General features: G+C 65.3%; 55 protein-coding genes and 1 riboswitch (2 of these 56 only partly in view). Of the genes, 32 read left to right on the top strand and 23 right to left on the bottom strand.

Annotated features, from left to right (window positions below; genetic code table 11):
* Together ACOQOU_RS09330 and ACOQOU_RS09325 are read left to right on the top strand one after the other, a co-directional pair.
* Positions 1-1,225 carry the 3' portion of an aldehyde dehydrogenase family protein gene (locus ACOQOU_RS09330; protein WP_306026073.1) on the top strand. Its footprint begins 152 nt before the window's first position, so only the last 1,225 of its 1,377 coding nucleotides appear in the window; the start codon falls outside the window, past its left edge; the stop codon is at positions 1,223-1,225.
* A gap of 4 nt (positions 1,226-1,229) precedes the next feature.
* Positions 1,230-2,381: an iron-containing alcohol dehydrogenase gene (locus ACOQOU_RS09325; protein ID WP_306026074.1), complete on the top strand. Its 1,152-nt coding sequence runs from the start codon at positions 1,230-1,232 to the stop codon at positions 2,379-2,381.
* Positions 2,382-2,494: 113 nt separating this feature from the next.
* On the opposite strand, the gene ACOQOU_RS09320 is transcribed toward ACOQOU_RS09325, so the two are convergent.
* A complete protein-coding gene (locus ACOQOU_RS09320) occupies positions 2,495-3,451 on the bottom strand; it encodes a tripartite tricarboxylate transporter substrate binding protein (RefSeq protein ID WP_109768879.1) in 957 nt (318 codons plus the stop codon).
* 58 nt (positions 3,452-3,509) lie between these two features.
* Positions 3,510-4,871, bottom strand: a complete 1,362-nt coding sequence (locus ACOQOU_RS09315; protein WP_306026075.1) for an FAD-dependent oxidoreductase — start codon at positions 4,869-4,871, stop codon at positions 3,510-3,512.
* 353 nt (positions 4,872-5,224) lie between these two features.
* On the opposite strand from ACOQOU_RS09315, the gene ACOQOU_RS09310 reads away from it, so the two are divergent.
* From ACOQOU_RS09310 to ACOQOU_RS09300, 3 genes are read left to right on the top strand one after another with little or no spacing between them, the layout of a single operon-like run.
* Entirely contained in the window at positions 5,225-5,986 is a 762-nt protein-coding gene (locus tag ACOQOU_RS09310; RefSeq protein WP_420578710.1) for an SDR family NAD(P)-dependent oxidoreductase, read from the top strand.
* Positions 5,973-6,413, top strand: a complete 441-nt coding sequence (locus ACOQOU_RS09305) for a tripartite tricarboxylate transporter TctB family protein (RefSeq protein WP_158585182.1) — start codon at positions 5,973-5,975, stop codon at positions 6,411-6,413. Before ACOQOU_RS09310 ends, ACOQOU_RS09305 begins: the two co-directional genes overlap by 14 nt.
* A 4-nt stretch (positions 6,414-6,417) precedes the next feature.
* The gene (locus ACOQOU_RS09300; RefSeq protein WP_306026545.1) at positions 6,418-7,941 is read left to right on the top strand and encodes a tripartite tricarboxylate transporter permease; all 1,524 of its coding nucleotides are present in this window, start codon (positions 6,418-6,420) and stop codon (positions 7,939-7,941) included.
* A 21-nt stretch (positions 7,942-7,962) separates the two neighbouring features.
* Here ACOQOU_RS09300 and ACOQOU_RS09295 read toward each other — a convergent pair whose 3' ends face one another.
* Positions 7,963-8,901 carry an isocitrate lyase/PEP mutase family protein gene (locus tag ACOQOU_RS09295; RefSeq protein WP_306026546.1) on the bottom strand — a complete coding sequence of 313 codons (939 nt, stop codon included), beginning with the start codon at positions 8,899-8,901 and terminating at the stop codon, positions 7,963-7,965.
* A 4-nt stretch (positions 8,902-8,905) separates the two neighbouring features.
* A complete protein-coding gene (locus ACOQOU_RS09290; RefSeq protein WP_109768873.1) occupies positions 8,906-9,559 on the bottom strand; it encodes a GntR family transcriptional regulator in 654 nt (217 codons plus the stop codon).
* 153 nt (positions 9,560-9,712) lie between these two features.
* Here ACOQOU_RS09290 and acnA (ACOQOU_RS09285) point away from each other — a divergent pair, with 153 nt between their 5' ends.
* The 5 genes from acnA (ACOQOU_RS09285) to ACOQOU_RS09265 all read left to right on the top strand — a co-directional run bounded on the left by acnA (ACOQOU_RS09285) (position 9,713) and on the right by ACOQOU_RS09265 (position 16,173).
* The gene (gene acnA / locus ACOQOU_RS09285; RefSeq protein WP_306026547.1) at positions 9,713-12,415 is read left to right on the top strand and encodes an aconitate hydratase AcnA; all 2,703 of its coding nucleotides are present in this window, start codon (positions 9,713-9,715) and stop codon (positions 12,413-12,415) included.
* Positions 12,405-12,815, top strand: coding sequence for a nuclear transport factor 2 family protein (locus ACOQOU_RS09280; RefSeq protein ID WP_109768871.1), 411 nt, complete (start codon positions 12,405-12,407; stop codon positions 12,813-12,815). Before acnA (ACOQOU_RS09285) ends, ACOQOU_RS09280 begins: the two co-directional genes overlap by 11 nt.
* Positions 12,812-14,170 (top strand): dihydroorotase, encoded by a 1,359-nt coding sequence (locus ACOQOU_RS09275; RefSeq protein WP_306026548.1) that lies wholly within the window; start codon positions 12,812-12,814, stop codon positions 14,168-14,170. Before ACOQOU_RS09280 ends, ACOQOU_RS09275 begins: the two co-directional genes overlap by 4 nt.
* Positions 14,171-14,184: 14 nt before the next feature.
* Complete coding sequence (locus ACOQOU_RS09270) at positions 14,185-14,898, top strand: isochorismatase family protein (RefSeq protein ID WP_306026549.1); 714 nt, start codon at positions 14,185-14,187, stop codon at positions 14,896-14,898.
* A gap of 84 nt (positions 14,899-14,982) precedes the next feature.
* A complete protein-coding gene (locus tag ACOQOU_RS09265; RefSeq protein ID WP_306026550.1) occupies positions 14,983-16,173 on the top strand; it encodes a sensor domain-containing diguanylate cyclase in 1,191 nt (396 codons plus the stop codon).
* A gap of 13 nt (positions 16,174-16,186) precedes the next feature.
* Here ACOQOU_RS09265 and ACOQOU_RS09260 read toward each other — a convergent pair whose 3' ends face one another.
* From ACOQOU_RS09260 to ACOQOU_RS09250, 3 genes are all read right to left on the bottom strand, one after another.
* A complete protein-coding gene (locus tag ACOQOU_RS09260) occupies positions 16,187-17,134 on the bottom strand; it encodes an AEC family transporter (RefSeq protein WP_306026552.1) in 948 nt (315 codons plus the stop codon).
* An 80-nt stretch (positions 17,135-17,214) separates the two neighbouring features.
* Positions 17,215-17,652, bottom strand: coding sequence for a YkvA family protein (locus ACOQOU_RS09255; protein ID WP_306026553.1), 438 nt, complete (start codon positions 17,650-17,652; stop codon positions 17,215-17,217).
* 58 nt (positions 17,653-17,710) lie between these two features.
* Positions 17,711-18,004, bottom strand: a complete 294-nt coding sequence (locus ACOQOU_RS09250) for a 4a-hydroxytetrahydrobiopterin dehydratase (RefSeq protein ID WP_109768865.1) — start codon at positions 18,002-18,004, stop codon at positions 17,711-17,713.
* A 65-nt stretch (positions 18,005-18,069) separates the two neighbouring features.
* Between ACOQOU_RS09250 and ACOQOU_RS09245 the strand changes: the two genes are divergently transcribed.
* Complete coding sequence (locus ACOQOU_RS09245) at positions 18,070-18,549, top strand: low molecular weight protein-tyrosine-phosphatase (protein WP_306026554.1); 480 nt, start codon at positions 18,070-18,072, stop codon at positions 18,547-18,549.
* On the opposite strand, the gene thpR is transcribed toward ACOQOU_RS09245, so the two are convergent.
* Both thpR and ACOQOU_RS09235 read right to left on the bottom strand, forming a co-directional pair.
* The gene (thpR, locus tag ACOQOU_RS09240) at positions 18,474-19,067 is read right to left on the bottom strand and encodes an RNA 2',3'-cyclic phosphodiesterase (RefSeq protein WP_306026555.1); all 594 of its coding nucleotides are present in this window, start codon (positions 19,065-19,067) and stop codon (positions 18,474-18,476) included. The genes ACOQOU_RS09245 and thpR overlap by 76 nt on opposite strands.
* 136 nt (positions 19,068-19,203) lie before the next feature.
* Positions 19,204-19,842: an arylesterase gene (locus ACOQOU_RS09235; protein WP_109768903.1), complete on the bottom strand. Its 639-nt coding sequence runs from the start codon at positions 19,840-19,842 to the stop codon at positions 19,204-19,206.
* A gap of 61 nt (positions 19,843-19,903) precedes the next feature.
* Between ACOQOU_RS09235 and ACOQOU_RS09230 the strand changes: the two genes are divergently transcribed.
* From ACOQOU_RS09230 to ACOQOU_RS09215, 4 genes are all read left to right on the top strand, one after another.
* Positions 19,904-20,605 carry an ABC transporter ATP-binding protein gene (locus tag ACOQOU_RS09230; RefSeq protein ID WP_306026556.1) on the top strand — a complete coding sequence of 234 codons (702 nt, stop codon included), beginning with the start codon at positions 19,904-19,906 and terminating at the stop codon, positions 20,603-20,605.
* Positions 20,605-23,160: an ABC transporter permease gene (locus tag ACOQOU_RS09225; RefSeq protein WP_109768862.1), complete on the top strand. Its 2,556-nt coding sequence runs from the start codon at positions 20,605-20,607 to the stop codon at positions 23,158-23,160. The genes ACOQOU_RS09230 and ACOQOU_RS09225 overlap by 1 nt, the downstream gene beginning before the upstream one ends.
* Before the next feature lie 214 nt (positions 23,161-23,374).
* On the top strand, positions 23,375-24,154 hold the full coding sequence (locus ACOQOU_RS09220; RefSeq protein WP_109768860.1) for a Bax inhibitor-1/YccA family protein: 780 nt from the start codon (positions 23,375-23,377) through the stop codon (positions 24,152-24,154).
* 102 nt (positions 24,155-24,256) lie between these two features.
* Positions 24,257-24,826: a GNAT family N-acetyltransferase gene (locus tag ACOQOU_RS09215; protein ID WP_109768902.1), complete on the top strand. Its 570-nt coding sequence runs from the start codon at positions 24,257-24,259 to the stop codon at positions 24,824-24,826.
* An 8-nt stretch (positions 24,827-24,834) separates the two neighbouring features.
* Here ACOQOU_RS09215 and ACOQOU_RS09210 read toward each other — a convergent pair whose 3' ends face one another.
* The 3 genes from ACOQOU_RS09210 to ACOQOU_RS09200 form a co-directional block, all read right to left on the bottom strand.
* Positions 24,835-25,167: a DUF2794 domain-containing protein gene (locus ACOQOU_RS09210; protein WP_245412826.1), complete on the bottom strand. Its 333-nt coding sequence runs from the start codon at positions 25,165-25,167 to the stop codon at positions 24,835-24,837.
* Between the two features lie 443 nt (positions 25,168-25,610).
* On the bottom strand, positions 25,611-26,393 hold the full coding sequence (locus ACOQOU_RS09205) for a DUF1223 domain-containing protein (protein ID WP_306026557.1): 783 nt from the start codon (positions 26,391-26,393) through the stop codon (positions 25,611-25,613).
* 71 nt (positions 26,394-26,464) lie between these two features.
* On the bottom strand, positions 26,465-27,724 hold the full coding sequence (locus tag ACOQOU_RS09200; RefSeq protein WP_306026558.1) for a D-amino acid dehydrogenase: 1,260 nt from the start codon (positions 27,722-27,724) through the stop codon (positions 26,465-26,467).
* A gap of 175 nt (positions 27,725-27,899) precedes the next feature.
* A riboswitch (glycine riboswitch) is annotated at positions 27,900-27,999 on the bottom strand.
* 159 nt (positions 28,000-28,158) lie between these two features.
* Here ACOQOU_RS09200 and ACOQOU_RS09195 point away from each other — a divergent pair.
* The 5 genes from ACOQOU_RS09195 to ACOQOU_RS09175 all read left to right on the top strand — a co-directional run bounded on the left by ACOQOU_RS09195 (position 28,159) and on the right by ACOQOU_RS09175 (position 33,464).
* Positions 28,159-29,379: an NAD-dependent epimerase/dehydratase family protein gene (locus ACOQOU_RS09195; RefSeq protein ID WP_306026559.1), complete on the top strand. Its 1,221-nt coding sequence runs from the start codon at positions 28,159-28,161 to the stop codon at positions 29,377-29,379.
* A gap of 11 nt (positions 29,380-29,390) precedes the next feature.
* Positions 29,391-30,242 (top strand): glycosyltransferase, encoded by an 852-nt coding sequence (locus tag ACOQOU_RS09190; protein ID WP_306026560.1) that lies wholly within the window; start codon positions 29,391-29,393, stop codon positions 30,240-30,242.
* Positions 30,239-31,126 carry an NAD-dependent epimerase/dehydratase family protein gene (locus tag ACOQOU_RS09185; RefSeq protein ID WP_306026561.1) on the top strand — a complete coding sequence of 296 codons (888 nt, stop codon included), beginning with the start codon at positions 30,239-30,241 and terminating at the stop codon, positions 31,124-31,126. Before ACOQOU_RS09190 ends, ACOQOU_RS09185 begins: the two co-directional genes overlap by 4 nt.
* Positions 31,127-32,139: 1,013 nt before the next feature.
* Positions 32,140-33,114 (top strand): NADPH:quinone reductase, encoded by a 975-nt coding sequence (locus ACOQOU_RS09180; RefSeq protein ID WP_306025378.1) that lies wholly within the window; start codon positions 32,140-32,142, stop codon positions 33,112-33,114.
* A gap of 14 nt (positions 33,115-33,128) precedes the next feature.
* Complete coding sequence (locus ACOQOU_RS09175) at positions 33,129-33,464, top strand: cupin domain-containing protein (RefSeq protein WP_109769461.1); 336 nt, start codon at positions 33,129-33,131, stop codon at positions 33,462-33,464.
* A gap of 94 nt (positions 33,465-33,558) precedes the next feature.
* Here the strand turns inward: ACOQOU_RS09175 and acnA (ACOQOU_RS09170) are convergent, their stop codons facing one another.
* Positions 33,559-36,249 (bottom strand): aconitate hydratase AcnA, encoded by a 2,691-nt coding sequence (gene acnA, locus ACOQOU_RS09170; RefSeq protein WP_420578709.1) that lies wholly within the window; start codon positions 36,247-36,249, stop codon positions 33,559-33,561.
* Positions 36,250-36,487: 238 nt separating this feature from the next.
* Between acnA (ACOQOU_RS09170) and ccmA the strand changes: the two genes are divergently transcribed.
* Entirely contained in the window at positions 36,488-37,102 is a 615-nt protein-coding gene (ccmA, locus tag ACOQOU_RS09165; protein WP_306025379.1) for a heme ABC exporter ATP-binding protein CcmA, read from the top strand.
* The gene (gene ccmB / locus ACOQOU_RS09160; RefSeq protein ID WP_109769459.1) at positions 37,099-37,764 is read left to right on the top strand and encodes a heme exporter protein CcmB; all 666 of its coding nucleotides are present in this window, start codon (positions 37,099-37,101) and stop codon (positions 37,762-37,764) included. The genes ccmA and ccmB overlap by 4 nt, the downstream gene beginning before the upstream one ends.
* Before the next feature lie 9 nt (positions 37,765-37,773).
* Here ccmB and ACOQOU_RS09155 read toward each other — a convergent pair whose 3' ends face one another.
* Together ACOQOU_RS09155 and ACOQOU_RS09150 are read right to left on the bottom strand one after the other, a co-directional pair.
* Positions 37,774-38,061, bottom strand: coding sequence for a helix-turn-helix domain-containing protein (locus tag ACOQOU_RS09155; protein ID WP_306025380.1), 288 nt, complete (start codon positions 38,059-38,061; stop codon positions 37,774-37,776).
* Entirely contained in the window at positions 38,058-38,345 is a 288-nt protein-coding gene (locus ACOQOU_RS09150) for a hypothetical protein (protein ID WP_420578708.1), read from the bottom strand. Before ACOQOU_RS09150 ends, ACOQOU_RS09155 begins: the two co-directional genes overlap by 4 nt.
* Positions 38,346-38,609: 264 nt before the next feature.
* Here ACOQOU_RS09150 and ACOQOU_RS09145 point away from each other — a divergent pair, with 264 nt between their 5' ends.
* The 5 genes from ACOQOU_RS09145 to ACOQOU_RS09125 all read left to right on the top strand — a co-directional run bounded on the left by ACOQOU_RS09145 (position 38,610) and on the right by ACOQOU_RS09125 (position 42,793).
* Complete coding sequence (locus ACOQOU_RS09145) at positions 38,610-39,395, top strand: heme ABC transporter permease (RefSeq protein WP_306025381.1); 786 nt, start codon at positions 38,610-38,612, stop codon at positions 39,393-39,395.
* Between the two features lie 4 nt (positions 39,396-39,399).
* Entirely contained in the window at positions 39,400-39,573 is a 174-nt protein-coding gene (gene ccmD, locus ACOQOU_RS09140; RefSeq protein WP_109769454.1) for a heme exporter protein CcmD, read from the top strand.
* Complete coding sequence (locus ACOQOU_RS09135; RefSeq protein ID WP_306025382.1) at positions 39,570-40,166, top strand: DsbE family thiol:disulfide interchange protein; 597 nt, start codon at positions 39,570-39,572, stop codon at positions 40,164-40,166. The genes ccmD and ACOQOU_RS09135 overlap by 4 nt, the downstream gene beginning before the upstream one ends.
* 196 nt (positions 40,167-40,362) lie before the next feature.
* Positions 40,363-42,183 (top strand): translational GTPase TypA, encoded by a 1,821-nt coding sequence (gene typA / locus ACOQOU_RS09130; RefSeq protein ID WP_306025383.1) that lies wholly within the window; start codon positions 40,363-40,365, stop codon positions 42,181-42,183.
* A 103-nt stretch (positions 42,184-42,286) separates the two neighbouring features.
* Positions 42,287-42,793, top strand: a complete 507-nt coding sequence (locus tag ACOQOU_RS09125; RefSeq protein ID WP_109769451.1) for a GNAT family N-acetyltransferase — start codon at positions 42,287-42,289, stop codon at positions 42,791-42,793.
* A gap of 19 nt (positions 42,794-42,812) precedes the next feature.
* Here ACOQOU_RS09125 and ACOQOU_RS09120 read toward each other — a convergent pair whose 3' ends face one another.
* Positions 42,813-43,046: a hypothetical protein gene (locus ACOQOU_RS09120; RefSeq protein ID WP_306025384.1), complete on the bottom strand. Its 234-nt coding sequence runs from the start codon at positions 43,044-43,046 to the stop codon at positions 42,813-42,815.
* Positions 43,047-43,333: 287 nt separating this feature from the next.
* On the opposite strand from ACOQOU_RS09120, the gene ACOQOU_RS09115 reads away from it, so the two are divergent.
* Together ACOQOU_RS09115 and ACOQOU_RS09110 are read left to right on the top strand one after the other, a co-directional pair.
* Positions 43,334-43,927, top strand: a complete 594-nt coding sequence (locus ACOQOU_RS09115) for a CIA30 family protein (RefSeq protein WP_306025385.1) — start codon at positions 43,334-43,336, stop codon at positions 43,925-43,927.
* Positions 43,928-44,093: 166 nt separating this feature from the next.
* Entirely contained in the window at positions 44,094-45,275 is a 1,182-nt protein-coding gene (locus ACOQOU_RS09110) for a sensor histidine kinase (protein WP_306025521.1), read from the top strand.
* A gap of 114 nt (positions 45,276-45,389) precedes the next feature.
* Here ACOQOU_RS09110 and bcmE read toward each other — a convergent pair whose 3' ends face one another.
* Positions 45,390-46,892 (bottom strand): thiamine pyridinylase, encoded by a 1,503-nt coding sequence (gene bcmE, locus ACOQOU_RS09105; RefSeq protein WP_306025386.1) that lies wholly within the window; start codon positions 46,890-46,892, stop codon positions 45,390-45,392.
* Positions 46,893-47,258: 366 nt separating this feature from the next.
* On the opposite strand from bcmE, the gene ppa reads away from it, so the two are divergent.
* Positions 47,259-47,786: an inorganic diphosphatase gene (gene ppa / locus ACOQOU_RS09100; protein WP_306025387.1), complete on the top strand. Its 528-nt coding sequence runs from the start codon at positions 47,259-47,261 to the stop codon at positions 47,784-47,786.
* Positions 47,787-47,811: 25 nt separating this feature from the next.
* On the opposite strand, the gene ACOQOU_RS09095 is transcribed toward ppa, so the two are convergent.
* Both ACOQOU_RS09095 and ACOQOU_RS09090 read right to left on the bottom strand, forming a co-directional pair.
* Entirely contained in the window at positions 47,812-48,834 is a 1,023-nt protein-coding gene (locus ACOQOU_RS09095) for an aldo/keto reductase (protein ID WP_306025522.1), read from the bottom strand.
* A gap of 167 nt (positions 48,835-49,001) precedes the next feature.
* Positions 49,002-49,517 carry a flavodoxin domain-containing protein gene (locus ACOQOU_RS09090; RefSeq protein ID WP_306025388.1) on the bottom strand — a complete coding sequence of 172 codons (516 nt, stop codon included), beginning with the start codon at positions 49,515-49,517 and terminating at the stop codon, positions 49,002-49,004.
* A gap of 190 nt (positions 49,518-49,707) precedes the next feature.
* Between ACOQOU_RS09090 and ACOQOU_RS09085 the strand changes: the two genes are divergently transcribed.
* Positions 49,708-50,826 (top strand): DUF418 domain-containing protein, encoded by a 1,119-nt coding sequence (locus ACOQOU_RS09085; RefSeq protein WP_109765746.1) that lies wholly within the window; start codon positions 49,708-49,710, stop codon positions 50,824-50,826.
* A 4-nt stretch (positions 50,827-50,830) separates the two neighbouring features.
* On the opposite strand, the gene ACOQOU_RS09080 is transcribed toward ACOQOU_RS09085, so the two are convergent.
* Complete coding sequence (locus ACOQOU_RS09080; RefSeq protein WP_109765745.1) at positions 50,831-51,124, bottom strand: YggT family protein; 294 nt, start codon at positions 51,122-51,124, stop codon at positions 50,831-50,833.
* A 131-nt stretch (positions 51,125-51,255) separates the two neighbouring features.
* On the opposite strand from ACOQOU_RS09080, the gene ACOQOU_RS09075 reads away from it, so the two are divergent.
* Positions 51,256-52,503 carry an MFS transporter gene (locus ACOQOU_RS09075; RefSeq protein ID WP_306025389.1) on the top strand — a complete coding sequence of 416 codons (1,248 nt, stop codon included), beginning with the start codon at positions 51,256-51,258 and terminating at the stop codon, positions 52,501-52,503.
* 1 nt (position 52,504) lies between these two features.
* Here the strand turns inward: ACOQOU_RS09075 and ACOQOU_RS09070 are convergent, their stop codons facing one another.
* The 3 genes from ACOQOU_RS09070 to ACOQOU_RS09060 all read right to left on the bottom strand — a co-directional run.
* Entirely contained in the window at positions 52,505-53,266 is a 762-nt protein-coding gene (locus ACOQOU_RS09070) for a glutamine amidotransferase (RefSeq protein WP_306025390.1), read from the bottom strand.
* The gene (locus ACOQOU_RS09065) at positions 53,256-53,735 is read right to left on the bottom strand and encodes a TerB family tellurite resistance protein (RefSeq protein WP_109765743.1); all 480 of its coding nucleotides are present in this window, start codon (positions 53,733-53,735) and stop codon (positions 53,256-53,258) included. The genes ACOQOU_RS09070 and ACOQOU_RS09065 overlap by 11 nt, the downstream gene beginning before the upstream one ends.
* Before the next feature lie 91 nt (positions 53,736-53,826).
* Positions 53,827-55,442, bottom strand: partial view of a heme biosynthesis protein HemY gene (locus ACOQOU_RS09060; RefSeq protein WP_306025391.1) — the 3' portion only. It continues 286 nt past the right edge of the window; the window shows 1,616 of its 1,902 coding nt (coding positions 287-1,902); the start codon falls outside the window, past its right edge — the gene reads right to left on this strand; the stop codon is at positions 53,827-53,829.

Below are 55,442 nucleotides of genomic sequence, written 5' to 3'. Positions count from 1 at the left end.
ATTGGTGCGCAAGGCCGTGGCGCTCATCGGCGAGCAGACCGACCGCATGACCGCCGAACTGGCGCACCAGATGGGCCGCCCCGTCCGCTATGGCGGCGAGTATGGCGGCTTTTCCGAGCGCGCCCGTTACATGGCCGACATAGCGGCCGAAGCACTGGCGCCGCTGGTCGTCGAGGACAGCGCCGCGTTCGTCCGCACCATCAAGCGCGAGCCTGTCGGGGTCGTGCTGGTCGTTGCGCCATGGAACTATCCCTACATGACGGCGATCAACACGATCGCGCCGGCGCTGATCGCCGGCAACACGGTTGTGCTCAAACATGCCACCCAGACGCTTCTGGTCGGCGAGCATCTGGCCGAGGCTTTCCATGCGGCCGGCGTTCCCGAAGACGTGTTCCAGAACGTCTTTCTCGACCATGAAACGACATCGGCATTGATCGCCGATCGCGCCTTCGATCTGGTCAACTTCACCGGTTCGGTCGGCGGCGGCAGGGCCATGGAGCGCGCCGCGGCGGGCACGTTCACCGCCGTCAACACGGAGTTGGGCGGCAAGGATCCCGGCTATGTGCGAGCCGACGCCGACATCGATGCGGCGGTCGCAGGCCTGATCGACGGGGCCATGTTCAACTCGGGCCAGTGCTGCTGCGGCATCGAACGCATCTATGTGCACGAAAGCATCTACGACGCCTTCGTCGAAAAGGCGGTCGAGCTTGTCCGGGGCTACAGGCTGGGCAACCCGCTGGACCCCGAAACGACGATCGGGCCGATGGCGCACATTCGCTTCGCCGACGCGGTGCGTACGCAGATTGACGCGGCGATCAAGGCCGGCGCGACCGCCCATATCGAGACGGCGTCCGAAGATGATGGCGGCGCCTATCTGACGCCGCAGGTGCTGACCGGCGTGAACCATCAGATGGCGGTGATGCGCGAGGAGAGCTTCGGGCCTGTCGTCGGCATCATGCCGGTCCGCGACGATGAGGAAGCGATCGCGCTGATGAATGACAGCCATTACGGCCTGACCGCCTCGCTGTGGACGGCCGACGCCGATGCTGCCGAGGCGATCGGCGCACGCATCCATACGGGCACGGTGTTCATGAACCGCTGCGACTATCTCGATCCGGCGCTGTGCTGGACCGGATGCAAGGATACCGGCCGCGGCGCCGGCCTTTCCGCGCTCGGCTATCACGCGGTCACACGGCCCAAGTCCTACCATCTGAAGAAGGCGTGAAGCGATGACGCAGACACCCGTCGCCAACTGGTCCTATCCGACCGCGATCCGGTTCGGAGCCGGGCGCATTGCCGAGATCGGTGAGGCCTGCGCCCAGGCGGGCATCGCAAAGCCGCTTTTGGTCACCGATCGTGGGCTCGCCGCCCTGCCGGTCACGGCGAACACGCTTGATATGATGGAATCGGCCGGCCTGGGCCGGGCGGTCTTCGCCGAAGTCGATCCCAATCCGACCGAGATCAACATGGATGCCGGCATCGCGGCCTACAAGGCGGGCGGCCATGACGGCGTGATCGCTTTCGGCGGCGGTTCCGGGCTCGATCTGGGCAAGATGATCGCCTTCATGGCCGGTCAGAGCCGGCCCGTCTGGGACTTCGAGGACATCGGCGATTGGTGGACACGGGCCGACGCCGACGCCATCGCGCCCATCGTCGCGGTGCCGACCACGGCCGGCACCGGCTCGGAGGTCGGCCGGGCCAGCGTCATCACCAACTCGCAGACCCATGTCAAAAAGATCATCTTCCATCCCAAGGTGCTGCCGTCGGTGGTGATCTGCGATCCCGAACTGACCGTCGGCATGCCGCCGGCGATCACGGCGGGCACGGGCATGGATGCTTTCATCCATTGTCTGGAAGCCTATTGCTCGCCGCATTATCACCCGATGAGCCAGGGCATTGCGCTGGAAGGCATGCGGCTTGCGAACGACTACCTACCGCGCGCCTATGCCGACGGCGGCGATCTCGAAGCGCGGGCACACATGATGAGCGCGGCCGCGATGGGCGCGGTGGCCTTTCAGAAGGGGCTCGGCGCCATGCACGCGCTCAGCCATCCGGTCGGCGCGATCTACAACACCCATCACGGCACAACCAACGCCGTCGTCATGCCCGCCGTTCTCAGGCTCAACCGTCCGGCGATCGAAGGGCGGATCGCCCGTGCGGCCGCCTATCTGGGCATCGATGGCGGCTTTGACGGTTTCTTTGATCATGTCATGGCGATGCGCGAGAGCCTGGGCGTGCCCGACAGGCTGGGCGTGATGGGTGTCGGGACCGACCGGATCGACGAACTGGTGGCGATGGCGCTCGAGGACCCCAGCGCCGGGGGAAACCCTGTCCCAATGACGGCGGACAACACGCACGCGCTCTATCGCGCGACGATCTGACCGGGCCCCGATCTCGTGCGAATTCTGCCCGACGCGCCACCCGGTCTTGCCATGGCAAAAGGGCGGCCCCTCGCAGGGCCGCCCTTTCATGGCGTTCGGTTTGTGCCGGCGGCCTATTCGGAGAAGTCGATCGTCGGCAGCAGCGCAGCAAAGAACGCGTCTTCGGCTTCCAGCACGCCCAGGAATTCCTCGGGACCCGCGAAATCGACCTCGACCAGCGCATTGGCCGCAAACTCCGTGAAGGTGCTTCCGGTCGCCGATGCCTCAATGGCCGATGCCAGTGTGGCGAGCACGTCATCGGGCGTTCCAGCCGGCGCCCAGAGGCCGATGTTCGGCGGCAGGGCGAGATCGATCCCGGCATCGCGCAGCGTCGGCAGGTCGGGCGCAAGGCTGGTGCGTTCTTCGGAGAGCTGGGCCAGGGGAACGAGCTGTCCCGCCTCTCCGCGCGGAATGATCGCCGATGCAAATCCGAGCACCACGTCGACCTCGCCCGCGACGGTGGCGGTGATGGCCGGGGTCACGCCGCCGAACGGGATATGAAACATCTCGATGCCGGCGGCCTTGGCGATGGCCTCGGCGGCGATGTGCGTGGCGCCGCCGGTTCCGGCGCTGCCATAGCTGACCTCGCCGGGGTTTTCCCTGGCATAGGCCAGCATCTCCTCGATCGTGGAAAACGGTGCACCGTTCCGTGCGGCGATCACATTCGGACCGACGGCCACGCGCGCGATCGGGGTGAGGTCAGCAAAACCGTAGTTCAACTCGCGCTGGTGCGGGGCGACCGTCTGCACGGAGCTGACGGCCATCAGGATCGTGTAACCGTCGGCGTCGGCGTTGACGACCTCGGTCGCACCAACCGTGCCGCCGGCGCCCGGCTTGGTCTCGACGACCACAGGCTGGCCGAGAGCCTCGGACATGTCCTCGGCAAGGGTGCGCGCCATCGTGTCGGTCGAGCCGGGCGAATAGGGCACTATGATCGTCACGGTGCGTTCGGGAAAGCCTTCGGCGCTTGCCAGCGTGGCGCTGAGGCCCAGCGCCAGACCGGCCAGAAGTGAGGGAATGCGAAATCTCATGGTTTCCTCCGTTTTGGATTGCGTGGTTCGTCTTGAGCGCTGTTCGGTCCGAACGGCCTCAATGGTATCGCTCCCGGGCGGCGACACGGCCGGCGATCAAGCCCAGACCCAGCGCCGACAGAAGCCCGTTGCCCGACATGTAGCCGCTGCCGCCGGAGCGGCCGCTGATGCCCATCGCAGCGCCGCCGCCGGCGTAAAGTCCCGGAATTGGGCGGTCGTCCGTGTCGAGGACGCGGGCGCTCGTGTCGATCTTCAAGCCGCCCTGGGTGTGAAACAGCGCCGGTTCGATCTGCGTCGCGCAAAGCGGGTCCCCAAGCGGGCCATGCCCCCAGTCCGTACGCCCGAACCGGTCGCATCGATTGCCTCGCGCCGCCTGTCTGGCTTCGTCGACTGTCCCTGACAACGCATCTTCCGGCAGGTCGAGCCGGGCGGCCAATCGACGGATGTCGGATGCCGTTTCGGCGGCGCCAAATGCACAGGCCTCGGCAAATTGCGGCTGGCCCGCCGCGACATCGCCGCGGATCGATGCGTCGTAGATGATGTGAAAGGGCCCAGCGGCAGCAAGCTCGAGGTCCGCAAAGCCGGAATAGCCGAGCGTCTCGTCGCCGAACCGCCGCCCGTGGCGGTCGACGACAAAACCGCCGCGTTCGATCAGCGTCCACGTCATCAGCGCGCCGGTCTTCACGCTCAGCGCGGCATGACTCTGGTATGCGGCCATGTTTCCTGTCGCGGCGCCGATGTCGCGGCCCCAGGCGATGGCGTCTCCCGTGCTGTCGGGCGATCCGGCATAAGTCGCTTCGGCGACGGAAGGGCAGTAATCGGTCAGAAGCCCGGAGGCAGCGCCGAAGCCGTTGCACGCCAGGATCACCGCACCGGCTTCGATCCGGTCGTCACCCGCCAGAGCACCGGCGATCCGGCCCTGGACCTCGATCAATCCGGTCGCGGGGTGACCGAGCGCCAGCGGGATGTCGCGTTCGCGGACCGCGGCGGCGAGGTCATCCAGCAGGTCGACGCCTTTTCGCGATGGCGGGGCGTGAAGGCGGCAGGTTGTGTGTCCGACGTGCTTGTAGGTTGTGATCAGGTCGAGCGTGACGCCGCAATCGACGAGAAAATCGATCAGCGCGCCGGAGGTCTCGGCAAGGATGTCGACCAGTGGGTCCGCGTCATGCGATCCGGCAGCCGCGCGCAGATCGCCGGCGAACAGGGCGACACTGTCCTCGACACCGGCACACGCCTGAAACCGCGTCGGCGCCGCCGGGATGGAGCCGCTCGACAGTGCGGTGTTGCCGCCCAACGAACCGGCTTTTTCGAGGATCGCGACATCGACACCGGCTTTATGGGCGGCCAGCGCTGCGGTCAGGCCGCAGCCGCCCGCGCCGATCACCAGCACATCGACCGAAGCGGAGTGTCCATCAGACATGTTCGAAAACACCCACGATCACCAGCACCTGCCTGTCAGTGTTGCCGGATCCCGCCTGGACTGGACGGACGGCGATCCGCGAAGTGTTGACACTATAGGTCCCTTCGAGGGCGCTCTGTCAACAGTTATTGCGGATTTCTCGAAACGAGCCCCCATCGCCTGGCCGTGATCGAAAAACCGTCGCGCAAACATCGATCCTCGTATATCTATGTTTTAAATGAATAAATCGATTTTCCAACACGGAACTCGTTCCGAATCGGAGCTTGTCAGCACTTCAAAAGTGTTGACAGTTTGGAAAATGATGCGAAACAAATGCGGGATTGGTCGACAACCCGGCGCGCGATTGGACACTCATGCAGCTCCCTTCTGCCACCACTTTGCCGCGAAAGGTCGTGGTCACGGGCTCCGCGTCGGGGATCGGACTGGCGGTGACGGCATCGCTCCTTGAGGCGGAAGCCGGGGTCGTCGGCATCGACATTGCCGGTTCACCCGACCTGACCGGCGGCTACGAGCACATTCGCGGCGATCTTTCGACCTTTGGCGGCATCGCCGCCGTCATGGCGGAACTTCGCGGCAGGCGTTGCGATGCCCTTGTCCATTGCGCCGGCATCATGAGGACCGATGCCAATGCCGACATTGCGCAATCGATGGGCGAAGCATTGTGGGCGCTCCACGTTGTTGCGCCGCAACGGCTTTGCGAACTGCTCTTGCCAACCATGCCCGACCGGGTCGGGCGCGTTGTCGTTCTGTCGAGCCGCGCGTCCGCCGGGCGGGCCGGGCGGGCTCTTTACGCAGCATCGAAGGGCGGCAGCGAGGCGCTCGTCCGCTCGATGGCGCTGACGGTGATGGCGCGTGGGATCACGGTGAACGCGATCGCTCCCGGTCCGGTCAGAACGGCGCAGACGACCGATCCCAACCGCGCCGACGCGGCGGTTGCATTGCCGCCGATGGGCCGCTTGATTGTGCCCCAGGAAATCGCTGCGACGGTTCTGTTTCTGCTGTCGGATGCGGCGGGCGCCATCACCGGGCAGACATTGGTGCAGTGCGGCGGCCTGTCATTGGCGCCGCCATCGACGGCGACGCCACAAAGGGGGGCGGATCATGAAACGCTTTGATCGCAACGAAGTGATCGCCGCGCTGTCGATGATGGCGTTCGGCATCCTCTGGCTGGTCATCGGCCAAGGCTATGCGATGGGCAACAGTGTGCGGATTGGCGCCGGCGTCTTCCCGGTCGCGTTGAGCGTCATCCTGATCGCGCTGTGCGGCGTCCTTGTCCTGCAGGCCCGCGGCGCGGAGCATCGTCCGTTCGGGCTTCATGTCCGGCCGATGGCGTTTGTCCTGGGCGGCATCCTGTTTTGGGCATTGACGGTCGATGTCATCGGCTTTCTGCCGGCGACGATCGTCCTCGTTGCGTGCTGTGCCCTGGCCGAACGCGCCAGCACATGGCGGTCGACGCTCGCTTTGACGGTTGGCCTTTGCGCCTTCGGCTATGTGGTCTTCATCGAGGGCCTCAACATTCCGCTTTCGGTCATCGGGGAGTGATGCCATGGACCTGATCGCCGGCCTTTCGCTCGGTTTCGAGACGGCGCTGTCGCCCGCCGCGCTGATGTTCTGCTTTTTCGGCGTCAGTATCGGCATGTTCATCGGTGTTCTGCCGGGCATCGGCCCGCTGGCGGCCGTCGCCATGATCCTGCCGGTCACCTACCATCTGGAGGCTTCGAGCGCGCTGATCATGCTGGCGGGCATCTTCTATGGCGCCCAGTATGGCGGCTCCACGGCGTCCATTCTGCTCAACCTGCCGGGAACGTCGACGACGGCCGTCACGGCGATCGACGGTTATCCGATGGCCCAGCAGGGCCGGGCCGGCGTCGCGCTGTTCATCACGACCATCACCTCCTTTTTTGGCGGCTGCCTTGCGATCATTCTTTTGATGAGTTTCGCGCCGGCGCTGGGCGCCATGGCACTGAAATTCTCATCGGCGGAGTATTTCTCGATCATGCTTCTGGGCCTGATCGCGGCGGCAACCATGTCGCTCGGCAGTCCCATCAAGGGTGTTGTTTCGGTCGTTGCCGGCCTCATGCTCGCCATGGTGGGGATGGATACGACATCGGGCCAGTTGCGCTATACGTTCGGCATTCTCGAACTGCAGGACGGGCTCAATCTGGTCGCCATGGCCATGGGTCTGTTCGGCGTTGCCGAGATCCTGCGCAATGCGGGCACGCCCGAGCGGGACACGTCCAAGCTCCAGAAGGTCCGGTTCAGGGACCTGATGCCGACCCGTGCCGACCTGCGCCAATGCTGGAAACCGTCTTTGCGCGGCGCCGGGATCGGCTCTTTCATCGGCGTCCTGCCCGGTGCCGGGCCGACGCTGGCGGCGTTCCTGGCCTATGCCGCCGAAAAGCGCGTCGCCAAGGACCCCAGCCGGTTCGGCCGTGGTGCGATCGAAGGCATCTCGGCGCCCGAGGCGGCCAACAATGCCTCGACGCAGGCCGCCTTTATTCCCACCTTGGCGCTCGGCATCCCCGGCGATGCGGCGATGGCGGTCCTGCTCGGCGCCATGATGATCCACGGCATCCAGCCGCGCCCGGAATTCTTCACCATGCATGCCGACCTGTTCTGGGGTCTGGTTGTCAGCTTCTGGATCGGCAATCTGATGCTGCTGGTGCTCAACATCCCGCTGATCGGCATCTGGGTCCGGATTCTCACCGTGCCCAAACGGCTCCTGTTTCCCGCCGTCATCTTCTTCATCTGCGTCGGTGTCTACAGCGTCAACAACAACCCGTTCGACGTGCTGATGGTGATCGTGTTCGGTCTGGTGGGTTACGTCATGAACGCGTTCCAGTATCCGACCGCACCGCTGCTGATGGGGTTCATCCTCGGGCCGCTCATCGAGCAGCATTTCCGGCGTGCCTTGCTGTTCTCGCGGGGCGACATGACGACCTTCATCGACAGGCCGATCAGCGCCGCATTTCTGGCGGCGAGCGTGCTGCTGCTTATGACGATGGCATTGCCGGTGATCAAGAAGCTGGTGACGCGGGCAGCCGAACGCCGAGGCGCCGGGGCCGACTGAGTCGGCGGGTTTGCCGCGGGATCAGGACGCGGCGCGATCCTCGGGCAGGGCAATGGCGTCAAGATCGGCATAGCGCTGTTCCATTGCCTTGATCTCGGGCTGCCCCATCAGTGCCCAGATGTCGTCGATCCCGTAAAGCAGGTCCGGATGATCGGCGACCTCACCGCTCTCCATGGCGCCTTTCAGGATGGTCAGGGCGTTCTCCATGGCCATCAATGCCGCCGCCGGCAGCATGCGCGGCAGGGTCACGCGCTTGACGCCCAGCGCCTCGAGCCGTTTCACCGGGATCAGCGGCGTCGTCGGGCGGTTACGGATGCCGAACCCCATATTGACCGAGACCGGAATCGGGGACGCATCCACGAGCCGCTTGATCTGTTCCTCGCCGCCGATCGCGTCGGCGAAGATCAGGTCGGCGCCTGCGGCCGCATAGAGCCGGGCGCGGCGAATGGCGCCTTCGATCCCCTCGACCGCAATCGCATCGGTTCGTGCCAGGACGATGAAGTCGTCATCCTTGCGCGCGTCGCAGGCCGCTTCGATCTTGCGCGCCATCTCGCGCATGTCGATGACATCCTTGCCTGTCATGTGACCGCAGCGCTTCGGGCTGACCTGGTCCTCGATGTTGACGCCTGCCAGGCCCGCTTCCTCGAACCGCTCGATGGTATGATAGACGGCAATGGCGTTGCCGTAGCCCGTATCGGCATCGGCCATCACGGGGATGGAAACGCTGCGCGCCATCATGCGGCAGGCTTCGAGATTGTCGGTCAGCCCCATGATGCCGACATCCGGCACGCCCATGCGGGAATTGGCAAGCCCGGCCCCGGTCGTGCAGGCGGTCCTGAAGCCCATCTTCTCGACCATCCGGACGCTGTAGCCGTCATAGACGCCGGGCGAAACAACAATGCCGTCCTCAGCCAGAAGTTCGCGCATGCGGCGGGCCGGTTTCGTTGCCGGTTCGGTCATGATGTCATCCTTGGTCGGTGGTCGCGGCCTGTTGGGCCAAAAGGGTTTCAAGTGATCGGGTCGCGCGCCCGATATGCGCGCGCATAAGCGACTCGGCGAGTTCGCCATCGCGGGCCCGCATGGCGCGCAAAATCTGCCAGTGCTCGGTGAACGCGTCCTCGCGCCGCCCGGGCCGATCGGCCGAACGGGCGCGGTAGAGCCGCAGAAGATAGTAGAGTTCGTCGCACAAAAGCGCCCGGATCCGGTCGTTGCCGCAACCCTCGGCGATGCGGACATGAAGGTCGAGATCGACGGCCCTGCCGGCTTCGCGCGCCGCCGAAAACGCATCGAGCATTTCGTCCAGCTCGCTGTCGGACATCGCCCGCGTCGCCAGCCGCACCGACATGCCCTCGACCGCCTCGCGAAGCTGGAAGATCTCGATCATGTCCGGCAGGGACAGCGACACGACGCGCGCCTTCAGATAAGGCTCCTTGATGACGAGCCCGCGCCCCTGCAGCTGCTTTATTGCCTCGCGGATCGGTCCGCGCGATACTTTGAAGCGCGCGGCCAATGCCGCCTCGTTCAACTGGCCGCCAAGCGGGATTTCGCTCGACAGGAGAAGCGCAAAGACCTCGCGCACCACGCGATCGACCAATGTGCGTTCTTCGCCGTCCAGCACCCCGCCCTCCTGTCAACACTTTGTGCGTTTTGTGCAATTGATGACCAAGGAATAGCGGTATACTCGCGAGGCTTCAAGTCAATTTCGAAAAAGTGTTGACACTTTGACGGCATCTTTCTAACCCTGCCGAACGAGGAGGTGGCAGGACAGCGCATGACGGTGAACGTCGACATCCCATTGGTCACAGTTCGGGCACAGGGCACTGACGCATCCGTCGGTGTGGACCTGCGCGCGCTGACCGCCAGCCGGCATCGGCCACTGCCCCATTGCCTTCGCATCATTCTGGAGAATCTTGCCCGCCGGGCCCTTGCTGGCGACGCGTCCGAAGCCGATGTGGCCAAGATTGCCGGCTGGACGCCGCGCACGAGCGGCCTTTCCGTGCCGCTCACCGTCTCCCGGGTCATTCTTCCCGACAGTTCGGGCCTGCCGGTGCTGATGGATCTGGCCGCCGCGCGCGACGTGGTCGCCACGCAGGGCGGCGACGCCGGAACGGTCGAGCCCAAGGTTCCCGTCACGCTTGTCGTCGATCATTCCCTGATCGTCGATGTTGCCGGCCGTTCCGACGCGCAGGCGCAGAACATCGCGCACGAGTACCGCCGCAATGCCGAGCGCTACAGCTTCTTCAAATGGGCCGAACAGGCATTCGACGTGCTCCGCGTCGTCCCGCCGGGGGCTGGCATCATTCATCAGGTGCATCTGGAGCGGCTGGCGCAGGTTATCGAGACGATCGACTTGCCGGGCATTGGAAGGCTCAGCGGGCCCGAGTTCGTTCTCGGCTGCGACAGCCACACGCCCATGGTCAATGGTCTTGGCGTCCTTGGCTGGGGCGTCGGCGGCATTGACGGCGAGGCCGCCGCGCTCGGTCTGCCCTATGTCGCGCGCGTGCCGCGGGTGGTCGGGCTGCGGCTGACGGGGCGTCTGCCGGCCGGCGCAACGACGACGGACCTCGTTCTGCGCGTCACCGAGCGGTTGCGCGAAGTGGGCGTTGTCGGCGACTTCATCGAGGCGTTCGGCCCCAGCCTGCCGGAACTGACCGTTCCGGACCGCGCGACCATCGCCAACATGGCACCCGAATATGGTGCGACCGCCTGCCTGTTTCCGATCGATGACCAGACGCTGGCCTATCTGCGGCAGTCGGGGCGGGACGAGGCACATGTCGCGCGCATCGAGGCCTATGCGAAAGCCGTCGGGCTGTTCGCCGAGGCCGGCGATCCCGAGCCGGAATTCTCCGACGTGGTGGAAATCGACCTGTCGACGGTTGCGCCCAGCGTTGCCGGGCCGAAACGCCCGCAGGACCGGGTGCCCTTGACCGAATTGAAAGACGCTTTCACCGCCGCTCTCACGGCGCCGGTTTCCGCGGGCGGGTTCGGGCTGACACCGGATCAGTTGGACATGCGCGTGCCGGTGGCTGGTCTTGACCGGCCCGTCCGGCACGGCACGATCGCCATCGCGGCGATCACCTCGTGCACCAACACGTCGAACCCGTCGGTCATGATCGGCGCCGGTCTTCTGGCGCGCAACGCGGTTGCAAGGGGACTGGCCGTACCGGGCTGGGTGAAGACGTCGCTCGCTCCGGGGTCGCGACTGGTCACCGATTATCTGGACGAAGCCGGGCTTCTTGCTTCGCTTGAGGCACTCGGATTTCACGTCGTCGGCTATGGCTGCACGACATGCTCGGGAAAGTCCGGCCCGATCGACGCCGATCTGGCGCAGGCGATCGCAGACAACGATTTGGTTGCCGCCGCGGTCCTGTCGGGCAACCGGAACTTCGAAGGCCGCATCCACAAGTCGGTGCGTGCGGCCTATCTTGCCTCGCCGCCTCTGGTGGTTGCGTTCGCGCTCGCCGGCCGTGTCGACATCGATTTCGAGACAGAGCCGCTGGGCACGGACGCGAGAGGGCAGCCTGTCTTTTTGCGCGACATATGGCCGGACGCGGCGGACGTGCAGCGGCTCGTCGAGGCGAGCCAACGGCCGGATCGGTTCCAAAAAAGCTACGCCACGCTTTTCGACGGGGCCGAGCTTTGGCAGCGCCTGGACGCGCCCGGCGGCACCCGCTTCGCCTGGGACGAGGCCTCGACCTATATCCGCCGTCCGCCCTTCTTCGAACTGGCCACCGATCCCCTTCCCGATGCCATCGAAGGCCTGCGCGTTCTGATCCATGCCGGTGACAGCCTGACGACGGATCATGTGACGCCGAGCGGTGAAATCCTGCCCGACAGCCAGGCCGGACAATATCTCATCGGCCAGGGTGTCGAGCCGCAAGCCTTCAACGCCGTGACCCAAAGGCGCGGCAACCATGAATTCATGGCGCGCGTGACCTTCGCCAACCAGCGGATGAAGAACCGTCTGGTCCCCGAACGCGAGGGCGGCTGGTCCCGTCGTGAGCCCGAAGGGACGATCGAGACCGTGTTCACGGCAGCCGAGGCTTATCGTGACGAAGGGGTTCCCGTCATGGTGCTGGCCGGCCGCGACTACGGCATGGGGTCCAGCCGCGACTGGGCCGCCAAAGGTCCCAAGCTGCTCGGAGTGCGCCTGGTGCTGGCCGAGAATTTCGAGCGCATCCATCGCGCCAACCTGATCGGTATGGGCATCGTTCCGATAACCTTCTTGTCCGGCGAGGATGCGGACGGTCTTGGCCTGACCGGGTTCGAGCGCTTCGACGTTTCCGGCCTGCATGCGGCGCTCGATACCGGGTCACCGGTGTCGATCACCGCCCATGGCCCACAAGGCGCACGCACATTCAAGGGCCGGCTCGATCTGGCCAGCGCGCATGAAGCAGCCCTGCTGCGGAGCGGCGGGCTGTTCGCAACGCTGCTCGATGGCTTGAAGAGCGAGGAGCGCCGCCATGCCGGATGAGTTGAACGAGGCTGTCGAAACCGTCGAGACTTACCTGGCCGCCATGGAAGCCCGTGACCTTGACGGTGCGCGAGCCTGCGTGTCCGAAGGCGATCTCGATCTGACATTTCCGGGCGGCCGGCATTTCACGCGGATTGACGAGATCGTCGCCAATTCGAGCGGGCGCTATGCGGCTATCGGAAAGACGATCGAGCGGCGGTCGGCCTGGTCCGAGAACGCAGGAACCCATGTTCTGTTCGCAGGAACGCTTTTCGGGCGATGGCCGGATGGAACGCCGTTCGACGGCATCCGGTTCATCGACCTGTTCGAACTGAAAGACGGTCTGATCGTCAGGCAGGAGGTCTGGAACGATGCCGGCGAACGTTTGCTGGCCGGGCAAAAACAGGAGACGCCGCGATGAGCCATGATCTGGTTCTTGAAAACGGAGAGATCGTCTTTCCCGGCCAGACCATCCGCCGTGGCAGCGTCGCCGTCAAAGGCGGCAAGATCGCCGCGATTCTGGATCGGGGCGAAGTTTGTAACGCGGCACGCGTGATCGATTGCACCGACCGCTGGATCCTGCCGGGCGTCATCGACCCGCACACCCATATCGGCTTCGGCGACAAGGAAAACGATTGGGCGACCGAGACGGCGACCGCGGCACTGGGTGGCGTGACCGGTCTGATGAGTTTCTGGCGCCACGATGATCTCGGCGCATCGACCGGGCCTTGGATTGCAGCCGGTGAAGCGCGGGCGGAGACCGATTTCGGTCTGCATTTCGGCGTTACCTCGCGCCGCCACGTGGCCGAACTTGGCGAACTGTCCAAACGGTTCGGGGTAACCTCGATCAAGGTCTATCTGATGTACAAGGGCGCGACCGGCGCCGCCAAGGGCTTCACGGAAGTCGACGATGCGCTCTTGTTTTCGGCGCTTCAGGCCGGTGCGAAGGTCAAGGGCGGCGTGGTTGGCGTGCATTGCGAGAACACCGAGGTGATCCCGGTCTTCCGCGATCCGCTGAAGGCGGCCGGCCGCGACGATCTCGCCGCATGGGACGAGCAGTCGCCGGGCTTTCTGGAAACCGAGAACGTGTTCCGGGTTGCCTTCTTCGGCGAAAAGGCCGGATGCGACGTCAACATCGTGCACATGTCGGCGGTCGAAAGTCTCGATCTGGTGCGCCGCCTGCGCCACAAGGACCGGCCCAGGATCAACGTCGAAACCTGTATCCACTATCTGTCGCTGACGAGGGACTGTCCGCTCGGCCCGATCGGCAAGGTCAATCCGCCGCTAAGGCCGCAATCCGACATCGACGGCCTTTGGGAAGGGGTTCGTGCCGGCGATATCCAGACCATCGGATCGGACCATGTGCCGCGCAAGGTGTCGACGAAGGGACCCGACATCTGGTCCGCGACCGCAGGCTTCCCCGGCATCGCGCAGGTGCTGCCGGTCCTGATCGAGGAGGGATACCACAAGCGCCAGATTCCCATCGAGCGGCTTGCGGCGACCATCTCGTGCAATGTGGCGGACCTTTATTCGCTCCCCGGCAAGGGACGCATCGCGCCCGGCTACGACGCCGATTTCGCCATTGTCGATCCTGCCGGCCAGACAAGTGTGGCGGCCGACGCGTACCCCTCCTTTTCCGACTATTCGCCCTATGCCGGCAGGACCTATCGCGGCGCGATCACGCACACGATCCTGCGCGGCACGGTGGTGGTCGACGATGGCTGGCTGTCCCCGGAACCTGCAGCGCCGGGCCGCTACATGCACCGCGCTCCCTGACAAGAGGAACAATCATGACCGAGCGAATCTGGGACCGGTTCCTGACCGATCACGACAAGCAAATCTTCCAGCTCGCCGGCTATGGCAAGCGCGGCGGCTTTGGCAAGCGGCCGGCGCTGTTCATCATCGATGTGCAGTACAATTTCTGCGGCGATGCACCCGGCGAAAGCCATGAGGAGGGCGTTGGCAAATACCGCACCCATTGCGGGCCGGCCGGCTGGAACGCGGTGCCGCATATCGAACGGTTGATGCATCTGGCGCGGGAGATCGACATTCCGATCTTCTACACCCAGAGCGAGCGCCGTCCCGACATGATCGACAGCGGCGTTCAGGTGTCAAAGAGCCATCGCGGGCATGAAAAGACCTCGCAGGAGGGCACGCACGCCACGCAGACCGTGGCGCCATTGGCGCCGCGCCCCCAGGATATCCTGATCGGCAAACGCAAACCCTCGGCCTTCTTCGGCACACTGTTCATGAGCCACCTGAACTATCTGGACGTCGACACGCTGATCATGACCGGCTGCACTTCGTCAGGCTGCCTGCGGGCGACCACGGTCGATGCCTATTCGTTCAACTTCAAGGTGGTGATCCCCGAAGAGACGGCGTTCGACCGGTTCGAGGCCAGCCATGCGATTTCGCTTTTCGACCTCAACTGCAAATATGCCGACGTGATTCCAACCGACGAGGTCGCGGCCTATCTGGAAGGTTTGCCGGCAAGACCGTCATAGCGCGCCATATTTTTTTGGGCGCCGGTTCACGTCACCTTAAGGCCATTGTGCGACCATCGCTCCCGACTTTCCGGGGAGCCGAATGTGACACTGGGCATTGGCGACATTGTCGCGACAGCGGGCGTGCTGCTGGGCCTGAATTATGTGGCGCTGTTCATCGCCGCCTATCTGTTCGATCGTTCGGCCCGGCACCTTCTTTGGTATCTGGCCGGCGCGGGTGCGTTCATCGGCAGCAGCGCGGCCTATGTGATGACCGAGATCGCGCCTTTCCACGGCCTGTTCTTCATCCTTGACGATGTGCTCGTCTGCACCGGCTTCCTTTTGGTCTCGAAGGGCATTTGCACGCACGCAAGGCTGCCCCTGCCCGGGCGCATATTCGCCTTGACCGCGATCATCGGCGCCTTCGTGATCGCCGTCCTGGCACCGCTTGGTGAGTTGTCGCTGATGCGGCTGGCAACGGTCAGCCTGTTCCAGGTGGCGTTGCCTGTGATGGTGGTCGTCCGGCTCTACCGCCTGCCGGCGATCAGTTCCCGCACGCGGTTTCTGGCCACCATGCTGTGCGCGGTCATCCTGTCGGTCCTCATCCGACCCCTGGTCGCCGCGTGGGCGGTCAGCCATGGCACCCTTTCGCCGGCGGAGCAGGCCGAGCTGTACGGCACTTATGCGGCAACGCCGTTCGCGGCGACCCTTTTCGCCTTTGCGGGAACCATCTTCTTTCTGGCGATGAGCGATCTGGCGGCCACCTATCGGCAGGCGTCGATGACCGACAGCCTGACCGGCCTTCTGAACCGGCGCGGCTTTCTCGATGAAGGCAACCGGCTGGCCGCGCGCCCCGCCGCGCTGATCATGCTCGACATCGACCATTTCAAGACGATCAACGACACCCATGGACACGACCAGGGCGACAGGGTGATCGCCGGCGTCGGATCGGTCATCGCCGTCGCCGCGCCGCGCCCGCATCTGTGCGGCCGGCTGGGCGGGGAGGAGTTCGCGATCCTGGTTACGCGCACGGAACTGCCCGTGGCGACGGCGCTGGCCCAGGCGATCCGTGTTTCCATCGAGACCGAGCTGCGCGACATCATGCCCGACGACCGGCCGGTCACCGCAAGTCTGGGCGTTGCCGCGATCGGCGATGACGGGATCGCCGGCGCGCTGATTGCCGCCGACCACGCGCTCTATGATTCCAAGGAAGCGGGACGCAACCGGGTTACGGTCGCCGGTGCCGAACATGTGCATGGTCATGCAAGCCGAACGGGCGGACGCCGCAGCGCGTAAAGCCGGGGCCGTTCTAAAGCGGCAACAGCGTGTCGACCATGTACAGCCAGACGGTCACCGAGACGACCGACAGGGCGGTCGCCAGCAGCAGGGTCGATGCGGCCAGATTGACCGCACGGTCGTAAAGGCTGGCGAAGATGTAGATGTTGACGCCGGGCGGCATGGCGGCCAGCGCCACGGCGGCGTGGACGGCCGTGCTCGACAGACCGAACACATGATGGGACAGGAGGAACGCGATCGCCGGGTGGACGATCAGCGCAAAGCCCGACGCGGTCAGCGTTTCGGGCAGCGCCGCCGTCAGCGTGTAGCGTGTCAGGGCGGCGCCGATCCCGACCAGCGCCACCGGGATCGCCGCCGCAGCCAGCATGTCGACCGCCGCCTGCACCGGTTCAGGCAGGACGATGCCGGTGGCATTGACGCCCAATCCCGCCAGGATTCCCGCCATCAGCGGATTGGCGAGGATCGATTTGAGAGCATCGGTCAGCGCTTCGCGCAGCGTCCGGCCGTCGCGCCGCATCAGCTCCATCGTTATCATGCCGACCGCATAGATCAGCGGTGCATGCAGCGCGATGATGCCGAACGCCATGGTGACCGTCTCGCCGCCATAGGCACGTTCGACGATCGGCAGCCCGAGCAGGACCGAGTTGGAGAATGTGCCGGCAAAGCCGACGGCGACCGCCTCGCCGGGGCGGCGTTTGAACACTGTCCGCGCGACGATGATGCCGCCGGCAAAACAGACGAACGCGCCGGTATAGAAGCTGACAAGAAGCTGTGGCGAGAAGGCCTGCCCGAGGTCGAGCCCCGCCATGGCCCGGAACAGGAGGACCGGCACCGCGATGCGGACCGCAAAAATGTTCAGCGCGTCGGAGAAATTGTCCTTCAGATAGCCGGACCGGACCGCGCCATAACCGACCCCGATCAGGATGAAGACGGGGAGAACGGTCAGCAGGATGTCGAGCATGGGACGCGGCGGCCTGACGGGAACGATGACCGTTCAATAGGCCAGGTACTTGCCGAAAGCGAGCCGCATGCGGGCGCCGGTCAGGTGCGCGTTGCCTCGCCGTCGACGACGGGACCGTCCCCGGCATCGGCAGGGCCTGCGGTGTCGATGTCTTCCTCGGCCAGTGCCTTGCGGGCGGCGGCGCGATGGGCGTCGGTTATGTTGCCTTTGACGGCGGCGAACGCTGCGGTCAGAACGGCGATGTCGTCGCCGAAGCCGAAGGTGAGCAAGAAATCGGGAATGGTGTCGAGCGGCAGAATGAAATAGGCCAGCGCGGCCAAAAGGATGCCGCGCACGCGCGGCGGCGTCTCGGGATCCATCGCGCAGAAATAGCCCGCAACGACCTCGTCGATGAACGGGATCATCCGCGCATAGCGCTTGACCTTGGGCCAGAACCTGCTGCGCACCTTCCGTTCACGGCGGGTCTGGGTATCCTCGGACCCGGGCTCCAGAATCTCACCGATCTTGACGTCGTCCATCGCACGCCCTCCTCGGCGTGACATGGGCGCGCCATGCAGTCGTTTCAAGCGCTCCGGCTCAGCCGGCCGCCTTGTTCATGGCTTCGGCAAGCGCGATGTCGAGCGCGGTCACGCCGCCCGAATCGTGGGTGGTCAGCCGCACGTCGACCCGGTTGTAGACGTTGAACCATTCGGGATGGTGATCCATCTTTTCGGCCGTCAGTGCGGCGGCCGTCATGAAGGCGAACGCTTGGGTGAAGGTGCCGAACTTGAACGTCCGGGTGACCGCCTTGCCGTCCTCCTCGGCGGTCCAGCCCTCCAGCGTTTCGAGCGCCGTTGTCAATTCGTCGGTCGTAAGGCAGGGTTTGGGCATGGTCCGGGCTCCGATCTTCGATGTCCGGTCAGTTTAGGGGATCGGGCAACAAGGGAAAGCCGGCGATGCGGGTTCTTTTCGTGTGCCTGGGCAATATCTGCCGGTCGCCGCTGGCCGAGGGCGTGTTCCGCGCCGAGGCGGCGCGCGCCGGCCTGTCGGATGGGCTGAGCATCGATTCGGCGGGCACCGGGAACTGGCATGCGGGCGAAGCGCCCGATGCGCGGGCCATCGCCGTGGCCGCCCGGAACGGCATCGACATTTCCGGCCAGCGGGCCCGGCAGATCAGCCGCGACGATTTCCACGCCTTCGACCTGATCCTGGGCATGGACCACAAAAACGTGCAGGCGCTGACGCGGATGGCCGCTTTCGACAACAAGGCGACGATCGATCTGTTTCTGGGCCACGCCACCGGCACAACCCGCGATGTCGCCGATCCCTATTACGGGGCCGAAGCGGACTTCGAGGCGGTCTATTGCGACATAAAGGCCGGCGCCGCCGCGCTCGCCGCCGTACTGGCCGGGAAGCTGTCGCGCGACAGCGGGTAGCTTTCCTCGACAATGTAAGGCCCGCCGCCAACCGAATCGCGCGAGGACATAAGCGTGAAATGTTCGACCTTGAAGGATGGCACGAAGAAGCCGCCGCGCACCGACAGATAGTTGGCCACTGCCTGGGGCGTGACGTTGCGCAAGCGCGCCAGCGTCACATGTGGCGTGAATTTGCGCGGGTCGGGCGCAAGGCCCAGGCGCCGGCAGATGCGTGCGATTTCCGCCTGAAGATCGATGAGATCCGGCGAGGCGGTGGGAACGGCGAACAGCGAATGCGGCTTCTTGCCACCGAATGCGCCAAGGCCCGACAGGCCGAGCGAGAAGGGCCGCCGGTGCACGCGCTCGAGTGCATGGGCGATCTCGTCCGCCATGTGGTGTTCGATGTCACCGATGAACCGCAGCGTGAGGTGGTAGTTCTCCATGTCGATCCAACGGGCACCGGGCAGGCCTCCGCGAAGCATCGACATGTGGGTTGCGGCATGGTGAGGGATTTCGAGAGCGGCGAAAAGGCGCGGCATGGCAGTGTCCCCTCGTTTCGAGCGGTGGGCTTTGCCATCGCGCGGACCGCAAATCACCCCCGCCTTGATGCAAGCGAATCACGCATGCGCGTGAAGCGCAAGGTGATTTTCCGATACGATTCGTTAACGATTTCCGTCAGCCGGCTTCCTTCCCGGACAGGTAGGTCCGCATCAGCGGCAGGAAGCGTTCGACCATCTGCGCAACACCGTCGGCCGTGGGGTGGATGCCATCGGCCTGCATCATGCCGTCGACCGTGATCGCGCCGTCCAGAAAGAACGGGTAGAGCGGTACGTCATGGGTTTCGGCAAGGTTGGCGAAGATTGCGTCGAACCGGTCCGCATAGTCGCCGCCCATGTTCGGCGGCGCGCGCATGCCAGCGAGAATCACGTCGATATCGCGTTCCTTGAGCCGTTCGATCATCGCATCCAGATTGGCGCGCGTCACATCCGGCGAAATGCCGCGCAGCGCATCATTGCCGCCAAGCTCCAGGATGACGAAATCGGTACCGTCGGGCACGGACCAGTCCAGCCGTGCCAGGCCGCCCGAACTCGTGTCGCCGGAGACGCCCGCATTGGTGATCGCGACATCGAACCCCTCGGCCCGCAGCGCGGCTTCGAGCTGTTCGGGAAAACCGGTGCCGGCGGGAAGCTGATAGCCGGCCATCAGGCTGTCGCCAAAACCGACGCCGCGCACGGTCTCGGCCTTCGCCGGCAGCGTTGCCAGACCGAACGCAAATCCGGCCGCGGCAAAAAAGCGTAGGAACTGTTTGAACATGCGCGACCGTCTTCCCATTTACCGATGCAACCTTTGCCGCTCCATATAGGTAGTTCTTCCCGTGTCTGAACCCGTCATCGCCCTCGACCGCGTCAATCTCACACTCGGCTCGGCGGCAAGCCAGGTTCAGGTACTCAAAAATGTCAGCCTGTCTGTCCCCCGGGGCGAGGCGGTCGGCATTGTCGGCCCGTCCGGCTCGGGCAAGACGACGCTTCTGATGGTGCTGGCCGGGCTGGAGCGGCCCGACAACGGCAGCGTCGAAGTGGCCGGCGCCCGGCTCGACCGAATGAGCGAAGACGAAATCGCCCGGTTCCGCGGCCGCAATATCGGCTTCGTCTTCCAGTCCTTTCACCTGATCGCCAACATGACGGCCCTTGAAAACGTCGCCGTGCCGCTTGAGCTGGCCGGCACGGACGATGCGTTCGACCGCGCGCGCGCCGAACTGGAAGCCGTCGGCCTCAAGGACCGGCTGACCCATTATCCCGGCCAACTGTCCGGCGGCGAACAGCAGCGCGTGGCCATTGCCCGCGCGCTGGCGCCCGAACCGGCGATCCTGATCGCGGACGAGCCGACCGGCAATCTCGACCAGGATACGGGCCGGCAGATCGCCGACCTGATCTTCGACACGCAGAAGAAGCGCGGGACGAGCTTCGTCCTCGTCACCCATGACGCCGCGCTGGCCGAGCGCTGCGACCGGCAGGTTCGCGTGCGCTCCGGCGAAGTGTTCGCGGGCGAGGCCACCGCCAAAGTGGCCGCCGAGTGATGAACGGATTGCCCGACCAGATCGCGCTCGCTTTCCGGTTCGCGCTGCGCGAGGTGCGCGGCGGGCTTTCCGGCTTCTACGTCTTTCTGGCCTGTATCGCGCTGGGCACCGGTGCGATCGGCGGCGTCAATGCGGTGGCGCAGGCGATCACCCAGGGCATCCAGTCCGAAGGCCGGTCGATCCTGGGCGGCGACATCCGTTTCGAGCTTGTCCACCGGACAACGACACCCGAAGAGCTGGCGACGCTGCAGGCGATCGGAACCGTTGCCCAGAGCGCCAATACGCGGTCGATGGCCCGGCTCGAGGATCAGTCCGACCAGACGCTGGTCGAGATCAAGGCGGTCGATGAACTCTATCCGCTCTATGGCGCGTTCGAGACCGAACCGGCACTGGCGCAAGCCGATTATGCGCTGACCGACGGCGCCTGGGGCGTTGCGGTCCAGCCGATCCTGCTCGAAAGGCTCGGTCTTTCGGTCGGTGACACGATGTTGATCGGCGACGCCCGTTTCTCGATCCGCGCGACGATCGCGCTGGAACCCGATGCGCTGTCCGACGGCATCGGCCTTGCGCCGCGCATCGTCATGTCGCTCGATGCGCTCGAAGCGTCGGGGCTGATCCAGCCCGGCTCGCTGGTCGAGCGGGTCTACAAGCTGCGCACCGATCCGGGCACGACCGACGCGCAACTCAGGGCCGCGATCGACCAGGCCAACGAAGCCCACCCGCAGGCCGGGTGGTCGGTGCGTACCCGCGCCAACGCAGCGCCCGCCCTTGCCGCCAACATCGAACGGTTCGCGCAGTTCCTCACGCTTGTCGGGCTCACCGCGCTCGTCACCGGCGGTGTCGGTGTCGCCAACGCAGTGCGGGCGTTCCTTGATTCCAAGCGCGACGTGATCGCGACTTTCAAATGCCTTGGCGCACCCGGGCGCCTCGTTACGCTGATCTATCTGTTCCAGATCCTGATGGTTGGCGCAGTGGGCATTGCCATCGGTCTCGTGCTGGCTGCAATCGCACCCATCGCTGCGGCCGCAGCTCTGTCCGGCATCGTGCCGCTGCCGGCGGGGGGCACGGGGCTTTACCCCGGCGCGCTGATGCTCGCGGTCATCTTTGCGGTGCTGACGATCTTCGTCTTCGCGCTGGTGCCGCTCGGCCGCGCGCGCGACATTCCCGCCTCCAACCTCTTCCGCAACCAGACCATGACCGAGCGTGGCCTGCCGCGCGCCGCCTATGTCGTCGGCGCCGGCCTCGCCGCCCTGCTTTTGACCGGGCTCGCCGTCTGGTTTTCCGAAGAACGGGTTCTCGCCGCCGGCTTTCTCGCCGGCGTCGCCGCCGCCTTCCTCATCCTGCGGATCGTCGCCGATGGCGTTCAGGCGCTCGCCCGCCGCGTCCGCAACGTGCCGGGCACGTCGTTGCGCATGGCGGTCGGCAACATCCACCGCCCGGGCGCGCTGACGCCGTCGGTCGTGCTGGCTCTGGGCCTCGGACTGACCCTTCTGGTCGCGCTGGCGCTGATCGACACCAATCTGCGCCAGCAGATCGCCGGAAACCTGCCCGAGCGCGCGCCCAACTTCTTCTTCGTCGATATCCAGTCCGACGTGGTCGACGATTTCGCAGAGTTGGTCGAGACCGAAGCGGGCGATGCCGGCAAGCTGGTGCGCGTGCCGATGCTGCGCGGGCGCATCGTCGAACTGAACGGCCAGAACGTTGCCGAAATGGAACTGCCGCCGGAAGGCGCCTGGGTGCTGCGCGGCGACCGCGGCATCACCTATGCGCAGAACGTGCCGGAGAATTCGAGCCTTTCGGCCGGCGAGTGGTGGGCGCCGGATCATGCCGGCGAAGCGCTCGTTTCGTTCTCCGCCGAAGAAGCGGGCGAATTGGGGCTTTCCATCGGCGACACCGTCACAGTCAATGTGCTCGGCCGGAACATCACGGCCACGATCGCCAATTTCCGTCAGGTCGAGTGGGAATCTCTGGCGATCAACTTCGTCATGGTCTTCTCGCCCAACACCTTTGCCGGCGCGCCGCACTCATGGCTTGCGACGCTGACCATGCCCGATGCCGATTTCGAGCAGGAGGCCGGCATTCTTTCATCGGTGACGCGCGCCTTTCCGGCGGTGACCAGCGTGCGCGTCAAGGACGCGATCGAACTGGTCAACCGCGTCGTCGGCCAACTGGCCTCGGCCGTCCGCGCGGCCGCGGCCGTTGCGCTGATCGCCTCCGTTCTGGTGCTGGCCGGCGCGCTTGCCGCAGGCAACCGGGCGCGGGTGCACGATGCGGTGGTCCTCAAGACGCTCGGCGCGACCCGCGGGACGCTGATCCGCACCTTCGTGACCGAATATGCGATCCTCGGCTTTGCCACGGCGGTCTTCGCGCTGCTGGCCGGCGGTGTGGCGGCGTGGTTCGTGGTCAGCCAGATCATGACCCTGCCATGGGCTTTCCGGCCGGAGATCGCCGCGATGACGATCCTTGCGGCGCTGGTCTGCACGGTGGGGTTCGGCCTTCTGGGCACTTGGCGCGTTCTCGGCCAGAAGGCGGCGCCCGTGCTACGCAACCTTTAACGATTTGTTCACCATGGTGCGGCGGTTTTTCCGCGTTGCGCGCATTTGCCCCACGTCTTTGCCGGCCGGGGCGACCGGAAATTCTTGTAAAAGCTGCCCTGCCGCCTCATATTACGCGCAGGCATGCTGGAGGTCCCGCCAGCGGCGCCTCGGTGTGCGCGAAATCGCGCGCGGCCGGACACCCGACGGGACGTGAAGGCTTAACGAGGACGAAATGGCTGAACTCCGTAACGTTCAATACCAGGCGGGCGCCGGCGCCCGCACCTATGACGCGAGCATCGATGAGGGCCTGCGGTCCTACATGATCCGCGTCTACAATCTGATGGCTCTGGCGATGGGCATCACCGCCCTTTTCGCCGCCGGCACCGTCATGCTTGCGACCACGAACAATCCGGCGGCCGCCGCTGCCTCGCTGCCGAACGGCACGATGCTGACGGCGCTGGGTACGGTCATCTACGGATCGCCCCTGCGCTGGGTCATCATGCTGGCGCCGCTGGCGCTGGTGTTCTTCCTCAGCTTCCGTATCGACCGGATGCAGACATCCACCGCACAGATCACGTTCTGGAGCTTTGCGGCGCTGATCGGCATGTCGCTGTCGTCGATCTTCCTGGTCTACACGTCGGCTTCGATCGTGCAGACCTTCTTCATCACGGCAACCGCCTTCGGTGCGCTGTCGCTCTACGGCTACACCACCAAGCGTGACCTGACCGGCATGGGCTCTTTCCTGCTGATGGGTCTGGTCGGCCTGATCCTGGCGATGATCGTCAACATCTTCCTGGGTTCGGGCGCGCTGCAGTTCGCGATCTCGGTGATCGGCGTTCTGATCTTTGCCGGCCTGACCGCCTATGACACGCAGAAGATCAAGGAAATGTACTATGTCGGAGACGGTGCCGCCGTTGCCGAGAAGAAGGCCATCATGGGCGCGCTGGCGCTCTATCTGGACTTCATCAACATGTTCCAGTTCCTGCTGATGTTCCTGGGCAACCGCGAATAACGACCGGTAACATCCGGACCGGATCGGGGCGGCCTTCGGGCCGCCCTTTTCTTTCGCGCGCAATTCTGGTTTCTGGCGGCAGCCGAAAAAATGCCAGCCGCCATGAACGCCTCTATTGCACTGAACGACACGATCGACGCGGACATTTCCGCGATCACCGCCATCTATGCGGACGCGGTGCTCAACGGCACCGCCAGCTTCGAACTGGACCCGCCGGACGCAGCGGAGATGGCGCGCCGCTTCCATGCCATCCGCCAGGCTGGCTATCCGCACATTGTCGCGCGCGACGGCTCGGGCGAACTGCTCGGTTACGCCTATGCGGGCAGCTATCGGGCCCGACCGGCCTATCGCTGGACGGTGGAGAACTCGGTCTATGTGGCGCCGTCCGCCAAAGGGCGCGGCGTCGGCAGAACGCTTCTGGCCGAGATCATCGCGCGCTGCGAAGCGCTCGGGTTCCGCCAGATGATCGCGGTGATCGGCGGGTCCGAGCATGCGGCCTCGATCGGCCTGCATGAGGCGCTGGGTTTTGCCCATGCCGGCGTCCTGCCCGCCACCGGCTTCAAGCACGGACGCTGGCTCGATTCCGTTCTGATGCAAAAGCCGCTCGGCGCCGGTTCGTCGATGCCGCCCGACCCCGACACCTATCCCGGAACGCTCTATCCGCCCGCCTGAGCGGACCGTCAGTTCGACTGGACGAGCCTGATCTGCTTGTCGAACAGTCTGAGCACCTGCGCCAGGTCATGGCCACGCTTGAGCACCATGCCCGAGGCGTTGATCACCGCATAGGCACCCTGCCTGCGGGCGAGCCTGGGGTTTTTCTCGATCCGATAGAGCGGCATTTCCGATGTCCGCCGGAAAACGGCGAAGACCGCCCGGTCCTTCAAATGCGAGATGCCGTAGTCGCGCCATTCGCCGCCGGCGACCATGAAGCTGTAGACCCGCAGGATCTGGTCCAGTTCGCGCCGTTCGAACCTGACCTCGTCCTGTTGGCGCTGGCGGCGCGCCTGGCTCAGCGCGACGACGTTGCCGCCACTCGCCCCCGCGCCATTGCCCCCCGCGCCCTGGCCCGGCTGCGCGTTCTCATCATCGGAACCGTTGATGGTTCGCCTCCCCGCAAATCAAATGACCGGAGGCCATGGTTGCCCGAAACACGATGGCGCGCAAGCCGTCGCCGGAGGGGTTAACGCATCGTAAACGGCAGGGTCACACTGTTCGTGATGCGGTTGGCAAGCGTGATGGCCTGCCCCGATTTCGCCGCAAGTCGAACACACCTGCGCCCGGATTTGTTTGAAAATGAACAGTCGCACGGGGGGCGGCTTCAAGCCCGGCCAGCCCGCCATGCGACACGCGGACCACCCCGCAAACAGGGTGCCCGCAAGGCCGGACCGGGGCGGTAATTGGACAATCTGTTGCCCCCAGCCCCGATGCCGTCCGGGTCCGGCCTAAACCGCTCCGATCAGCTTCTGTCGAAACCCTTCAGCTTGGCCGCGCCCATGATCGGGCCCGGCGCGCCATCGATCGCCGCCTGCAGAAGCACGGCGCAACCCGTCGCCTTGTTCTGGGCGATCTTGTCGCGCGGCAGGTCGATCTGCATCGCCTTGCCGTCCCACATGCCAAGCGTCTGCTGCGCCATGACGGCATTGGCATAGACCATGGTGCGGCCGGCATTTTCGCCGCGCGCGATCTCCACCTCGCTGCGGTCGCGATAATAGACGATCGTCAGCAGCATGTCGGCCCCGGCCGGCTTGATCCCGTCGCCGGCCCCGACCGACAGCCGCCCGGCGCTCATTGCGACCATGACGGGCACCACCAGTCCGTTGCCGGCTGCCTCATGGTCCGCGATCAGGCCCCGGATCCGCGTCTTGTAGCCGCCATTGAGATGGTCGCGGCCGTTGACGACCGCCTGCGGCGTGTAGACGGAGCGGCTGCCGAGCGTTGTCGCATAGGCGCGCTGGCGGGCCGTGTTGTCGGGGCTCGCCAGCGTGTCGGCCCAGCCCAGATAGTCCCAGTAGTCGACATGGTAGCCAAGCGCGAGAACGTCAGGATCGGCGGCGAACTCGGCAAGCGCCGCATCCGCCGGCGGGCAGGAACTGCAACCCTGGCTGGTGAACAGTTCGACCACGCCGCTGACAGCCGCCGCGGCGCGGGCCGGGCCCGACGCGACCGCGGCAAGGGTTGCCGCCGTGCCGGCCAGAAGTGTTCGCCGGGTGATCATCGGCATGAATGGTTCTGCGCGCATGGACGAAACGCTACCGGGTCGGCGCTTCACCGGAAACTCACTTTCCGGTGAAACTTTGCCGTCCTGCAACCTCATTCGGCGGCCATCGCCACCGATCCCATCGTTGTCCGGCCCGCATGATCGGCATTGATCCGCGCCGCGATCATGTCCGCGGTTGCGGCGCTGAGCGTCCAACCCAGATGGCCGTGGCCGGTGTTGTAGTAGACGCCCGGCGCTCGTCCCGCGCCGACCTTCGGCATCATGTTGGGCATCATCGGCCGCAGCCCGGCCCACGGCGTGACGTGCTCGGTGCGCATCGCCGGGAAGTGCCGTTCGCACCATTTGACGAGCGGTGCGATCCGCTCGGCGCGGATGTCGCGGTTGAAGCCGGCAAACTCGGCCGTTCCGGCGACGCGGAACCGGTCGGCACCCAGACGGCTGGTGACGATCTTGGCGTCGTCGTCCAGAAGGCTCATCCATGGCGCCGCCTCGCGGCTTGCCGCGTCGGCCAGATCGACAGTGATCGAGTAACCCTTGACCGGGTAGATGTTGACGCGGTCGCCGAGTTGGGCCGCCAACGCCCGGCTGGCCGTGCCGGCACAGATGACCACCGCATCGAAGCGGGCATCATGCGCCGATCCGCGATGGTCGAACGCAACGGCAACGCCGCCCTGATCGCGCGAAAGCCGTGTGATTGCGGCTTCGTTGACGAAGATCGCACCGCGCTTGACGGACGCATCGGCAAGGCCGACGGAGAATTTGTGGATATCGCCGGTCGAATCGCCCTGCGTGTAGAAGCCGCCGAAAAACTCGCCTTTCAGCGCCGGCTCCAGCGCTCTTATGTCGGCCGGCGACACGGCCTCGCGCATGAGCCCGCCGCGCGCCAGCAGGCGGTTGACGTTCGCCGCATGCTCGAAGCCCGTGCGGTCGGCGTAGACATGCAGGATGCCGCGCCGTTCGAGATCGAAATCGATACCGGCGTCGCGCGCCATCGCGAACAGATGCTCGCGCGCGGCGATCGCCATGCGCGTGGTCGCCACGGTGTTGCGATCATGGTGCGGAATGCTGGCCAGGAACTCGGCCATCCAGGAATATTTGTGCCACGACGGTGCAAGTGAGAATTTCAGCGGAGCGTCGGAGCGCATCATCCATTTGATGCCCTTGACGACGTTGCTCCAATGGTTCCAGACCTCGGCGTTGGAAGCCGACAGCTGCCCGCCATTGGCAAAGCTCGTTTCCATCGCCGCATAGCGGTTCTTGTCGAACAGGGTGACATCGTGGCCGCGTCCGAGCAGCGACCATGCGGTGGTGACGCCGGTGATCCCGGCGCCGATGACTGCGATATGTGCCATATCCGGCTCCTGACGGTTCGGCCGGCCGCGCGCGGCGATCCGGTCCGTGCCCCATCTGTCAGGAAACCTGAGAGTTTTGCCCGCTCCGGCTCTGCGGATCGCACCGGACCATCCGGTGCTGGGCTTGCTCCTTCGGTGGGCACGTCGTGGCGACGTGCCGCTCTCCAGATTTTCAAGGCGTCGCGCAGTCCTTTCGCCTGAGAGTTTCCGGGGCGGTTGCTCCTTCGGCGCCGGGCCAACCTCGACGGTTGCCCGGTCTCTCCCGCGCGACGCGGAATGGCTGCCGATACATCAAAGCATCGATCCGTGCAATACTGGTCTCGCGTCACGACAGGCGTTAAAGCAGGCCAGCATTTGTGATCGGGTCGCGTTTGTCACAAATGTCACATTGAGCCCCTAGGGGAAGCGCGACGCAACGAATCGGGACCACGATCATGAAAATTGCAGTTCTGGGCGGTGACGGATTTGTCGGCTGGCCGACCGCGCTTCACCTGTCGGCCAAGGGCCATGACGTCCACATCATCGACAATCTGTCGCGCCGCTGGATCGACACCGAACTGGGCGTGCAGTCGCTGACGCCGATGGATTCGATTCAGGAGCGCACCCGCATCTGGCACGCCGAGACCGGCCGCCGCATCCATTTCCACCTGATCGATCTGGCCCGCGACTATGACGTGCTCAAGGGCTGGCTCGCCGAGCACCGCCCGGACGCGATCGTCCATTTCGCCGAACAGCGCGCCGCGCCCTATTCGATGAAGACCGACCGGCACAAGAACTACACGGTCAACAACAACGTCAACGCCACGCACAATCTGCTCAACGCGATCGTCGAGATCGGCATCGATCCGCATCTGGTGCATCTGGGCACGATGGGCGTCTATGGCTATTCGACCATCGGTGCGGCAATCCCCGAGGGTTATCTGCCGGTCGGCATCGAGACGATGGACGGCGATACGGTCACCCAGGACATCCTCTATCCGGCGAACCCCGGCTCAATCTACCACATGACCAAGTGTCTCGATCAGTTGCTGTTCCAGTTCTATGCCAAGAATGACGGGTTGCGGATCACCGACCTGCACCAGGGCATCGTCTGGGGCACGCACACCGCCGAGACGAAGCTGCATCCGCAGCTGATCAACCGGTTCGACTATGACGGCGATTATGGCACGGTGCTCAACCGCTTCCTGATCCAGGCGGCGATCGGCCATCCGCTGACCGTGCACGGCACCGGCGGGCAGACGCGTGCCTTCATCCACATCCAGGATTCGGTGCGCTGCATCGAGCTGGCGCTTTCCGACGCGCCGGCCAAGGGCGACAAGGTCAAGATCTTCAACCAGATGACCGAGACGCACCGGGTGCGCGATCTGGCCGAAATGATTGCCAGGATGACCGGCGCGAAGATCGCTTTCCTGCCCAACCCGCGCAAGGAAGCCGCCGAGAACGAGCTTGTCGTCAAAAACGAGCAGTTTCTGGCGCTCGGCCTCGAGCCGATCACGCTCGCCGAAGGACTGCTCGAAGAGGTCGTCGATGTGGCCAAGAAGTTCGCCTACCGCGTCGACCGGTCGCGCGTGCCGGCGGTTTCGGCCTGGACCAAGGACATCGCCAAGACCGTCGAGGCCGACCCCGAGGGCAAGCGCCTGAAAAGCGTGTCCTGATCGCGAGCGCAATGACCGGGTCCGGCGGTGCGCCGCCGGGTCCGCATCCCGCCATGGCCAAGCACGCCTATATCACCCTTGTCACCAACCCCGACTATGCCGGCGCGGCGATCGCGCTCGTCCGCTCGCTGACGCTGACCGGCACGCAAGCCGACATCGTCGTCATGGCGACGGGCGGTGTCGCGGCGGCCGATCTGGCGCCGCTTTCCGATCTCGGCGCCATTATCGTGCCGGTGGACCTGCTCGACACGTCGCCCGCCTTCAACGAACGCCATGGCCGGGCGAAGCTGCATGCCGACGCGCCCTTCACCAAGGGCAACAAGCCGGCCTTTCACACGCCGCTCGACAATTTCGCCAAGCTGCGCCTGTGGCAGATGGAGCAATATGACAGCGTCGTCTTTCTCGATGCCGACACGCTCGTCGTGCGCAACATCGACCGGCTGTTCGCCTATCCCGAATTCTGCGCGTCGCCGAACGTCTATGAGAGCCTCGCCGATTTCCACCGTCTGAACTCGGGCGTCTTCACCGCCCGACCATCGCGGGCGACGTTCGTGGCGATGATGGCGCGGCTCGACGTCGCGGACGCCTTCTGGCGCCGCACCGACCAGACATTCCTTGAGGCCTTCTTCCCGGACTGGCACGGCCTGCCGGTGACCTACAACATGCTGCAATATGTCTGGTTCAACATGCCGGACCTTTGGGACTGGAAAAGCGTGCATGTGGTTCACTACCAGTATGAAAAGCCATGGCAGGCGGACCACCCGAAACGCGCCCAATTGCGGCCGCTGATCGATCTGTGGCAGGCGTATCGCACGGGCGACGCGATCCCCGACATCGACACGCTGCCCAATCCGTCGCCATGACCACCGTCCTTATCTCGGGGGCGACCGGGCAGGCCGGTCGCTTCATCGCCGAGGAATTCCTCGCCACGGGTGCCGACGTGATCGTCATGGGCCGCACATGGCCGGCGGCCGGCTTTTTCTCCGAACCGGCCGAATGGGTCGCCGGCGATCTCGATCCCGACCATGATTTCGGTCCGGCCTTCGACGGCGCCGATGTTTTCGTCCATTGCGCGTTGGCCCATGTACCGGGGAAGTATCGCGGCGGCGAGGGCGACGATCCGGAGGGTTTCCGCCGCGCCAATGTCGACGGCACGCTGGCGCTGATGGCGGCGGCCAGGCGCGCCGGCGTCGGCCGCGCCATCTTCCTGTCCTCGCGCGCGGTGTATGGTCCCAAACCGCCGGGCACGGTGCTGACCGAGACGACGCCGTGCGCGCCCGACACGCTCTATGGTCAAACCAAGCGCGCCGTCGAGATCGCGCTCGCCGGCATGGCGTCCGGCCGGTTCCTGCCGCTCATCGTGCGCGCCACGGGCATCTACGGCCCCGCCGGGCCGGGCCGGGCGCACAAATGGGCCGGCCTGTTCGCCGATTTTGCGGCGGGCAGGGCGATCGCGCCGCGCATCGGCACAGAACTGCATGGCGAAGACCTCGCAAGCGCCGTGCGCCTGATCGCCCACCGTCCCGCCTCCGATCTCGCGCGGTTCGGCCCGGCGCCGGTCTTCAACGCCTCCGACATTTTGCTCGACCGGCACGATCTGCTGGCGGCCTATGCCAAACGGGCGGGCATCGCCCACGCACCGCCGCCGCGCGCCGATGCCACGGCCTTCAACGCGATGGACACGGCGCGGCTGCGGGCGCTCGGCTGGCGGCCGCGCGGCACGCTCGATCTGACGGGGCTGGCATGAGGCGGGCGCTCCGTTCATCGCGCCGCTTGCCTCGCCCTTCGAGGCTCGTCGCCAATCCACCCTCATCCTGAGGTGCGAGCATAGCGAGCCTCGAAGGGCGAGGGATTGGCGCTCGCACCTCAGGATGGGGCAAGCGAGCGCGCGACATCATCACCGCACCTCCGTTGGAAGCCGAGAGCATGTAGCCTCTTCAATCGCCCAAGGACTTGCGCTTCCCCTCGGGTCGAGCCCGAGGGTCGACGTGCGCCCTGGGCAAACGCAAAACGCACGTGGGCGCCAGCCCGCGCAAGATTTTGCGCCAGCTTCAAAAAGTCCAGAACAACGGGCGGTTTGGAGAGCCGCGATCCGAAGTTTGTATGGTGCGGTCGCCAAACCGCCCGTCCGGTGGGCTTGCGGTGATCGCCATTTTGGCTGGCTTCGAAAACCTGTCCGCCTCGCCGGTCGCTCAGCGGGGTTCGAAGCCGTTTGCGGGGGACGCCCGCTCACCAACGCCGCCAGCCGATCGTCAGGCGTAACAGCGCGCCAAAACCTTCATTCCGCACCGGCGTGGGGATTCATCATCCAGCCATGCGACCGCTCGCACGGCCCGCCGGTCCACCGCCGCGCCCGCCGAAGGTAGGTGGCCATCCGACGTTCCGATGGGCGCGGTGGGGCAAGTATGGGGGAGGGTGGAGGCGGTTGGATAAGTTTTTATGGGCATGCCGCACAAGAATTGCGCCACTAACGGGTCGCTTCCGGCCGTGGACCGCGGCACCGCAGGGCCATCGGCCCTTCACGGGCGCCCTGCCGGCGGGTTCTCGCAGTTCAATACCGGTTTCGGGCGGTGAAGGAGTGCCGGGCCTCAGAAACGGACGAAGTGGACATCAGCGCGAAACCGTCTAGACTTCGTATCGGTCCAAAGCGTTCGCGCCCGGCTGCGCGTCAACATGCTGATTGACCAGCCGGCACCTCTGCGGCGCGTGCGTTACGGGCTGCTGGTCCTCGTGAAGACATGACATGATTGGAAGAGGACCATGAGGGCCATTCAGTTCCATCGCTTTGGCGGGCCCGAGGTCTTGCAGCTGGATGAGGTGCCGGATCCGGCGCCGGGGCCGGACGATGTGATCATTGCGGTGAAGGCGGCGGGTGTGAACCCCGCCGACACCTATATGCGCAGCGGCACATACCGCATCCAACCGGAACTGCCCTGCATTCCGGGCGGTGACGCCGCTGGCGACGTGGTAGCGTTGGGCGAAAATGTCACCGGCTTGAAAATCGGCGATCGCGTCTTTTCGGGCGTCGCGATGGGGCTGGATTTTACCGGCTGTTATGCCGGGCTGGTCAAACGCCCCGCAAAACATGTGCTGCCCATCCCCGAAGGGATCAGCTATGCCGAGGCCACAACGTTTGGCGTCTCCTACGCGACCGCCCACTACGCCCTTTTTGCGCGTGGCGGCGCCAAAAGTGGCGAAACAGTCTTCATCCATGGCGCGAGCGGTTCGGTCGGCACATCTGCGATACAGCTGGCGAAACGCGCCGGTCTAAAAGTCATCGGCAGCGCAGGTTCGAAGGCCGGGCTCGCCCTGCTGCGCGGTGAGAACGTTGACCACGCTGTCAATCACAGAGAAGCGAACTACCTCGACGCCGTCAAACAAGCTTGCGATGGCGGCGGCCCCGATCTGATCCTGGAAATGCTGGCCAATGTGAATCTCGCCGCAGACATGGAAATTGCCGGACAGAATGGCCGGATCGTTGTGATCGGCAACCGGGGCGAGATCGAGATCAGCCCGCGCATGGCGATGATGAAGGAGCTCGATATCCGGGGCATCATGCTTTGGAATGCAACGGAGGTACAGCTCAGCGACATCATGGCGGACATTCTGGCCGCGGCGGCGGAAGGCGCCATCAAGCCCAAGGTGGGGCACCAGCTGCCTCTGGGCGAGGCGGCCAAAGCGCACGAACTCGTCCTTCAGCCGGGTAATGCGGGCAAGATCGTACTGATCCCGTAACTTGAGGAGGCTTCATGAACTATCCAGATTTCATTCAATCTCAACCGTCTCTGGATATCCCCTTCCCGGAAGACGCCGTCACAACGTCGGCGGTGCGCTCGGACGGTGCGCTGGTGGTCTTCTTCCATGTGCACAAGGATGTGGAAGTGCCCGAACACCAACACGGAGCCCAGTGGGGAACGCTCGTTCATGGCAGTCTGGAGCTGACCGTCGATGGTCACACCCGCATCTGCGGACCGGGCGACAGTTGGGACATTCCCGCCGGGACCCCACATGCCGCGATCTTGACGGCAGGCAGCCTTGTGATCGACGTGTTCGAAGAGACGGACAGATATCCCCTTAAAGACTGAGGCCAATCAAGAACCAAGAATGGCAGAAAGCAAAAAAACCCGCCGGTGTTTCCACCGGCGGGTTTGTTCAATTCAGCGCTGTGGGCGGTAAGGCTTAGGCCGCCAGATCCCGCAGGACGTAATGCAAAATCCCGCCATTGTTGACGTAGTCCAGTTCGTCCGCCGTATCGATGCGGCAGATCAGCGGCACGTCCTTTTCCGTCCCGTCGGCATAGGTGACCTTGGCGATCACTTTGTCGCGCGGCTTGACGTCGGCGAGGCCCTCGATGGTCACGGTCTCGTCGCCCTTAAGGCCGAGCCCGGCCCATGAGACGCCCTCGTCGAAGGTGAAGGGCACGACGCCCATGCCGACAAGGTTCGACCGGTGGATGCGCTCGAACGATTGCGCGATGACGGCCTTGACGCCGAGCAGGTTGGTGCCCTTGGCCGCCCAGTCGCGCGACGAGCCGTTGCCATATTCGCCGCCGGCGAAGACGACGAGCGGCACGCCTTCCTCGCGGTAGCGCATCGCCGCGTCATAGATCGGCAGTTCGTCCTTGGAGGGATAGTGGATCGTGTAGCCGCCCTCGCGGCCGTTTTCGCCCAGCATGTGGTTGCGGATGCGGATGTTGGCAAACGTGCCGCGCATCATCACCTCATGGTTGCCGCGCCGCGTGCCGTACTGGTTGAAGTCGGTAACGCTCACGCCATTGTCCATCAGATAGGCGCCGGCGGGAGACTGCGCCTTGATCGAGCCGGCGGGCGAGATGTGGTCGGTGGTGATCTTGTCGCCGAACAGGCCGAGGATGCGCGCGCCCTTGATGTCGCTGATTTCGCCGGCGCCCTTGCCCATGCCCGCGAAATAGGGCGGGTTCTGCACATAGGTCGAACCGTCGTCCCAGGCATAGGTCTTGCCCTCGGGCACGGTGACCGCGCGCCAGCGCTCGTCGCCCTTGAAGACATCGGCATATTTGGCCTCGAACAGTGCGCGGGTGACATGCTCGTGGATGAAGGACTGGATCTCCTGGTTCGACGGCCAGATGTCCTTGAGGAACACGTCGTTGCCGTCCCTGTCCTGGCCGATCGGGTCGGTGTCGAGATTGATGTTGACCGTGCCGGCGAGCGCATAGGCGACGACCAGCGGCGGGGAAGCCAGATAGTTGGCCTGCACGTCGGGCGAGATGCGGCCCTCGAAATTGCGGTTGCCCGAAAGGACGCCCGCGGCGATCAGGCCCTTGTCGTTGATCGTCTTGGAGATCGGGCCGGGCAGCGGGCCCGAATTGCCGATGCAGGTGGTGCAGCCGAAGCCGACCAGGTTGAAGCCGATCTGGTCGAGCTCTTTCTGAAGGCCGGAGTTTTCGAGATATTCGGCGACGACCTGCGAGCCGGGGGCCAGCGAGGTCTTCACCCAGGGCTTCTGGGCGATGCCGAGCCGGTTGGCGTTGCGCGCCAGAAGGCCGGCGCCGATCAGCACGGAGGGGTTGGAGGTGTTGGTGCACGAGGTGATCGCGGCGATCGCCACATCGCCATGGCCGAGATCGTAATCCTCGCCCTCGACGGCGTAGCGCTTGTCGATCTGGCCGGCATCCTTCTTGTATTCGGCGGTGAAGGCCTCGCGGAACTTTTCGCCGACATCGCCGAGCGGCACGCGGCCCTCGGGGCGCTTGGGGCCGGCCATGGAGGGCACCACGTCGCCAAGGTCCAGTTCCAGCGTGTCGGTGAAGACCGGATCGGCGGAACCGGACTCGCGGAACATGCCCTGCTCTTTCGCGTAAGCCTCGACCAGCGCAATCCGGTCGGCGTCGCGGCCGGTCATGGTCAGATAGTTCAGCGTTTCGGAATCGATCGGGAAGAAGCCGCAGGTCGCGCCATATTCGGGGCCCATGTTTCCGATGGTCGCCGCGTCGGCGAGCGTCAGATTGTCGAGGCCGGCGCCGAAGAACTCGACGAACTTGCCGACAACGCCCTTCTGCCGCAGCATCTGCACGACGGTGAGGACCAAATCGGTTGCGGTGACGCCTTCCTTGAGCGCGCCGGTCAGCCTGAAGCCGATCACCTCGGGCAGCAGCATGGAGATGGGCTGGCCGAGCATCGCCGCTTCCGCCTCGATGCCGCCGACGCCCCAGCCCAGAACGCCCAGACCGTTGATCATGGTGGTGTGGCTGTCGGTGCCGACGCAGGTGTCGGGATAGGCGATGGTCTCGCCGTCGGCGTCTTTCGTCCAGACGCACTGGCCGAGATATTCAAGGTTCACCTGATGGCAGATGCCGGTGCCGGGCGGCACGACGCGGAAATTGTCGAACGCGTTCTGGCCCCATTTGAGGAACCGGTAGCGCTCGCCATTGCGCTCATATTCGAGCTCGACATTGCGGGCGAAGGCGTTGGGGTTGCCGAACTCGTCGACGATCACCGAGTGGTCGATCACCAGATCGACCGGCACCAGCGGATTGATCTTTTCGGGATCGCCGCCGAGATTGACCATCGCATCGCGCATCGCCGCAAGATCGACGACGGCTGGCACGCCGGTGAAATCCTGCATCAAGACGCGCGCCGGGCGGTAGGCGATCTCATAGCCCGCCGTGCCCTTGTCGTTGAGCCAGTTGGCCACGGCCTGGATGTCGGCCTTGGTGACCGAGCGGCCATCCTCGTTCCTGAGCAGGTTTTCCAGCAGCACCTTCATCGAGAAGGGCAGGCGCGCAATGCCGTCAAGGCCGTTCTTTTCGGCTTCGGCAAGGCTGTAATAGGTGAAGCTCTTGCCGTTCACCTCAAGCGTCTTGCGGCATTTGAAACTGTCGATTGTGGACACGATGACTGACCTCCGGTTGGCCCGGCGCGTGGGCGCCCGGCGCCGCCGCTGCCGACCCTTTCGGCCCGATCAAGCTGGCGGTGAAATTGTTGGCGATTGCGCATTGCAGCAATCGCAGCGTCACGGCTTGTGAATAGATACAAATCGGTCAGGTTGAAAGACCAACCAAGGTCAAAAAGCGCGGGCGATTGCGCGCAGCGGCCATTGTGTGCCAATCAGCGCGCAAACGGGGAATGCCATGAAGCTTGTAGCGGACGGGCTCGCCGCCCGGCGCGGCAACGAGATGGTCTTCGAGGGCGTCGGCTTCGCGCTTTCCGCCGGCGAGGGCATGGCGGTCACCGGGCCCAACGGGGCCGGCAAGTCGACATTGCTGCGGGTTCTGGCCGGGTTCCTGCGTCCCGTCGCCGGCGCAGCGGCGATGACCGGCGCGCCCGGCGGCATCGCCGAGATCGCCGCCCATGCCCATTTCCTGTCGCCGCTCAACGCGATGAAGCCGGCGCTGACCGTGCGCGAGAACCTGAATTTCTGGCGCGCCTTCGGCGAAGCGCGCGCCGCAATGCCGGAGGAAGCGCTCGAACGGGTCGATCTGGGCCATGCGATCGACGTGCCGTTCTCGGACCTGTCGACCGGCCAGCGCCGCCGCGCCGCCATCGCGCGGCTGTTCGTCAATCATCGGCCGGTCTGGCTGCTGGACGAGCCGACATCGGGGCTCGACGCGCGCACTGAGGCCGCGTTCGCCGGCATCATCGCCGATCACATGGACGATGGCGGCATCGTCATCGCCGCCACGCACCTGCCGATCGAGGTGGCGGGCATGAAGAAGCTGCGCTTCACCGACGGGGGCGATGCATGATCGCGCTGATCCTCCGCGACGTGAAGCTGGGGGTCCGCGCCGGGGGCGGCGCGCTGATCGGCATCCTGTTCTATCTGGCTGTCGTCACGGTTGCGCCGTTCGCGATGGGGCCGGATCTGAACCTTCTGGCCCGGATCGGCCCGGCCATCCTGTGGACCGGGGCGCTGCTGGCATCTCTGCTCGGGCTTGAGCGGTTGTTCCAGATCGACCATGAGGATGGAGCGCTCGATCTTCTGGTGATTGCCCGGCACGAAACGCCGCTGGCGCTGACGGTGTTCGCCAAATGCGTCGCCCACTGGCTGGTGACCGGGCTTCCGCTTGTGCTTGTAACGCCGCTGCTGGGACTCCTTTTGAACATGGACGCGACCGCCATCGGCGCCACCGCGCTGACATTGCTGGTCGGCACGCCGGCGATCACCTTCATCGGCGCGGCGGGCGCCGCGGTCGCCGTCTCGCTGCCGCGCGGCGGGCTTCTGGTCTCGGTGATCATCCTGCCCTTCACCATCCCCGTCCTGATCTTCGGGGTGATGGCGACGCTGGGCGCGGTCGAAACCTTCGCGCCGTTCCTCCAGCCGTTCACGTTCCTTGCCGCGCTGACGCTGTTTTTTGCCGTGCTCGGCCCGTTCGCTGCTGCGCTCGCTCTGAAAGGGCTGCAGGATTGAGCAGCTAGCCTAGCCACCCAATGCGCGCTCGACGGCTTCCGGATCGCGTTCGATCACTTTCAGCAGAACCCGGGCCGGCTGATCGGGATAGCGCCGGTTCTGCTCCCAATCGCGCACGGTGGCCAGATTGAGACCGTATCGCTGGGCAAATGCCGACTGTGTCAGGCCCAATCGGCGCCGCAGAGCAGCGATATCGATCTTGTCGGGCACCACCGTGCGCGGCGCGCCCTTTTCGCCCTTGGCGATTGCCAGCGCCTCCTCGGCGCTTTCGACCAGTTGCTTGCCAAAGCTGCTCATCGGTTTCTCCTTTTGTCTGCAGACGTCCGGGCCCTCACCGAGGCTCTGTACGCATCTGCGATCGCCGGCAGTGTGCGTGCCAGTTGATTCCGCTCCGCCTGACTGGTGTCGGCACGATCGCCTTTCTTGACGAGTGCAAGAAGGAAGATCGGGATATCGTCAGCGGCGAAATAGTGGATCGTGCGGTAGCCTCCGCTCTTGCCCTTCCCGCTGCCGACGAAACGGACTTTTCGTGCGCCGCCCGTACCCGGAATGATCACGCCAGCGTCGGGATTACCCGCCAAAATGCGATTATTCCGGCCATCTCATCGTCGGAAAGGCCAGCCTCCTTGGCCTGACGCTCGAACACAGACGTAGTGACAACGGTGTGCATTGGCGAGAAATATACGGCAATGCCGTAGCATATGCAATGATCCGCCCGGCGGAGCTGTCGGTCATCGATCGCGTACCGCAGCACGGCATGACCGTGATACCGCTCACGCCAGCGTGTGCGGCCGATTGTCCGAGATCAATTGCGCGGCCACAATTGCCGCTCTAAGAAGACAGCCATGAGTGACGCCGCCGCATCCAAGCCGGGATTCTGGACATCTTTGGCCAATCCGACCCGCTTCATGGGCCTGTCGGCGTCGATGTTGCCATGGCTGTGGGCGATCGCCGGGGTGCTGACGATCGGCGGCCTTGCGTGGGCCTGGAACGCACCGCAGGACTATCAGCAGGGCGTCACCGTCCGCATCATGTACATTCATGTGCCGGCGGCATGGCTGGCCATGTTCGCCTACGCCGTGATGGCCGCATCGGCGCTCGGCACGCTGATCTGGCGCCATCCGCTGGCCGACGTCTCGATCCGCGCCGCCGCGCCCATCGGCGCCGCCTTCACGCTGATCTGCCTGATCACGGGCTCCCTCTGGGGGCGCCCGATGTGGGGCACATGGTGGGTCTGGGATGCGCGGCTGACCTCGGTGTTCGTTCTGATGCTGATGTATCTGGGCATCATCGCGCTGCAGCGCGCGATGGACGATCCGGCAAAAGCCGCACGGCCGGTCGCGATCCTCGTGCTGGTCGGTTCGGTCAACATTCCGATCATCAAATTCTCGGTCGATATCTGGAACACGCTGCACCAGCCCGCATCGGTCATCCGCTTCGACGGGCCGACGATCCATCCGACCATGCTTTGGCCGCTTCTGGTGACGGCGATCGGCTTCATGGTGCTGTTCGCCGCCATGCACATGCTGGCCATGCGCAACGAAATCCGCCGCCGCCGCGCCACCGCGCTGCGCCGCGCCGGCGCGCGCGGCCCGTCCGCCGCCCCGGCGACGGCCGTTCTGGAGGGCTGACACGATGCTCAGCCACTCTGCCTTTGTTCTGCTCAGCTACGGGGCGGCCGCCGCCGTGCTCGGCGCGGTGCTGGTCTGGCTGTTCATCGACCGCGCGGCGACCATGGCCGAGCTGGACCGGCTCGAACAGGCGGGCCTGAAGCGCCGTTCGGCATCGGGAGGCGACGAAAGCCGATGAACAGCACGGACGCGCCGACCCGCCGGTCGGGCATTTCCTGGCCGATCATGATCGCGGTGATCGTCTTCTTCGCGCTGGCTGGCGTCTTTGCCTACATGCTGGTGCTGCCCGACCGGGTGGCGTCGACCGTGCCGTCGGCCCTGATCGGACGCGACGCCCCGCAGACGCCGCTGCCGGCGGTCGAAGGCATGACGACCGAGGCGGGCGATCCGATGCCCGGCTTCGATCCGGCCATGCTCGAGGGCAACATCTCGCTCGTCAACATCTGGGGTTCCTGGTGCGCGCCCTGCCGCGAGGAGCATCCATGGCTGATGGAACTGGCCAACGATCCGCGCATCCGGCTGATCGGCTTCAACTACAAGGACAAGCCGGAGAACGCGATCCGTTTCCTGCGCCAGCTCGGCAATCCCTATGATGCGGTCGGCGCCGACGGCAATGGCCGCACGGCGATCGAATGGGGCGTCTATGGCGTGCCGGAGACCTTCATCGTCGGCCCGGACGGCGTGATCGCCTACAAGCATGTCGGCCCGATCAGCCAGGACATCATGACCCGCAAGATCGTGCCGGAGATCGACCGGCTGACGGCGGAGTAACCCCGCCGCGCCCTGCCCTCATCCTGAGGTGCGAGCAAACATCCCTCGTCCTTCGAGGCTCGCGTTGCTCGCACCTCAGGATGAGGGATGTTTGCGAGCCTCGAAGGGCGAGGACAGGGCCTGCCGATAAGGCTGGCCTTCCGGGCGCAGCCCGCCTATATGCGGCGCAACAACAGCCGCTTTTCCGAGACATTCAATGGCCCTTCGCAACATCGCGATCATCGCGCATGTCGACCATGGCAAGACGACGCTGGTCGACGAACTTCTCAAACAGTCCGGCGTCTACCGCGACAATGAGCGCGTCGAGGAGCGCGCGCTCGATTCCGGCGACATCGAGAAGGAGCGCGGCATCACGATCCTTGCCAAGGCCACCTCGGTGACCTGGCAGGATACGCGCATCAACATTGTCGACACGCCCGGCCACGCCGATTTCGGCGGCGAGGTGGAGCGCATCCTGAACATGGTGGACGGGGCGATCGTGCTGGTCGATGCCGCCGAAGGGCCGATGCCGCAGACCAAGTTCGTCGTCGGCAAGGCGCTCAAGGTGGGCCTCAGGCCAATCGTCGCCGTCAACAAGATCGACCGGCCCGACGCGCGCCCGGACGAGGTGATCAACGAGGTGTTCGACCTGTTCGCCGCGCTCGACGCCGATGACGAACAGCTCGATTTTCCGATCCTGTACGGCTCCGGCCGGGACGGCTGGATGGCCGCCGGACCGGACAAGCCGTCAGACGCCTCGCTTGCGCCGCTGTTCGACCTGGTGCTCGACCACGTGCCCGAACCTTCCGTCGGCGACGGCCCGTTCCGGATGATCGGCACGATCCTCGAGGCCAATCCGTTCCTGGGCCGCATCATCACCGGCCGCATCCATTCGGGCGCGGTCAAGCCGAACCAGACCATCAAGGTGATGGACGGGGACGGCAAGACGCTGGAAACCGGCCGTGTCTCCAAGATCCTCGCCTTTCGCGGCCTCGAGCGCCAGCCGATCGACGAAGGCCGGGCCGGCGACATCGTCGCCATTGCGGGCCTTTCCAAGGGCACGGTCGCCGACACGTTCTGCGACCCGTCGGTGACCGAGCCGCTTGAAGCGCAGCCGATCGACCCGCCGACCGTGACGATGAGCTTCATCGTCAACGATTCGCCGCTCGCGGGCACCGAAGGCGACAAGGTGACCAGCCGCGTCATCCGCGACCGGCTGATGAAGGAGGCCGAGGGCAATGTGGCCCTTAGAATCGAGGATTCCGAGCAAAAGGACGCCTTCCACGTCTCCGGCCGGGGCGAGTTGCAGCTTGCGGTCCTGATCGAGACGATGCGCCGCGAAGGGTTCGAACTGGCGGTTTCGCGGCCGCGGGTCGTCATGCAGACCGGCGAGGACGGCGCAACGCTCGAGCCGATCGAAGAGGTCGTCGTCGATGTCGACGAGGAGCATTCGGGCGCCGTCGTCCAGAAGATGAGCGAACGCAAGGGCGAGATGATCGAGCTCAAGCCGTCCGGCGGCGACCGGGTGCGGCTGGTCTTCCATGCGCCGACGCGCGGGCTGATCGGCTACCAGTCCGAGCTTCTGACCGACACCAAGGGCACGGCGATCATGAACCGGCTGTTTCATGAATATGCGCCGTTCAAGGGCACCATCGCGGGCCGCAACAATGGCGTTCTGATCGCCAACGAGCCGGGCGAGGCGGTCGCCTATGCGCTGTTCAACCTCGAGGACCGGGGTCCGATGGTCATCGATCCGGGCGTCAAGGTCTATCAGGGCATGATCGTCGGCATCCACACGCGCGACAACGATCTGGAAGTCAACGTGCTCAAGGGCAAGAAGCTGACCAATGTGCGTGCCGCCGGCAAGGACGATGCGGTCAAGCTGACCCCGCCGGTGAGGATGACGCTGGAACGCGCCCTGTCGTGGATCCAGGACGACGAGTTGGTCGAGGTGACGCCCAAATCGATCCGCCTGCGCAAGCTCTATCTCGATCCGCACGAGCGCAAGCGCTTCGAAAAGACCCGCGCCAGCGCCTGACCGGCGGTCGACCGCCGGGCACGTCAACAGGATGTGAAATTGATCGGCGCGGGGGCAAAACGCTCTTGCCCGACGCGGCGCGCTGGCTCATGGTTAACAAATCATGACCGCGCTGACGATCGACATACGCCCCGCAGACCCGCGCGATGCGCCCGGGATCGCCGAGGTGCATGCCGAAGCGTGGCAGAACGCCTATGCGGGCATCATCCCCCACACATCGCTGCGCGGCATGATCGGCCGGCGCGACCATCGCTGGTGGCAGCGCGCGATCCGGCGCGGCACGTCGGTGATGGTGCTCGATCTGGGCGGCATGATCGCCGGCTATGTCACCTACGGTCTCAACCGGGCGCGCGCCCTGCCGCAGGATGGCGAGGTCTACGAGATCTATCTGCGCCCCGAATATCAGGGCGTCGGTTTCGGCAGCCGCCTGTTCGCCGCCGCGCGCGGCCAGCTTGCGAGCCATGGCTGCAAGGGCCTGGTCGTGTGGGCGCTGGCGGAAAATATCGGCGCGACGGACTTCTATCGCGGCCAGGGCGGCCAGCCTGTGGCCGAAGGCGCCGAGGTGTTCGACGGCCGCAAGCTGGCCAAGATCGCCTACGTCTGGAATTGAGCGGCACTTGTGGCCGGTTCTAGGCCTCCCGCATCCGGTCGTAAGCTTCCTTCATTTTCAGACCAAGCTCCTTGGCGGCCTCACCGACCTCCTCGGCCGATTCGTCGAACTGCGCGCGACTGGCAAATCTGTCCCAGTCCTTCATCAGTTCGTCCCACTCGTCTTCGGCTTCGCGTGCGCCAAGATGCAGTTGAAGACGCAGTTCATCCCGCATCCTTTTCAGGTCGTCTATCCAGTCCGCGTTGTCGGCCATTTCCACCTCCACATGCTGATCTCATCGCACTTGCTGCACTCACTACGGAGCATTCAAGTCTCAAAACATGGGACGGCTTTGCGTGCGAACCGAGCTGGACGCGCAAATCCGCGATCTGACGACGCCGCGCAGCCCGCTTCGCCATGTGGCGGACCATCCGGCTCACCTGTGTATGGAATGCCCCCAAATTCCGCCGCAACGTCCGCGTGGCGGCAAGACCCCAAGGGCCGCCGGTCCCTCCCCAAACCGGCGTTGCGCCCGGGGCGGTTTTCGATTGTGATGGCGCCATGATCACCCGCCGGACGGCGCTCGGCCTTGCTGGAGCGGGCGCCGCCATCGCCAAGGGCACCGGAGCCGCCATGGCCGAGACCCAGGCCGTCATCGACGATTTCAGCCGGCCCGGCCCGCTCGCCTCGAACGGGGCCACATGGCGCTATGCCGCCGACGGGGTGATGGGCGGGGTTTCGCGCGGAGCGATGACGTGCGAGGCGATCGAGGGCCGGCCCGCGCTGCGTCTGACCGGGCAGGTCAGCCTCGACAACAATGGCGGCTTCATCCAGCTTTCACTCGATCTTTCGGACACGGGGGCATCGGTGGATGCGAGCGGTTTCGCCGGCATCGCGGTCGATGCGAACGGCAATGGCGAGCGCTACAATGTGCACCTGCGCACCGACGATCTGCGCCGGCCGTGGCAGTCCTACAGGCAAGGCTTCCATGCCGGGTCCGGCTGGCGGACATACCGGCTGCCGTTTGCCGGCTTCGAGGGCCATCGGACCCCGGCGCCGCTCAATGTCGCCCGGCTCCGCCGCATCGGCATAGTCGCCATCGGCCGCGAGTTCGGCGCCGATATCGCGGTTGGCGGCGTACGCTTCTTTTCCTGACCGTTGCGTTCGCCGTGGCGCTTGGAACGGGCGGGGCGGCATGCATGCGATTTCGCTGTATCGGGACGCGCGGTATGATAGGCGTTGACGCCGCGTCAGCATAATGGCGCACGCCGCGCCGTATTGCCGAAGAACCGAGCGACCGGAGACGACCACCGTGCAGATCATGACCGCGTTTTCTCAATACATGCCGCATGGCATGTGCCTCTCGTGGCAGCCCTGGCTTGTCATCTTGTGGGCAGGGTCCGACTTGCTGATCTTCATCTCCTATTTCGCCATACCGCTGGCTCTGCTCAGCGTGCTGCGCCAGCGGCCGGACCTGAAACATCGCGGTCTGGTCGGGCTTTTTGCCGGGTTCATCTTGCTGTGCGGACTGACCCATGCATTGTCCATCGTCACGCTCTGGATCCCGATCTATCCGCTGCAGGGCTATGTGAAGCTGGCAACGGGTCTGGTCTCGGCGGCGACCGCGATCGTCCTGTTCCGCCTGGTGCCGACGCTGATCACGATTCCGACACCCAGCGAGCTTCAGGAGGCGAACCAGAACCTGAAACGGGAGATCGCGGCGCATGAAGCCACGCTGGCGAAGTTGCGGCAGGCCCAGCACAATCTTGAGGCCGAGGTCGAGGAGCGAACGGCGGAACTGAAGCGCGCGAACGCCCAGCTTGCCATTTCGACGCGCGAGGCGGTTCATCGCAGCCGGAACCTGATCGCCGTGGTTTCCTCGATCGCGCGGCAGAGTGCGCGCAGTCATGGCGATGCCGGCGGTTTCATCGATACCTTCATCGGGCGGCTCAATGCGCTGGCCGATGCGACATCGATCGTCATGAAGGGCGAAACGCGGACCTCGGCCGATCTGGGTCAGGTGGTCAGGACGCAGTTAGAGCCGGTTCTGATGACATATGGCGACCGGATCAAGGTCGAAGGCCAGCCGATCGATGCCGGCTCGGAGGCTGCCCAGCAGATCAGCCTGGCGCTTCACGAACTGGCCACCAACTCCCAGAAATACGGTGCGCTTTCCGCCGATGCCGGAGCGATCAGCGTGTCGTGGACAAAGCTGGCGGCCGATGGCGACGACGCCGAGCGTCTCGTGCTGCGGTGGGACGAGGAAATCTCCGAGGCGGCAGCGCGATCTTTTGCGGATGCGGGATCGGGCGGATTTGGAAGCCGCTTGCTGACGAAGATCGTTCCGACCGTTCTTCGCGGCAGTGCGCGACGCGAGGTGGAGGACAGCACGCTGACCTATGAGCTCATCTTGCCCCTGTCGGCATTGAAGGACAATGTGAACCGCGACGGCGATGCGGATCTGGCGGCGCGCATCGTCGACAGGGATTTCGGTTTGGCCTGAAGACCCATAGCGGGCCGACCTGTGCCCGGGCAGACTGCCCGGCCTTTCGGCGGCGGATGGGCTGTTCCGGCATCCGCCGCACCGTGCCGCTGCGCGCCGGACCGTCCGGTCCGGTCAGTTCCGGTGGTAGCGCCGCAGCTCCGGGCCGGACGTGATCATCGCCGAGGGTTCGTCCGCACCGGCAGGCAGCGGCGTGTCGGCGGTGCACTGGGCGCATCCGCAGGCCGAATAGCCCGGCCAGGCCGGCGGCGACCGGTTGGTCCACGAACCGATCCAGCCGCCGCTGCTCGCGCACAGCGGGTTGCAGATGGCCGGCGCTTCGGCGTCGGAGCCGGGAAATGTCGTGCTCTCCAGATCGCAGCTTCCGCTGAAGGCGCCCCTGACGGCGGTTTCGACGGTGCCGCCGAACGTGTGGAACGCATCCCGGTCGGTCGTCGGCATGTTGACGAGGATCGCGTCGTTTCCGGTCAGCACCGCCTTCATCTGGGCATAGAGCGGGTCCTGCGCGCTCAGCGCATCCAGGATGCTGGTGCGGGCCGGGAACAGATAGGACAGATCCCCGGACGGTGGCGCGATCGCGTTCTGGACGACGGTCTGTTCCGTCATCAGGTTGGCCAGCGTGAAGGGAAGCGTTCCGCCGCCCGCAAGGAAAGTCGAATTGCTGTTCACGCCGACCACGTCGGCATAGAACATGTTCGGCACACCGGTGTCCTTGCTCCATGGAAAGGCGCGCAGCTTGAGCATCCCGCGCGTCGCATCGGACATCTGCGACATGCTTTCCGAAAAGCCGATCGACGTCCGGCCATAGCCTTCGCTGAAATAGCCGGCGCGGACATACTGATCCTCCACGCCCGGCAGCGACGGGATGGCGCCGGTCAGCGCATTGTACCAGCTCGCGCTTTCGGAAAGCCTGGCCAGCGCATCGACGATCGACTGGTCGAGCGGGTTCATCGACGGCCACGCGCCATTGTCCAGAAGCCCCTTGACCATGTAGTCGACGGCGATCGTCGTCTTGCCCGATATGTTGAGCATGGCGCCGGTCCGGTCGAACGGCACCGGGCTGATATAGACGCCGGCCGGGTTGACCGACAGGAATTCGGGCAGCGTGCTCACGCCGTCCATGTCGGTATCGCCATCCCGGTAGAACATGATGTTGGTACAGCCCAGCATGGGCAGGGCGAACATGCTGCCGTCGTTCCGGGTCAGCGCCTTCTGCGCATATTCGACGAAATCGGAGGCGTCGGAGATCGAGCTGGCGGGCACCGGCGTCGTCTGCGTCTTCCAGTAATCGAGATACATCGCGTCAAAGACGAACACGTCGATGGGGGCCTGCGTCCCGCTGCCATTGGTGTAGACCGGGTCGGACGAATAGCCGCCGTCCCAGACATTGCCGTCGGTGATCAGGTACAACTTTTCGGTCTGGCCTGCCGCCGCCCATGCCGAGCAGATGGACGACGCGAAGGCATCGATGTCCGGAACATAAGGGTAAAGCCCGGCGGCGATGCATTGCTCGCCGTCGGTGCAGGGGGTGCCGCAGTTCTGCGCCAGCGCCCTCTGGGACGGAGCGAACGGGACAAGCAACAAGGCCAGCGCACAGGCTCTTGCGAACAGTTTCACGGCAACACCTCCCACGCTCCGCCTGCATGGCAAACGAAAGCATTTCCAAAATCTACTTTGTCAAAAACGGCTTACCATGTGACTATAAAAGAAACAGTCTCATGCGAAATTGATTGTGTCATATATAAAACTGCATTGAAAGGCTTTCCTCGAAATTATGTTTTGACGATATTGCTGTAGTATATTCGAAGACCACTATCCGACTGGACCCGCCGGCGGGCCGCGTCCCGCCGCCCCACGCCCAAGGTCGTGTTGCGGTGCGGTGGGCGCGCGGCTATCAACGGGCGGCGATTTCATGTTTTTTGTCGCGCTTTCGAACCGCAGGGCGGCCAGCCCGTGGCCGAGGCGCTCCGAGCGGAGACCCCCATGCGCATCGACGCCATTTCCATCGGCGACACGCCGCCGCACGATGTCAACGTCATCATCGAGGTGCCGCTGGGCGGCCATCCGATCAAATATGAGCTGGACAAGGACGCGGGCACGCTGGTCGTCGACCGGTTCCTCTATACGCCGATGGCCTATCCGGGCAATTACGGCTTCGTGCCGCACACGCTGTCCGACGATGGCGACCCGATCGACGTTCTGGTGTGCAACACGCGGCCGCTGATCCCGGGCTGCGTGATCAATGTGCGGCCGATCGGCGTGATGCTGATGGAGGACAATTCGGGACAGGACGAGAAAGTCATCGCCGTGCCCTCGCCCGCGCTGACCAAGCGTTATGACGGCGTCAAGGACTATACCGACCTGCCGGAGATCACGCTGCAGCAGATCGAGCATTTCTTCGAGCACTACAAGGATCTCGAGCCCGGCAAGTGGGTCAAGCTGGGCGGCTGGCAGAACCGGGAGACAGCGGAAAAGCTGATCGTCGAGGCGATCGAGCGGGCCAAGGGCTGACGGTGCCGCCGACCGGCCCGGCGGCTCAGCCTTGCAGCCGCTTCCAGACATCGATCCCCGACCAGTCCTCGAGGAACCTGTAGGGATAGGCCGGCAGCGGAGCCGATGACACCTCGCCCAGCGCGCTGAGATCATCGGGTTCCAGCGCCAGATCGACGGCGCCGAGATTGCCTTCGAGCTGTTCGGCGGTGCGTGCGCCCAGAAGAACGGTGGCGACGCCGGGACGCGCCAGCAGCCAGGCAATCGCGACATGCGCCGGCGGGCGCCGGTAGCGCGCGGCGATCGACCGAAGCACGTCAAGGATTGCGTGGGTGCGCGCGGTGTTGCGCAGCTCATAGGCCTCCACGCCCCTGTCCGGATCCTCGCCCAGCCGCGTGGCGCCGGCGGGGCGCCGGTCGGCCCCGTACTTGCCGGTCAGCCAGCCGCCGCCAAGCGGCGACCAGGGCACGACGCCGATGCCGGCCTCCAGCGCGCATGGCAGCACTTCGATCTCGATGCCGCGCTCGAGCAGGTTGTATTGCGGCTGGAGGGCGACCGGAACCGGATAGCCGCCGGCGCGGGCCGCCGACACGATCTTCTGCAACTGCCACCCGGCGACATTGGACCAGCCGACAGCATGGACCTTGCCGGCGCGCACCAGATCGCCGAGCGTCGCCAGCGTCTCCTCCACTTCCGTGTGCCGATCCCAGCCATGGACGTAATAGAGGTCGATGGCCTCGACGCCGAGACGCTTGAGACTTGCATCGACCGACCGGACAAGCGCCCGCCTTGACGCTCCATGGCTGCCGGGCGGCGGGGCGAAGCGCCCCTTGGTCGCGACGATCAGGTCGTCAACCCCGCCGCGCTGGCGCGCCCAGTTGCCGATGATCCGCTCGGACGCGCCCTTGCCATAGACATCGGCCGTGTCGATGAAGGTGCCGCCGCGGTCGACGAAGAGGTCAAGCTGGCGGAACGCCTCCGCCTCGTCGGTCTCGACCCCGAAGGTCATGGTGCCCAATGCCAGTTGCGAAACGACGGGGCCGCCGCGGCCCAACTGTCGGACCGGCATGGCCATCTGGCTTGCGGTGCGCTGCGTCAATCCCTGTCTCCCCTCGGTGGCGGAGGCGCCGGCATGGTCGTCCGATCGGCGCCAGCGGCAATGTGAGACGCTGGCTTGCCGGCGCACAAGGGCGCGTTCTGAAAAGCGCTTTTCACATTTGGGCGACGGCGGACGCGCTAGGCCGCCGTTTCGCCGGCCTTCAATCGCTCGACGAGCGCAACGACCGGTCCGATGCTGTCCTTGTCCATGAAGTCGAAGCCGTGCAGTTCCTCGCGTGCCGCCTGCCTGTCCCGGTTCATCAGGCTTCCGATGATCAGCATCATCCGGTCATAACGGGTCAGTTCCCTGGGGTCCTGCCGTCCGCGCAGCGCCACATGATGCATCCTGTCGATCAGGTCCTGCGGCAGGCTTTCGGCGATCCAGCCGTCGAGCTTTTCGCCCGCCGAGACGCCAGACACGGTGAACACGATCACCGGTTTTTTGGCGATTGTGTCGAGATGGCGCCGCACCCATTTCCAGAACATCAGCTTGTGATAGATGACCGGGCTGCCAAGGACGAGAAAATCGAAATCCCCGATCGATGCCCCGCCGGCGTCGATGTCGTATGCGTCGAGCCCCGTCGCCTCGGCGATCCACCGCGCATACTGGCCGGTGCTGCCATATCTGGTGGCGTAGAAGATGGCACCCTTCATGACATCACCGTGTGCTGGGACATGCGTGGAACCTAGCGGAACGGCCCCGCTTCGCATTGATCGGTGTTAACGCGAGAAGCGCCCGGCCGACTTTGCAATCGATGCCCTGGCGGGTTAAGGCCGATGGCAACCCGCCCCGGCGCATCCGCGCGCAACGGTGGCCTGGTCCCACCGATGCCGGAGCCGATCGATGACCACAGACCGCGCCCTGATGCCAGACTATCTGCGCCTGTTCGCGCTGTTCGGCATCGTCGTCGTCAATGTCCAGTTCATGGCCTATCCGATCGAAGAGGGCTTTGTCGGCGCAACGCAACAGAGCCCGGCCGATGCGGTGGCGGCATGGCTGGTCGGCGGGCTGGCTCTTCTGAAGAGCTACGGGCTCTTTTCCTTCATGTTCGGCGTCGGGCTGGCCTTCCAGATGCGCTCGGCGGAGAAGCGGGGCCTGGTCTTCGGCCAGTTCTACCGCAACCGAATGATGGGCCTGGCCCTGTTCGGGCTGGCCCACGGGCTCCTGTTCTTTCCCGGCGACATTCTGGTTGCCTATGCGATCACCGGCGCGATCCTCTACCGGGTTCGCACCTGGCCGGCCGGCCGCCTCATCCGGCTGGGTACCATCCTTCTGGTCGTGCAGCTCGTTTTGACCATGGCGATGATCGCCGCGTTTCCGACCGCGCCGGCAGAAGCCGCCGCGCTCGAACGCTACATCATGACCGAAGGGTCCTTGGCGCAGGTTCTGGGCTTCCGGGCGGTGATGTTCGTCATCGCCTTCATCTTCGTACTGCTGGCACAGGGCATGGCGGCGCTTGGCTGGTTCTGCCTTGGGCTGGCGGCGGTCAAGTCCGGGCTGATCGACGCGCCGGGCCATCCGGTCTGGCAGAAGGCGCGGCGCTGGTGCCTTGTGCCCGGTCTGGCCCTCAGCCTTTCGGCGGCGGCGATCTGGCAGTGGCACGACCCCCTGATGGGAGAGTTGCTGGTCGTGCTCGTCGCGCCGTTGACGACGCTCGGCTATCTGGGCCTGATCGCAGCGCTGGCCCGCCCGCCGGGACCCTTCATGGCGCGGCTCCTGACCGCCGGCGGTTCCAGCCTGACCATCTATCTGGGCCAGTCGATCCTTCTGTCGACGATCTTTGCGCCCTACGGGCTCGGCCTTTGGGACGCTGTCGGTCCGGCCGCCGCCGTGCTGATCGCAATCGGCGTGACGATCGCGCTGATCGTGCTTGTCGCCCTGTGGCGCATGCGTTTCGCATTGGGCCCGTTCGAATGGGCGTTGCGGTGGATCAGCCGGCGCGGCGTTGCAGGCGCAGCCTGAGGCGTCAGATAATCGCCGGGGCCAGCACGTTGCGGACGATCTGGCCGACGAAATAGATGCCGATGAACAGGACGATCGGCGAGATGTCGATGCCACCCAGATCGGGCAGGAAACGCCGGATCGGCCGCAGCAGCGGTTCGGTCGCCTTGTAGAAAAACTCGCCCAGCATCGAGACGAAGCGGTTCGACGAATTGACCACGTTGAAGGCGTAGAGCCACGAGAAGATCACCGCGCCGATCACGATCCACGTGTAGATGTTGAGCGCAAACAGAAGTGTGTTGATGATCGTCAGGCCCACGCTCGTTCTCCTTTTCGCCGGGACGCCCTCACATAGGCGCACCGGGCCCGATCGGCAAGCGTGGCGGCACCCTTGCGCTCCCGGACAAAAAAGCCTTTGTGCCGGCCGGCCAAAACGCCTATCGCCGCGCGATGAGCGATGATGGTGCAACCGGCGAGCCGGCTCCGGGGCGTTTCGAGGCATTCGCCTATCCGGCCTATGTCAAATACTGGACGGCGCGGTTCGCCACCACGTTCGCCACCTATGTGGTGGCGGTCGCGGTCGGCTGGCAGGTCTACGACCTGACGCGCGATCCGCTCGATCTGGGCATTATCGGACTGGTGCAGTTCCTGCCGCTGCTGCTTCTGGTGCTGGTCACCGGCACGGTGGCAGACCGCTATGGCCGGCGTACGGTGATGGCCGCGTCGACCGCTTTGGCATTCCTGTGCGCCTTGGCGATCCTGTACTTTTCCTGGCGCGGGCTGACCTCGCCGATGCCGATCTTTGTCGCCCTGTTCGGCTTCGGCATCGCGCGGGCCTTCTTCGCGCCGGCCTCGCAGTCGCTGGTCGTCAATCTGGTGCCGCAGCGTGTCTTTCCCAATGCGGTGGCGTGGAATTCCTCGGCCTGGCAGACCGCGTCCATTCTCGGTCCGGTCGCCGGCGGTCTTCTTTACGGCATCGGCGCGACCTTCACCTATGCGGTCTCGGCGCTGATGCTGGCGGTGGCCACCGCGCTTGTCCTGACGATCCCCAAGCCGGCCGAACGCTCCCACATCACCAAGGTGACGTTCGATTCGCTGTTTGCGGGCCTGCGCTACATTCGCGACCAGAAGGTTGTGCTCGGCGCCATCTCGCTCGACCTGTTTGCCGTGTTCCTGGGCAGCGCCGTCGCGCTGCTGCCGATCTTCGCGCGCGATGTGCTCGAGGCCGGGCCATGGGCACTCGGCATGTTGCGCGCGGCGCCCGGCGCCGGTGCGGTGCTGATGGCGGTCTGGCTCGCCACATCGCCGGTGCGCGACCATGCCGGCCGCATCCTGCTCGTGTCGGTCGGCCTGTTCGGTGTCTTCACCATCGTCTTCGGTCTGTCGCAGCTCGCCTGGCTGTCGGTGATCGCGCTGGCGCTGATCGGCGCCTTCGACATGATCAGCGTCTATATCCGCGAGACGGTGCTGCAGATATGGACGCCCGACGAGGTGCGCGGCCGGGTCAATGCGGTCAACATCGTGTTTCTGGGCGCCTCGAACGAGTTGGGCGACATGCGCGCCGGTTTTGTCGCCGCCTGGATCGGCGCCGTGCCTGCGGTGGTCATTGGCGGCATCAGTTCGGTTGCCGTCGCCGCCGGCTGGGCGCTGCTCTTCCCGCAATTGCGCGACGTGCGGCGTCTCGACCGGCAGGAATAGATCACCGGGCGACCGCGGTTTCCCGCTCGAAGACGATGTCGAGAAAGTCGGCCAGCCACCGGCGCACGGCGTGGTCGTGGTGCAGGCGTCCATGCAGATGGTCGCGCCCGATCTGCGCGCCCGGCAGCTCGAACCGGTGCGCGCCGCGCACCACCCAGCGCTGCATCATCGCCTGGGTCAGTTCGGCATGGAACTGCACCCCCCAGGCATTCTCGCCGTAGCGGAAGGCCTGATTGGGATAGGCATCGGCGGTCGCCAGATGCTCGGCGCCCGATGGCAGCGAGAAGCCTTCGCGATGGAACTGGTAGATCATCTCCGGCCAGTCCATCAGCGCCTTGCCCGCTTCGGTCGGCGCCAGCGGATACCAGCCGATCTCGACATGGCCGTCGTCGCGCCCGGCAACCGTGCCACCCAGATGGTTGACCAGCATCTGCGCGCCCAGACAGATGCCGAAGAACGGCTTGTTCTCCCTCAATGGCACGGCGAGCCAGTCGGTCTCGCGCTTGACATAGTCTTCGGGATCGTTGGCACTCATCGGGCCGCCGAACATCACCGCGCCGGCATGGTGTTGGAGCGTGTCGGGCAGCGGGTCGCCCATGGGAGGCCGGCGGATGTCGAGCGCGTGTCCGCGCGCCTCGAGCATCTGGCCGACGCGGCCCGGTGACGATGTCTCCTGGTGCAGGATGACCAGAACGGGCTTTTTGGCGTTGCCAGCGTCATGCCCGGTTCCGGCTGCCGCGCTTGTGGTGCCGTCAGCCTTCATCGCCGCCTTCGATGCCGAGCCGCTCCTGCACGCGCTGACGCATCAGCACGCGGTCGCGTCCGCTGACGCCGAGCAGTTCGGAGATGCGCCAGACCACATTGTCTTCGAGCTCGTGGCGTACGCCGTCGGCATAGACCATCTCCCACAGGATCTCGATGAAGCCGATCCGGTCGGAGGCGCTCATCGTGTTCATCAGGATCGAGGTAAACCGGTAGAGATCGACCGCTTCGCCATCGGCCTGGCGCGCTGCCTTGATCAGCGTTTCAAGTTCGGTCTTGTCGAGCGAATATTCCTCGCCGAGCACCGCGGCAAACCGCTCGCGCTCGACCGGGCGAAGCACGCCGTCGGCCTGGATGACGTGATACATCAGCGCCGCAGCCGCAAGTTGCGGGCTGTCGGGTTCGGCGGCGGCCGCGCCATCCGCACCGTCGACAAGTTCCCTGACAAACGACCGGAACCGGTCCAGCATGACATCGCCCCATCTGTTGTCGGCCCAAAAGCCCGTCCGCGCCGAACGGACCCCGGCGCGCCGCTGGCTTCCAATCTAGACCGAATCCGCCCTAAAACAACCGGAAGCGGCGGGGCTTGTCCGGCTCGCCATCCTCGACGCCCGGATCGTCCGGGATCGGCGGCTTGAGCGGCGCTTGCTCCCCGCTATCAGCATCTGCCTTGACGCCGACGTCCGGTTTATCGGCCGGCTTGGCGGGCGGGTCGGCGGCCGGCGCGGCGGGCGCAGGTTCCGCCGGCGGCTGCGATGTGCCGGCCTGCGCCCTTGCGGGGTCATTGTCGCCGGCCTTGCCGTTGGCCATCGCTGCAGAGGCCGCCGCCGCGGCGGCCGTTTCGATGGCGGGTGCGGCCTTGGCCTTGTCCTCGGTGCCCCGGTCCTCGTCCATCCCGGTCGATTCGGGAGCGGTTTCGGTGTCGGCGGCTGGCGTTTCGTCGGGCGCGTCGCCCGCAGCCCTGGTCCGCTCCTCGCGCGCCGCTTCGACCCGGGCAGCCAGATCGACCGGCTCGCCGATCGTCTTGACCGGCGCGGCATCGGCTTGCGGCTCGGGCTGTGCGTCCACGACCGGCAGGGCCGGTACGACCGATTCCTCCGCGTCGGCGGACGGGCCGGCATCTGCAGGCGTGCCCGGCACCATCGGGTCGAGATCGTTCTCGATCAGCGCGCCGGTGCGTTCGACCGGCACCTTCCATTCAAACGCATCGATCCGCCCGGTGACGGGCGAGAAGGGTGACCATTTCTCGGCGACGATGCCGTCGGCCGTCCAGGCCGGATCGCGCGCGGCACGCACGGCCCGCGACAGCCATTCGCGCACCTTGCCCTGATCGCCGGTCTCGGCATCCTCAATGTCGGCCATCAGCATGAAGGCGCTTTCGCGCGGCTCGTTGCGCAGGACCGCGGCGACCGATTTTCGCGCCTGCTCGAACTCGCCCGCCTCCAGCGCCATCTGCGCGACGATGAGCGAGGATTCGGTGGTGTTGGGCTTGATCGCCTCCAGCCGCCGCGCGCGCTTGAGCCGGTCGAGCGCCGAATCGCCCGGACGCGCATTGACGTAGGCGAGCGCCACGTCCGGATGGGGCGCCTTGCGCCAGCAGGTTTCCAGAACCTTGACGCCCCGCCGCATCTCGTTGAGGCGGAAGGCGGCTTCGGCGGCGGTGACGGCGGCGGGCGCGAAACCCGGCGCCAGACGGTGCGCTTCCAGCGCCGCCTGTTTGGATTTGGCCGGATCGCTTTCGGCATTGTCCATCGCCAGCGCGGTCAGCAGCACGGCGCGCTTGCGGTCGGCGTCCTCGCGCGCGACATGCTTTGCGGCCTTTTGCTTGTCGAGCAGGCGGATCGCGCCGTCCCAGTCGCCCGAAGCGGTTTTCAGATCGATCGCCGCCTTGCCGGCCCAGATCAGTTGCGGACCGAGTTCGGCGGCCTTTTCCGCATAGTGCTTCTGGGCTTCCCGGTCGCCGAGCCGTTGCGCCTCCATGTAAAGCCCGCGCAGGCCCAGAAGACGCAGTTCGGGGTCTTCGAGCATCGCCTCGAACTTCTGCCGCGCATCGCCATGCTTGCCTTCGAGCAGGGTTGTCTGCGCGTCGAGCAGCTGGATCAGCGGCTCGGTGGTCTCGTTCAAAAGCCCGCCCGCCTGCTTGAGCATGCGCCGCGAGGTGGCCGGATCGCCCGATC

Source organism: Oceaniradius stylonematis, assembly GCF_965223445.1.
Lineage (GTDB): Bacteria > Pseudomonadota > Alphaproteobacteria > Rhizobiales > Rhizobiaceae > Roseitalea > Roseitalea stylonematis.
The sequence above is the reverse complement of the archived record's forward strand: the minus strand, read 5'-3'. Positions and strand labels throughout refer to the sequence as shown.

Excerpts from the sequence above, each read along its gene's own strand:
- ACOQOU_RS09305 (WP_158585182.1), top strand. The coding sequence starts at position 5,973 with ATGAAACGCTTTGATCGCAACGAAGTGATCGCCGCGCTGTCGATGATG.
- acnA (WP_306026547.1), top strand. The coding sequence starts at position 9,713 with ATGACGGTGAACGTCGACATCCCATTGGTCACAGTTCGGGCACAGGGC.
- ACOQOU_RS09260 (WP_306026552.1), bottom strand. The coding sequence starts at position 17,134 with ATGCTCGACATCCTGCTGACCGTTCTCCCCGTCTTCATCCTGATCGGG.
- ppa (WP_306025387.1), top strand. The coding sequence starts at position 47,259 with ATGCGCATCGACGCCATTTCCATCGGCGACACGCCGCCGCACGATGTC.
- typA (WP_306025383.1), top strand. The coding sequence starts at position 40,363 with ATGGCCCTTCGCAACATCGCGATCATCGCGCATGTCGACCATGGCAAG.
- ACOQOU_RS09235 (WP_109768903.1), bottom strand. The coding sequence starts at position 19,842 with ATGTTCAAACAGTTCCTACGCTTTTTTGCCGCGGCCGGATTTGCGTTC.
- ccmD (WP_109769454.1), top strand. The coding sequence starts at position 39,400 with ATGCTCAGCCACTCTGCCTTTGTTCTGCTCAGCTACGGGGCGGCCGCC.
- ACOQOU_RS09120 (WP_306025384.1), bottom strand. The coding sequence starts at position 43,046 with ATGGCCGACAACGCGGACTGGATAGACGACCTGAAAAGGATGCGGGAT.
- thpR (WP_306026555.1), bottom strand. The coding sequence starts at position 19,067 with ATGCCGCGCCTTTTCGCCGCTCTCGAAATCCCTCACCATGCCGCAACC.
- ACOQOU_RS09155 (WP_306025380.1), bottom strand. The coding sequence starts at position 38,061 with ATGAGCAGCTTTGGCAAGCAACTGGTCGAAAGCGCCGAGGAGGCGCTG.
- ACOQOU_RS09215 (WP_109768902.1), top strand. The coding sequence starts at position 24,257 with ATGAACGCCTCTATTGCACTGAACGACACGATCGACGCGGACATTTCC.
- ACOQOU_RS09110 (WP_306025521.1), top strand. The coding sequence starts at position 44,094 with ATGACCGCGTTTTCTCAATACATGCCGCATGGCATGTGCCTCTCGTGG.
- ACOQOU_RS09225 (WP_109768862.1), top strand. The coding sequence starts at position 20,605 with ATGAACGGATTGCCCGACCAGATCGCGCTCGCTTTCCGGTTCGCGCTG.
- ACOQOU_RS09295 (WP_306026546.1), bottom strand. The coding sequence starts at position 8,901 with ATGACCGAACCGGCAACGAAACCGGCCCGCCGCATGCGCGAACTTCTG.
- ACOQOU_RS09200 (WP_306026558.1), bottom strand. The coding sequence starts at position 27,724 with ATGGCACATATCGCAGTCATCGGCGCCGGGATCACCGGCGTCACCACC.
- ACOQOU_RS09095 (WP_306025522.1), bottom strand. The coding sequence starts at position 48,834 with ATGCCGGTCCGACAGTTGGGCCGCGGCGGCCCCGTCGTTTCGCAACTG.
- ACOQOU_RS09280 (WP_109768871.1), top strand. The coding sequence starts at position 12,405 with ATGCCGGATGAGTTGAACGAGGCTGTCGAAACCGTCGAGACTTACCTG.
- ACOQOU_RS09270 (WP_306026549.1), top strand. The coding sequence starts at position 14,185 with ATGACCGAGCGAATCTGGGACCGGTTCCTGACCGATCACGACAAGCAA.
- ccmA (WP_306025379.1), top strand. The coding sequence starts at position 36,488 with ATGAAGCTTGTAGCGGACGGGCTCGCCGCCCGGCGCGGCAACGAGATG.
- ACOQOU_RS09190 (WP_306026560.1), top strand. The coding sequence starts at position 29,391 with ATGACCGGGTCCGGCGGTGCGCCGCCGGGTCCGCATCCCGCCATGGCC.
- ccmB (WP_109769459.1), top strand. The coding sequence starts at position 37,099 with ATGATCGCGCTGATCCTCCGCGACGTGAAGCTGGGGGTCCGCGCCGGG.
- ACOQOU_RS09135 (WP_306025382.1), top strand. The coding sequence starts at position 39,570 with ATGAACAGCACGGACGCGCCGACCCGCCGGTCGGGCATTTCCTGGCCG.
- ACOQOU_RS09070 (WP_306025390.1), bottom strand. The coding sequence starts at position 53,266 with ATGAAGGCTGACGGCACCACAAGCGCGGCAGCCGGAACCGGGCATGAC.
- ACOQOU_RS09275 (WP_306026548.1), top strand. The coding sequence starts at position 12,812 with ATGAGCCATGATCTGGTTCTTGAAAACGGAGAGATCGTCTTTCCCGGC.
- ACOQOU_RS09090 (WP_306025388.1), bottom strand. The coding sequence starts at position 49,517 with ATGAAGGGTGCCATCTTCTACGCCACCAGATATGGCAGCACCGGCCAG.
- ACOQOU_RS09320 (WP_109768879.1), bottom strand. The coding sequence starts at position 3,451 with ATGAGATTTCGCATTCCCTCACTTCTGGCCGGTCTGGCGCTGGGCCTC.
- ACOQOU_RS09220 (WP_109768860.1), top strand. The coding sequence starts at position 23,375 with ATGGCTGAACTCCGTAACGTTCAATACCAGGCGGGCGCCGGCGCCCGC.
- ACOQOU_RS09325 (WP_306026074.1), top strand. The coding sequence starts at position 1,230 with ATGACGCAGACACCCGTCGCCAACTGGTCCTATCCGACCGCGATCCGG.
- ACOQOU_RS09300 (WP_306026545.1), top strand. The coding sequence starts at position 6,418 with ATGGACCTGATCGCCGGCCTTTCGCTCGGTTTCGAGACGGCGCTGTCG.
- ACOQOU_RS09185 (WP_306026561.1), top strand. The coding sequence starts at position 30,239 with ATGACCACCGTCCTTATCTCGGGGGCGACCGGGCAGGCCGGTCGCTTC.
- ACOQOU_RS09075 (WP_306025389.1), top strand. The coding sequence starts at position 51,256 with ATGAGCGATGATGGTGCAACCGGCGAGCCGGCTCCGGGGCGTTTCGAG.
- ACOQOU_RS09310 (WP_420578710.1), top strand. The coding sequence starts at position 5,225 with ATGCAGCTCCCTTCTGCCACCACTTTGCCGCGAAAGGTCGTGGTCACG.
- ACOQOU_RS09115 (WP_306025385.1), top strand. The coding sequence starts at position 43,334 with ATGATCACCCGCCGGACGGCGCTCGGCCTTGCTGGAGCGGGCGCCGCC.
- ACOQOU_RS09085 (WP_109765746.1), top strand. The coding sequence starts at position 49,708 with ATGACCACAGACCGCGCCCTGATGCCAGACTATCTGCGCCTGTTCGCG.
- ACOQOU_RS09315 (WP_306026075.1), bottom strand. The coding sequence starts at position 4,871 with ATGTCTGATGGACACTCCGCTTCGGTCGATGTGCTGGTGATCGGCGCG.
- ACOQOU_RS09255 (WP_306026553.1), bottom strand. The coding sequence starts at position 17,652 with ATGGACGACGTCAAGATCGGTGAGATTCTGGAGCCCGGGTCCGAGGAT.
- ACOQOU_RS09250 (WP_109768865.1), bottom strand. The coding sequence starts at position 18,004 with ATGCCCAAACCCTGCCTTACGACCGACGAATTGACAACGGCGCTCGAA.
- ACOQOU_RS09125 (WP_109769451.1), top strand. The coding sequence starts at position 42,287 with ATGACCGCGCTGACGATCGACATACGCCCCGCAGACCCGCGCGATGCG.
- ACOQOU_RS09145 (WP_306025381.1), top strand. The coding sequence starts at position 38,610 with ATGAGTGACGCCGCCGCATCCAAGCCGGGATTCTGGACATCTTTGGCC.
- ACOQOU_RS09205 (WP_306026557.1), bottom strand. The coding sequence starts at position 26,393 with ATGCGCGCAGAACCATTCATGCCGATGATCACCCGGCGAACACTTCTG.
- ACOQOU_RS09195 (WP_306026559.1), top strand. The coding sequence starts at position 28,159 with ATGAAAATTGCAGTTCTGGGCGGTGACGGATTTGTCGGCTGGCCGACC.
- ACOQOU_RS09065 (WP_109765743.1), bottom strand. The coding sequence starts at position 53,735 with ATGCTGGACCGGTTCCGGTCGTTTGTCAGGGAACTTGTCGACGGTGCG.
- ACOQOU_RS09175 (WP_109769461.1), top strand. The coding sequence starts at position 33,129 with ATGAACTATCCAGATTTCATTCAATCTCAACCGTCTCTGGATATCCCC.
- ACOQOU_RS09245 (WP_306026554.1), top strand. The coding sequence starts at position 18,070 with ATGCGGGTTCTTTTCGTGTGCCTGGGCAATATCTGCCGGTCGCCGCTG.
- ACOQOU_RS09180 (WP_306025378.1), top strand. The coding sequence starts at position 32,140 with ATGAGGGCCATTCAGTTCCATCGCTTTGGCGGGCCCGAGGTCTTGCAG.